General features: G+C 65.8%; 39 protein-coding genes and 2 pseudogenes. 20 read left to right on the forward strand and 21 right to left on the reverse strand.

Going from position 1 to position 40742, the window contains the following annotated elements:
• Positions 1 to 339 (forward strand): DHH family phosphoesterase (locus C4301_RS02555; protein ID WP_352413556.1); only part of this gene is annotated, 339 nt, incomplete at its 5' end.
• 191 nt (positions 340 to 530) lie between these two features.
• Here the strand turns inward: C4301_RS02555 and C4301_RS02560 are convergent.
• Together C4301_RS02560 and C4301_RS02565 are read right to left on the reverse strand one after the other, a co-directional pair.
• On the reverse strand, positions 531 to 713 hold the full coding sequence (locus C4301_RS02560; RefSeq protein WP_352413557.1) for a hypothetical protein: 183 nt from the start codon (positions 711 to 713) through the stop codon (positions 531 to 533).
• Between the two features lie 15 nt (positions 714 to 728).
• Positions 729 to 1970: a 2,3-bisphosphoglycerate-independent phosphoglycerate mutase gene (locus C4301_RS02565; protein ID WP_352413558.1), complete on the reverse strand. Its 1242-nt coding sequence runs from the start codon at positions 1968 to 1970 to the stop codon at positions 729 to 731.
• Between the two features lie 101 nt (positions 1971 to 2071).
• Here C4301_RS02565 and proS point away from each other — a divergent pair, with 101 nt between their 5' ends.
• Both proS and C4301_RS02575 read left to right on the forward strand, forming a co-directional pair.
• Positions 2072 to 3505 (forward strand): proline--tRNA ligase, encoded by a 1434-nt coding sequence (gene proS, locus C4301_RS02570; RefSeq protein ID WP_352413559.1) that lies wholly within the window; start codon positions 2072 to 2074, stop codon positions 3503 to 3505.
• 60 nt (positions 3506 to 3565) lie between these two features.
• A pseudogene (locus tag C4301_RS02575) lies at positions 3566 to 5298 on the forward strand (GNAT family N-acetyltransferase).
• Here C4301_RS02575 and C4301_RS02580 read toward each other — a convergent pair.
• A complete protein-coding gene (locus C4301_RS02580) occupies positions 5264 to 5629 on the reverse strand; it encodes an ASCH domain-containing protein (RefSeq protein WP_352413560.1) in 366 nt (121 codons plus the stop codon). The pseudogene C4301_RS02575 and the gene C4301_RS02580 sit on opposite strands and share 35 nt — an antisense overlap.
• 15 nt (positions 5630 to 5644) lie before the next feature.
• On the opposite strand from C4301_RS02580, the gene nth reads away from it, so the two are divergent.
• Both nth and C4301_RS02590 read left to right on the forward strand, forming a co-directional pair.
• On the forward strand, positions 5645 to 6310 hold the full coding sequence (nth, locus tag C4301_RS02585) for an endonuclease III (RefSeq protein WP_352413592.1): 666 nt from the start codon (positions 5645 to 5647) through the stop codon (positions 6308 to 6310).
• A 4-nt stretch (positions 6311 to 6314) separates the two neighbouring features.
• The gene (locus C4301_RS02590; protein WP_352413561.1) at positions 6315 to 7460 is read left to right on the forward strand and encodes an MFS transporter; all 1146 of its coding nucleotides are present in this window, start codon (positions 6315 to 6317) and stop codon (positions 7458 to 7460) included.
• A gap of 11 nt (positions 7461 to 7471) precedes the next feature.
• Here the strand turns inward: C4301_RS02590 and C4301_RS02595 are convergent, their stop codons facing one another.
• From C4301_RS02595 to C4301_RS02615, 5 genes are all read right to left on the reverse strand, one after another.
• The gene (locus tag C4301_RS02595) at positions 7472 to 9067 is read right to left on the reverse strand and encodes a DEAD/DEAH box helicase (RefSeq protein ID WP_352413562.1); all 1596 of its coding nucleotides are present in this window, start codon (positions 9065 to 9067) and stop codon (positions 7472 to 7474) included.
• A gap of 74 nt (positions 9068 to 9141) precedes the next feature.
• Positions 9142 to 10359: a molybdopterin molybdotransferase MoeA gene (locus C4301_RS02600; RefSeq protein ID WP_352413563.1), complete on the reverse strand. Its 1218-nt coding sequence runs from the start codon at positions 10357 to 10359 to the stop codon at positions 9142 to 9144.
• A 5-nt stretch (positions 10360 to 10364) separates the two neighbouring features.
• A complete protein-coding gene (locus tag C4301_RS02605; RefSeq protein WP_352413564.1) occupies positions 10365 to 11405 on the reverse strand; it encodes an alcohol dehydrogenase catalytic domain-containing protein in 1041 nt (346 codons plus the stop codon).
• Positions 11402 to 11800: an SCP2 sterol-binding domain-containing protein gene (locus C4301_RS02610; protein ID WP_352413565.1), complete on the reverse strand. Its 399-nt coding sequence runs from the start codon at positions 11798 to 11800 to the stop codon at positions 11402 to 11404. Before C4301_RS02610 ends, C4301_RS02605 begins: the two co-directional genes overlap by 4 nt.
• Before the next feature lie 121 nt (positions 11801 to 11921).
• Entirely contained in the window at positions 11922 to 13856 is a 1935-nt protein-coding gene (locus tag C4301_RS02615) for a DNA gyrase/topoisomerase IV subunit B (RefSeq protein ID WP_352413566.1), read from the reverse strand.
• Between the two features lie 56 nt (positions 13857 to 13912).
• On the opposite strand from C4301_RS02615, the gene C4301_RS02620 reads away from it, so the two are divergent.
• Positions 13913 to 14299 (forward strand): hypothetical protein, encoded by a 387-nt coding sequence (locus C4301_RS02620; RefSeq protein ID WP_352413567.1) that lies wholly within the window; start codon positions 13913 to 13915, stop codon positions 14297 to 14299.
• A gap of 41 nt (positions 14300 to 14340) precedes the next feature.
• Here the strand turns inward: C4301_RS02620 and C4301_RS02625 are convergent, their stop codons facing one another.
• On the reverse strand, positions 14341 to 15570 hold the full coding sequence (locus C4301_RS02625) for a TaqI-like C-terminal specificity domain-containing protein (protein WP_503012379.1): 1230 nt from the start codon (positions 15568 to 15570) through the stop codon (positions 14341 to 14343).
• A gap of 5 nt (positions 15571 to 15575) precedes the next feature.
• The gene (locus tag C4301_RS02630; RefSeq protein ID WP_352413568.1) at positions 15576 to 16760 is read right to left on the reverse strand and encodes a glycine C-acetyltransferase; all 1185 of its coding nucleotides are present in this window, start codon (positions 16758 to 16760) and stop codon (positions 15576 to 15578) included.
• A 70-nt stretch (positions 16761 to 16830) separates the two neighbouring features.
• Between C4301_RS02630 and C4301_RS02635 the strand changes: the two genes are divergently transcribed.
• The 6 genes from C4301_RS02635 (at position 16831) to trpD (ending at position 23040) form a co-directional block, all read left to right on the forward strand.
• On the forward strand, positions 16831 to 17496 hold the full coding sequence (locus C4301_RS02635; protein ID WP_352413569.1) for a GntR family transcriptional regulator: 666 nt from the start codon (positions 16831 to 16833) through the stop codon (positions 17494 to 17496).
• The gene (locus C4301_RS02640; protein WP_352413570.1) at positions 17487 to 18410 is read left to right on the forward strand and encodes a proline dehydrogenase; all 924 of its coding nucleotides are present in this window, start codon (positions 17487 to 17489) and stop codon (positions 18408 to 18410) included. Before C4301_RS02635 ends, C4301_RS02640 begins: the two co-directional genes overlap by 10 nt.
• 12 nt (positions 18411 to 18422) lie before the next feature.
• On the forward strand, positions 18423 to 19973 hold the full coding sequence (gene pruA, locus C4301_RS02645) for an L-glutamate gamma-semialdehyde dehydrogenase (protein ID WP_352413571.1): 1551 nt from the start codon (positions 18423 to 18425) through the stop codon (positions 19971 to 19973).
• A 138-nt stretch (positions 19974 to 20111) separates the two neighbouring features.
• Positions 20112 to 21494, forward strand: a complete 1383-nt coding sequence (gene trpE, locus C4301_RS02650) for an anthranilate synthase component I (RefSeq protein ID WP_352413572.1) — start codon at positions 20112 to 20114, stop codon at positions 21492 to 21494.
• On the forward strand, positions 21491 to 22069 hold the full coding sequence (locus C4301_RS02655; RefSeq protein ID WP_352413573.1) for an anthranilate synthase component II: 579 nt from the start codon (positions 21491 to 21493) through the stop codon (positions 22067 to 22069). Before trpE ends, C4301_RS02655 begins: the two co-directional genes overlap by 4 nt.
• Positions 22060 to 23040, forward strand: a complete 981-nt coding sequence (gene trpD / locus C4301_RS02660; protein ID WP_352413574.1) for an anthranilate phosphoribosyltransferase — start codon at positions 22060 to 22062, stop codon at positions 23038 to 23040. The genes C4301_RS02655 and trpD overlap by 10 nt, the downstream gene beginning before the upstream one ends.
• Here trpD and C4301_RS02665 read toward each other — a convergent pair.
• The 6 genes and pseudogenes from C4301_RS02665 to C4301_RS02690 form a co-directional block, all read right to left on the reverse strand.
• Positions 23037 to 24263, reverse strand: coding sequence for an adenylosuccinate synthase (locus C4301_RS02665; RefSeq protein WP_352413594.1), 1227 nt, complete (start codon positions 24261 to 24263; stop codon positions 23037 to 23039). The two genes, trpD and C4301_RS02665, sit on opposite strands and share 4 nt — an antisense overlap.
• A 10-nt stretch (positions 24264 to 24273) precedes the next feature.
• Positions 24274 to 25153: pseudogene (locus C4301_RS02670) on the reverse strand (aldo/keto reductase).
• Complete coding sequence (locus tag C4301_RS02675; RefSeq protein WP_352413575.1) at positions 25150 to 25827, reverse strand: queuosine precursor transporter; 678 nt, start codon at positions 25825 to 25827, stop codon at positions 25150 to 25152. Before C4301_RS02675 ends, C4301_RS02670 begins: the two are co-directional and overlap by 4 nt.
• A complete protein-coding gene (gene hpt, locus C4301_RS02680; RefSeq protein ID WP_352413576.1) occupies positions 25824 to 26360 on the reverse strand; it encodes a hypoxanthine phosphoribosyltransferase in 537 nt (178 codons plus the stop codon). Before hpt ends, C4301_RS02675 begins: the two co-directional genes overlap by 4 nt.
• Positions 26311 to 27045, reverse strand: coding sequence for a pseudouridine synthase (locus C4301_RS02685; protein WP_352413577.1), 735 nt, complete (start codon positions 27043 to 27045; stop codon positions 26311 to 26313). The genes hpt and C4301_RS02685 overlap by 50 nt, the downstream gene beginning before the upstream one ends.
• Positions 27035 to 27841, reverse strand: a complete 807-nt coding sequence (locus C4301_RS02690) for an enoyl-CoA hydratase/isomerase family protein (protein WP_352413578.1) — start codon at positions 27839 to 27841, stop codon at positions 27035 to 27037. The genes C4301_RS02685 and C4301_RS02690 overlap by 11 nt, the downstream gene beginning before the upstream one ends.
• A 63-nt stretch (positions 27842 to 27904) precedes the next feature.
• Between C4301_RS02690 and truB the strand changes: the two genes are divergently transcribed.
• The 8 genes from truB (at position 27905) to metK (ending at position 35738) form a co-directional block, all read left to right on the forward strand.
• Positions 27905 to 28843 (forward strand): tRNA pseudouridine(55) synthase TruB, encoded by a 939-nt coding sequence (truB, locus tag C4301_RS02695; RefSeq protein ID WP_352413579.1) that lies wholly within the window; start codon positions 27905 to 27907, stop codon positions 28841 to 28843.
• Entirely contained in the window at positions 28840 to 29943 is a 1104-nt protein-coding gene (ald, locus tag C4301_RS02700) for an alanine dehydrogenase (protein ID WP_352413580.1), read from the forward strand. The genes truB and ald overlap by 4 nt, the downstream gene beginning before the upstream one ends.
• Positions 29940 to 30281 (forward strand): Asp23/Gls24 family envelope stress response protein, encoded by a 342-nt coding sequence (locus tag C4301_RS02705; RefSeq protein ID WP_352413581.1) that lies wholly within the window; start codon positions 29940 to 29942, stop codon positions 30279 to 30281. The genes ald and C4301_RS02705 overlap by 4 nt, the downstream gene beginning before the upstream one ends.
• The gene (locus tag C4301_RS02710) at positions 30274 to 31842 is read left to right on the forward strand and encodes a DAK2 domain-containing protein (protein ID WP_352413582.1); all 1569 of its coding nucleotides are present in this window, start codon (positions 30274 to 30276) and stop codon (positions 31840 to 31842) included. Before C4301_RS02705 ends, C4301_RS02710 begins: the two co-directional genes overlap by 8 nt.
• A gap of 57 nt (positions 31843 to 31899) precedes the next feature.
• A complete protein-coding gene (locus C4301_RS02715) occupies positions 31900 to 32697 on the forward strand; it encodes a hypothetical protein (protein WP_352413583.1) in 798 nt (265 codons plus the stop codon).
• 280 nt (positions 32698 to 32977) lie between these two features.
• Positions 32978 to 33337, forward strand: a complete 360-nt coding sequence (locus tag C4301_RS02720; protein ID WP_503012380.1) for a 3D domain-containing protein — start codon at positions 32978 to 32980, stop codon at positions 33335 to 33337.
• A 9-nt stretch (positions 33338 to 33346) separates the two neighbouring features.
• Positions 33347 to 34462: an FtsX-like permease family protein gene (locus tag C4301_RS02725; protein ID WP_352413585.1), complete on the forward strand. Its 1116-nt coding sequence runs from the start codon at positions 33347 to 33349 to the stop codon at positions 34460 to 34462.
• Positions 34463 to 34556: 94 nt separating this feature from the next.
• Complete coding sequence (gene metK / locus C4301_RS02730; protein WP_352413586.1) at positions 34557 to 35738, forward strand: methionine adenosyltransferase; 1182 nt, start codon at positions 34557 to 34559, stop codon at positions 35736 to 35738.
• Here the strand turns inward: metK and C4301_RS02735 are convergent.
• The 5 genes from C4301_RS02735 to C4301_RS02755 form a co-directional block, all read right to left on the reverse strand.
• Positions 35735 to 36772: a GGDEF domain-containing protein gene (locus tag C4301_RS02735; protein WP_352413587.1), complete on the reverse strand. Its 1038-nt coding sequence runs from the start codon at positions 36770 to 36772 to the stop codon at positions 35735 to 35737. The genes metK and C4301_RS02735 overlap by 4 nt on opposite strands.
• A gap of 48 nt (positions 36773 to 36820) precedes the next feature.
• The gene (speA, locus tag C4301_RS02740) at positions 36821 to 38713 is read right to left on the reverse strand and encodes a biosynthetic arginine decarboxylase (protein ID WP_352413588.1); all 1893 of its coding nucleotides are present in this window, start codon (positions 38711 to 38713) and stop codon (positions 36821 to 36823) included.
• Positions 38714 to 38727: 14 nt separating this feature from the next.
• On the reverse strand, positions 38728 to 39303 hold the full coding sequence (locus C4301_RS02745; protein WP_352413589.1) for a DUF72 domain-containing protein: 576 nt from the start codon (positions 39301 to 39303) through the stop codon (positions 38728 to 38730).
• Entirely contained in the window at positions 39300 to 39998 is a 699-nt protein-coding gene (locus C4301_RS02750) for an alpha/beta hydrolase (protein WP_352413590.1), read from the reverse strand. The genes C4301_RS02745 and C4301_RS02750 overlap by 4 nt, the downstream gene beginning before the upstream one ends.
• Positions 39995 to 40742, reverse strand: a 748-nt coding sequence (locus C4301_RS02755; RefSeq protein ID WP_352413591.1) for a ribose-phosphate diphosphokinase, incomplete at its 5' end; no start/stop codon positions are given. The genes C4301_RS02755 and C4301_RS02750, both read right to left, overlap by 4 nt.

Here is a 40742-nt window from a genome sequence, read left to right on the forward strand (position 1 = left end):
GGGGAACACCGGGAGGCCCAGGCCGTTGCTTCCCGAAGGGAACAACAAGTTGCTTCCCGAAGGGAACAACAAGAGGAGGACTCGGACGACTTCGTGGGCCTGATCCGGTATGCGGAAGGGAGCGTGGTGGCGGCCTTTTTGCGCCAGAGGGAAGAGGGGGTGAAGGTCTCCATCCGGAGCCGGGCGGGGGTTTCCGCCCAGAACATCGCGATCAAGCTGGGTGGGGGCGGACATGTGCCCGCGGCGGGGGCCACCCTCAAGGGGCTGGACCTCGAGGCCGCCTACGAGAGGCTTCTCGAGGCGGTGGCCGAGGAGCTCAGGCGGGCGGGGTATCTCTAGGTTCTGCTCGTGGGCGGGGCCCAGGTCACGCGTCAGCGTACCTTGGTCACGCGTCAGCGTACCTTGAGGAGAGGGGGGGTTTGACCCCTATCACTATAGAAAGGTACGCCCTGGAACGTAGCCGCAGGTCACGGGCGCTGTGCTTTCGCGGAGCGAAACACCATTCCTTGCCCGTACCTTGACCGTAGCCCCTACCGGGGCTGACACGCGGCTGACCGGGCGTGACCCGGCGTGACCTTGGCCAGGTAGGTGACCAGGCCTGCGTGGCCGCTTCCGATGGGCGCCCTCTCGTAGACCTCCCCATCCAAAAGCTCCAGGCGTACCCCCTCAGGGGCCCTCTCCAACGCCTCGAGGTTCAGCCGGTGCCGGAGCATGCTTCCAGTCCAAGGTCACGCCCCGTACTTCTGCCACCGCAGCGCGTGGGCCAAAAGGAGGGGCATGAGCTCTACCCCCTTTAGGTGCCCGAGGCTTCCCCGAAGGGCCTCCCTTTCCGTGAAGCGCCGGGCCTCATCCGGCCGGAGGTAGGGGGCCCGGAGGAGAAGGGGCACGGGGTGCCAGGAGTGGGCCTTGAGGAGGGCGGGGGTGGAGTGGTCCCCGGTGATGGCCAAGACCTCGGGTCCGAGGGCGAGGAGCTCGGGCAGGAGGGCGTCAAAGCCCTCGATCTCCCGGACCTTTCCCCAGAAGTCCCCGTCCTCCCCTTTGGCGTCCGTTTTCTTGAAGTGGAGGTAGAAGAAGTCGTAGCGCGACCAGTTCTCCTTAAGCGCCTTCAGCTTGCCCGCGTGGGCGTCCCCCTCTCCTTCCACGGGGAGGACCTCCATGCCCACCAGGCTCGCCAGACCCTTGTACATGGGGTAGCTGGCGACGGCCGCCGCCTCGAGCCCAAAGACCTCCTTTAGGCTGGGGAAGCGGGGCTTTCTCGAGGCCCCCCGGAAGAGGGCGCCGTTCAGCCGGGGTTCGTCCTTTAGCGCCTCGCGGATCCTCTCGGAAAGGAGGTTGACCACCCGGGCGGTCTTGATCGAGGCCGCTCGGTGTTCGCTCCGCGAAGCAACGTCCAGGGCCTGGGCCGTTTGAGGCGGCAGCCCGGTTTTCTGCGGGTCGGTGTCCGTGATCCGATCGGAAAGCCCTTCGCCTCGCAGGATGACCAGAAAGCGGTGCTCGCTTTCCGTGTAGAAGTAGACCTCCACGTCCTCTATGCGGGGGATCGCCTCTTGGAGCTTGGCGATGACCCTCCGGTTCTCCTCGGTGGAAGGCCTTCCCGCCCGGCGGTCCAGGACCAGGCCCTCGGGGCTAAGGGTGGCAAAGTTTCCCCGAAGGGCCACGTCCTCCTCCCGGAAGTCCGCCCCCAGGCCCAGGGCCGAAAGGGCCCCCCGGCCCACCAGGAAGCGGAAGGGGTCGTATCCGAAAAGGGCCAGGTGCCCCGGCCCCGAGCCCGGGGTCAGGCCCGGATGGACGGGGGTGAGGAGGCCCAGGGCGCTTTCCTCGGCCAAACGGTCCAGGTTTGGGGTTCGGGCGGCCTCGAGCTCCGTGGCCCCTCCGGGTTCCAGGGGAAGCCCCCCTACGCCGTCTAAGACCACCAGGAGGATCCGGCCACCCTTTTGATGAAGCTCCTTGTAGACGGGGAAGAGGTCCATGGGGCTATTCTACGCCTGAAAGCGAGCCCGTCGTGGCCCGGATGGCGGCAAGAAGCGAGGTGTTTCCCAAGCCCTCCTTGGGAAGGGTATGATGGACGGGTATGGCGAAGGAGAAGGGCATCACTCCCCAGTCCCAGGATTTCAGCGAATGGTATCTGGATGTTATACAGAAAGCTGAGCTGGCGGACTACGGTCCGGTCCGGGGGACGATTGTAGTCCGGCCCTACGGGTACGCCATCTGGGAGAACATCCAAAGGGAGCTGGACCGGATGTTCAAGGAGACGGGCCACCAGAACGCCTACTTCCCCCTGTTCATCCCCATGAGTTTTTTGAAGAAGGAGGCGGAGCACGTGGAGGGCTTCTCCCCGGAGCTCGCGGTGGTGACCCACGCGGGAGGGGAGGAGCTGGAGGAGCCTCTGGCGGTCCGCCCCACCTCGGAGACGGTGATCGGGTACATGTGGTCCCGCTGGATCAAAAGCTACCGGGACCTGCCCCAGCTCCTCAACCAGTGGGGCAATGTGGTCCGCTGGGAGATGCGCACCCGGCCCTTCCTCCGGACGAGCGAGTTCCTCTGGCAGGAGGGGCACACCGCCCACGCCACGCGGGAGGAGGCGGAGGAGGAGGTGAGGCGGATGCTGGGCGTCTACGCCCGGCTTGCCCGGGAGTACGCGGCCATTCCCGTCCTCGAGGGCCTGAAGACGGAGAAGGAGAAGTTCGCCGGGGCGGTCTACACCACCACCATCGAGGCCATGATGCGGGATGGAAGGGCCCTTCAGGCGGGGACGAGCCACTACCTGGGGCAGAACTTTGCCCGGGCCTTTGACATCAAGTTCCAGGACAAAGACCTCGAGGTCAAATACGTCCACACCACCAGCTGGGGGCTTTCCTGGCGGTTCATCGGGGCCATCATCATGACCCACGGGGACGATAAGGGTCTTATCCTGCCCCCCAGGCTGGCCCCCATCCAGGTGGTCATCGTGCCCATCTACCGGGAGGAGAGCCGGGAAAGGGTCCTGGAGGCGGCCTATGAGCTTAGGCGCCGTCTTCTCCAGGCGGGGCTTTCGGTTCACCTGGACGACCGGGACCAGTACACCCCGGGGTACAAGTTCAACGACTGGGAGCTCAAGGGGGTTCCTTACCGGATCGAGCTCGGCCCCAAGGACCTCGAGGCCCAGGAAGCGGTTTTGGCGAGCCGCCTGGGGGGGAAGGAACGGGTTTCCCTTTCCGCCCTGCCCAGCCTTCTTCCCGGCAGGCTTTCCGACTTCCACGAGGCCCTTTACCGGAGGGCCTTGGAGTTCCGGGAGCGCCACACCCGGAAGGTGGACACCTACGAGGGGTTCAAGGAGGCGGTCCAGGAGGGCTTCGCCCTGGCCTTTCACTGCGGGGACAGGGCCTGCGAGCGGCTCATCCAGGAGGAGACCGCCGCCACCACCCGGTGCGTGTCCTTCGAGGCCGAGCCGGAAGAGGGCGTCTGCGTCCGCTGCGGCGGTCAAAGCGCCTATGGCAAGCGGGTGGTTTTCGCCAAGGCCTACTAGCCGGGTCCCGGAAGGGGGTGGGCTTGGGCTTGGGGCCTCCGGATTGATCGGGGAGGAAGGATGAGGGTTCTGGCCCGGAGGATCTACTGGCGCTGGTATGGGGAGGTGCTCCTCGAGGGGGGTGTGCGCCTTTTGATGACGGGGGATGTGGCGAAGTGGCTTAGGCCCCAGGACCAGGTCCGCCTGGCCACGGGGTTTAAAAAGCCCGTTCTGGGCTTTGACGAGTACGAGCTGAGGGGCCTTTTCCCGTCTGGCCCCCTTTTGCCGAGGAGCGGGTCCACCCCTGGGAAAGCCCCTTGGGGGGCGAGGCCTACCGCCACCGCCTGAGGGTGCGCGAGGCCATGTACGAGGGGGACTATGAGGCCATCGCGGAGCTGGAGCAGTTCCACTATGCCTCCGAGAAGGAGGTGGTGGCCCTTTGGGTCTGCCCCAGCTGCCAGAAGACCCTACCCGCCAACGCCAAGCCCCTTTGCGACTGCGGCGGCGAGGCGCGGCTGAAGGAGATCCGGGGCTCCACCCCGGCGAGCCGGTTTTTGGTCCTGGAGCTTTTGGAGCGCCTGCCCTTTGAACCCCGGATCCTCGGGTATCTGCGCCTGGACCCGCTCATTCCCAAGATGCACCGCCGGACACCAGAGGGCATAGAGCGGGATATTTTGGAGGGGATCTTCCTCAGGACTGGTTTCACCCCACCTTCCAGGGCGGGGCGGACTGGGAGAAGGCCCTGGACCGGGTTTACACCGCCGCCTCCCGCATCGCCCGGGTGGTGGTCCACCCCGACTACCGCTCGGAGGGCTTCGGGGCCCTTCTGGTCCAGGTGGCCCTGGAGTGGGCCAAGGCGCGGGGGGCTCCGGAGGGAAGGCGAAAAAAACACCTGATGTACACCATCGCCCAGATGGCCCGGTACCACCCCTTCTTCGAGAGGGTGGGCTTCCGCTACCTCTTTGACACCGCCTCAGGGAGACCCGTTTTGGCCTATCCCCTCACGGAAGAGGCCGAGGGGTACCTAAGCGGATTTCTCAAGACCGACCCCCACGCCCAGGCCCACGGGGGGAGGCTTTACCGGCCTCGGTTTGGCCGGGTGGCGGGGCTTAAGGAGCCCATCCGTCTTCACGGGGTGCATAAGGGCTACCGGAGCCTTCTGGATCTGGAGGGCCTTTCCCCAGAGGTCCAGGAGGCCCTCCTCGCCTTCGGGGTAAGGGCCAGGCGGGTGGAGCGGGCGGTCTTAAGGGGGGTGGAGTTGGAGATTCCCCCGCGAAGCCTTGTCGTCCTCTCGGGGGCCAGTGGGGCGGGGAAGACCACGCTTCTCAGGCTCCTTCTGGGTGAGCCCCCGGACCTTGGGGAGGTGGAGGTGCCCGCGGGGAAGCGGGTGGCCTACATCCCCGGGGAAAAGGAGGTGGGGCTTGGGGAAGACCCCATACTGGAACGGCTTTACCAGGACCTGGGGGATGTGGGGGCGGCCATCGAGGTCCTGAACCGGGTGGGGCTTTCCGACGCGGTGCTTTACCGGGCGCGCCCCCAGGAGCTTTCCACGGGGCAAAGGGAGCGGTTCCGCCTGGCCCTCCTCCTCGGCCAAAGGCCCGACCTCCTCCATCGACGAGTTCGCCGCCCACCTGGACGTCCCCACCGCGAGGAGGGTGGCTTTGGGTCTGGGAAAGCTCTGCCGGGAGGCGGGGATCACCCTGGTGGCCGCCACCCACCGCCCCGAGGTGGTCCAGGGCCTGGACCCGGATATCCTGCTCTTTGTGGGCTACGGGGGGGTCACCAAGGTACCCCGGAGAGGTCCACGAAGATGACCCGCCCTGGGCGCCGGGGCACGACGAGGGGCTTTTCGTACCGGAAGGCGTTCTTCAAAACCCAGGCGTAAAGGGGGGCCTCCTTTGCGTAGGCCCTGAGGAAGGCCTCCTCGGCCCGGTGCTTATCCCAGTGGGGGAGGAGGTCTTCCACGGTGAAGGGCCCCTCCACCCCCACCACCTCCGCCTGGCCGATGAGCAGCCCCCCGGTGAGGATGCCCAAAGGCCCCCGGTGGTGGGTCTTGCGCTTCCGGATCTCCCAGGTCTTCTGGCCGTCCACGATGAGGCTGGCATAGGGTTCCCGGACGATGAGGCCGAGCGTGGGCCGCTTCACACCCCCCATTGTAGAATCAAGGGCGTGTCGTGTCCGAGGGAGGGACGAAAAGCCAAGCGCCATCGAGCTCAAAAGATCCTCCAGGCCCTTAAGGAGGCCTACCCGGAAGCCCGCACGGAGCTTCGGTATGAAAACCCTTTCCAGCTCCTCGTGGCCACGGTGCTTTCCGCCCAGGCCACGGACAAAAGCGTGAACGAGGCCACCCCGGCCCTCTTTGCCCGTTTTCCCGACGCCTTTGCCCTGGCGCAGGCCAAGCCGGAGGAGGTGGAGCCCTACATCAGGCGCATCGGGCTTTACAAGACCAAGGCCAGGAACCTGGTGGCCTTGGCGAAAAAGCTCGTGGCGGAGTACGGGGGGGAGGTGTCCAAGGACAAGGAGGCCCTTATGGCCCTCCCTGGGGTGGGTTGGAAGACGGCCACTGTGGTTCTGGGGGCGGCCTTCGGTGTTCCGGGAATCGCCGTGGACACCCATGTGGCCCGGGTGAGCCGGAGGCTATGCCTGTCAGAGGCCAGGGCCCGGGAAAGGATCGGGGCCGAGCTGGAGGCCCTTTTCCCCAAGGAGGAATGGGTCTACGTCCACCACGCCCTGGTTCTTCATGGCCGCTATGTCTGTACGGCTAGGAAGCCTCGATGCGGAGCCTGTGTGCTCGCTTCCTACTGTCCAAGCCGAGAGTTGCTTTGAAAACATGAAAACATCGCCTGCTTACCGCTTTGTCCTAGCCAGCCTTCTTTGGTCCTTTGGGGGAAACCTGGTCTACTTCTTCCTAAACTTCCACCTCGAGGCCCTGGGGTTTTCCCGGCAGAGCATCGGCTACGCCCAGGCCCTTCTGCTCCTCGTGGGGGTGGGGTTGGCCCTCCCCTTGGCCCGTTTCATCCCCCGGGCCGGGTTTCGCACCAGCCTCTTTCTAGGGGCAGTCTCGGCGCTTTTGGGCGGGGTTCTTTTGGGCCTGGGGCTCTGGGTCTTTCCAGGGCTTGCCCTTTACGGCCTGGCCGGGGCCTTCCTTCAAGGGGCGGCGGCCCCCCTTTTGGCCCATCTGGTCCCCCCGAAAGAACGCGTGTTCCTGTTCAGCCTCCAGTCGGCCCTGACCACTGCGAGCGGCTTCTTTTCCACCCTTTTGGCCGGGGTGCTTTCCGAGGCGGTGGGGGCGCGGTGGGTGATCCTCTTTGCCTTGCCCTTTTTTCTCCTCGGGATGCCCTTGCTTAGGGGCCTGCCCGAGGTCCGGGGAGACCCTCCGCGGCTTGGAGGCCGGGTGGGCCTTTGGCTCCGCCTTCTTCTGCCCCAGGTGATCATCGGCCTTGGAGCGGGCCTGGTGATCCCCTTTTTGAACCTCTACCTGAAGGAGAAGTTCGGCCTCTCCTACGGGGGTACGGGGGTCCTCTTCGCCCTTTCTTCCCTGGCCACCGGCGTGGCCATGCTCCTCCAGCCCCTTTTGGTCCGGCGGCTTGGGAAGCTGGGGGCCATCGTCTTTGTCCAGGCCCTCTCCCTCCCATTCCTGGCCGCCTTGGCCTGGGCCCCGTGGCTTCCCGTGGTCACCCTGGCCCTTCTCGTGCGCGGGGCGTTGATGAACGCCGCCGGGCCGGTCTACGCCGCCTTGGTCACGGACCACCTTTCCGAGGCGGAGCGGCCCGGGTTTTTTCTGGTGGAAAGCGCCGTATGGAGCCTCCTTTTCGCCTTGGGAACGGCCCTTTCGGGGAGGGTGCAGGAGGCCTTTGGGCTTTTGGCCTTCGACTACCTTTTCGCCGTAACCCTCGTCCTTTACACCCTGGGGATCGGCCTCTGGGCCTGGGCCTTCGGCCCCTTGCGGCGTTTGCCCAAAGAAACCGGCTCCTGAAGGGGGGCCGGTTAGGCGCTTCGCGCCCGGCGGCGGCTCGAGCGGTCGGGCCGGCCGCTTCTCACCGGCTCCCAGGGGGCTTCGGGTGCTTCCCGGGCCCGGTCCACCTTTAGCTCGTCCAGGCCGGAGGCCAAAACCCTTTCCGCTTCCTCCGGCCTCAGGTCCACGTAGGCGGCCCTCTCGGTGAGCTGGACCCGCCCCACCTCCTCCACGCCCTCCCCCTTCAAAAGGGCCACCAACCGGCCCACGGAGAGCCTGGGGCCTTTCACCTGGAGCGTGACCCAGTCCTCCTCCCCGGTGAGGAGGCTTTTGGGCCTGGGGGCCCCGCCCAAAACCAGGGCTAAAAGGGCCGCCACCGCCTCCACCTGGCCCTCGAGGTGCGCTTGCGCGTGACCGGCGAAGAGGCGGCTTGCGAAGTCCTTCCAGATCCTCCGGTCCTCCTTAGGGGTCTTGCTCAGCCGGGCCAAAAGGTGGGCCCACTTGGCCTCCAAGACCTCCTCGGGGGTGGGGGGGTTGATGCGCTTGAAACGGCGGTTCAGGGCCTTTTCCAGCGCCTCGAGCGCCCCCTTCTCCCTTGGGCCAAAAAGGAGGACCACCCGGCCCGCCCGCCCCGCCCGGCCGGTGCGGCCCGAACGGTGTTGGTAGCTTTCCACCCTTTCCGGAAGGCGGTAATGGACCACCAGGTCCACCTCGGGGATGTCCAGGCCCCGCGCGGCCACGTCCGTGGCCACGAGCAGCTGGACCTCCCCTTGACGGAAGGCCTGCATGACCTTCTCCCGCTCCCGCTGGGTCATGTCCCCATGGATGGCCGCCGCCCGGTGGCCGAGCCTCCCCAGGCCTTGGGCGATCTCCTCCGTCTCCGCCTTGGTGCGGGTGAAGACGATGCCCCGCTTAGGGCCCCAGGTGTAAAGGAGGTCGGAGAGGAGGCCCTGGCGGCTTTGCAGGGGGGCCTGCAGGGCAAGCTCCTCGTAGGTCACGGCCTCGTCCTTGATGACGTTGACCAGGACGGGGTTGGTCAGGTGCCGCTCCGCCAGGCGCCTGGCCCAGGAGGGCAAGGTGGCGGAGAAGAAGAGGGTTTGGCGCCTTCTGGGCGTGGCCTCGAGGAGGGTTTCCACATCCTCTTCAAACCCCATGGAGAGCATCTCGTCGGCCTCGTCCAGCACGGCGATCTCCACCTGGGAGAGGTTCAGAATCCCCTGCTTAAGGTAGTCCAAAGCCCGGCCCGGCGTGGCCACCACCACGTCCACCCCCCGCCTTAGGGCCTCGGCCTGCTTGGTGTAGCCCGTCCCCCCGTAGATGGCCACCACCTCGAGGTGCGGCGCGACCCAAGAGAGCTCCTGCGCCACCTGTAGGGCGAGCTCCCGGGTGGGGGTGAGGACCAAGGCCCGGGGGGCGCGGCCGGGTGCGGTCTTTTTCTCTAGCCGATGGGCGATGGGTAGGGCAAAGGCCAGGGTCTTGCCCGTCCCGGTCCGGGCCTGGCCCAAGACGTCCCGCCCCTCCAGGGCCAACGGCAAGGCTGCGGCCTGGACGGGGGTAGGGGTCTTGAACCCCTTGGCCTCGAGGGCCGACAGAATCTCCTTTTTAAGTGGAAAGTCTTTAAATTCCATTCTCGTCCTTTCCGGGCTCCCCTCGCCCGTACCGGGACCCAAGGCTTGCCCGTAAACCTTTGCATCTTAGGCAGTCAAAGGACGAATGTCAAGGGGATGACCTCCACCTCCTCCCCTGCCTCCGCATTTTTGCCCTCAGGAAGGGCCACCAGGGCGTTCCCCTCCGCCATGGAGCGGAGGACGCCGCTCGACTGGTTCCCGGTGCTTCGCACCACAAGCCCATCCTGGAAGGCCAGGATGCCTCGCCGGAAAACCGTTTTCCCTTTAGCTCCCTTGAAGGGGGTCAGAGCGGTGGCCCAAAGCCGGACGTAAGGAGGGTCGGTTCGGCCGAGCAGGGTGAAGAGGAAGGGCCTACCGTAGAGGAAGAAGGTGACCATGCTCGAGACGGGGTTCCCGGGCAAGCCCAAAACCGGCATGCCCCGGTAACGGGCAAAAAGGAGGGGGCCGCCAGGCTGTTGGCGGACCTTCCAGAAGACCACTTCCCCTTCCTCCTCCAGCACCTTCCGGACCACGTCGTACTCCCCCATGGACACGCCCCCGGAGGTGAGGAGGAGGTCCAGGTCCTCCGCCAAAAGCCTTTCCCTAAGGGCCTCTCGGTCGTCTGGGGCCTTGCCCAAAAGGACCGGCTCCCCCCCCACTTCCACCACCAGGCCCATCAAGGCGTAGGCGTTGGAGTTGTACACCCCCCCGTAGGGCAACGCCTCTCCCGGCTCCACCACCTCGTCCCCCGTGGTGAGGATGCCCACCCGGGGCTTCCGGTAGGCCAGAAGCCGGGCGTGCCCCATGGCCGCGGCCAGACCCAGCCGGGCGGGGGTGAGGAGGTCCCCCCGCCTGAGGTAGACCTCGCCCTTTCTCAGGTCATCCCCTTTGGGCCGGATGTCCTGGGGTCTTGCGGGGGCAAAAAGGAGGACGAAGCCGTTCTCCTTTTGGGTCTCCTCCACCCGGATGACCGCGTCCGCCCCCTTGGGGATGGGAGCCCCGGTGTAGACGGCCACCGCCTCCTTGGGCCCCACCTGGCCCAAGAAGGGCCTTCCCGCCGGGGATTCCCCTACCACCTTGAGCCGCACCGGGGTCTTGGGGGTGGCCAAGAGGGTGTCCTCCAGGCGACAGGCGTACCCGTCTATCGCGGTGTCGTCCTGATCGGGGTGGTCCACGAGGCTTCTTAGGTCCTCCGCCAGGACCCGGTGGAGGGCCTCTTTGAGCGGGAGGACCTCGGTCTTGTCGTAGGGGCGGGCTAAAGCGACGGCCCGCACCAGATCCAGCGCTTCTTCCGCAGAGAGGTTCGTCCTCATGCCCTTTAGTCTACGAGCAGGGCGACCTTGGTGGCTTCCTTCCGGTCAAATAGGGCGTAGCCTAGGGGGGCCTCCTCCAGGGCTAGGCGGTGGCTGAAGACGAACCGGCCCTGGAGCCGGCCGGCTTTTTGCAGGGCCAAAACCTCCCGGATCCAGCGGGGGACGTTGGCCAGGCTCGAGCGAAACGCGATCCCCTTGCTAAAGGCGGCCAGCCAGGGGTAGGTGAACCTTTCCGCGGTGGGGACCCCGAGGCTCAAGACGCTTCCCCCAGGGGCGGCCAGGCGGAAAGCCAGGCCCAGAGCCTCCCCCTCTCCCCCCACCGCCTCCACCACCAGATCGGCCCCCAGCCCCTCGGTATGGGCTTTGACCGCCCGCACGGGGTCGGTGGCCTTAGGGCTTATGGGGATGCTCCCCAAGGCCTTGGCCTTTTCCAACCGCCTCTCGTCCGGGTCTACGGCCAAAACCACCCCTGCCCCCAGGACATGGGCCACGTGCTGGGCCAAAAGGCCCACCGGCCCCGAGCCCACCACCGCCACGCTTTGGCCGGGCTCGAGGTGGGGCCGCACCCCCCCGTAGGCGGTGGAGAGGATATCCCCGGCCAAAATCGCCTCCTCCGCCGGGAGGTCTTCCGGGATGGGGAAGAGGCTGGTTTTGGCGAAGGGAACACGGACCTTTTCCGCCTGGGCCCCTTGCAGGTTCCCCAGGGCCACGCCAAAGCCATACACCCCCCCCTTGGCGCAGGCGAAATACCGCCCCTTCTGGCACATGGGGCAGTCCCCGCAGGCCACGTGAAAACTCCCCACCACCCGGGTGCCGACGGGAAAGGGGACGAGGCTCCCCCTCTCCACCACCCGGCCTACGAACTCATGGCCGAGGACCATCCCCGGGGCTACTCCGGCGATCTTTCCGTGGTAGATGTGGAGGTCGGAGCCGCAGATGGCGGCAAGCTCCACCTTGACCAGGGCATCCGTTTCCTCGAAAAGGCGGGGTTCCTCTACCTCCTGGACCGCAACCTGGAAAGGCCCTTGGTAGACCACTGCCCTCACAGGACCTCCCGGGCCACGCGGACCAGCTCCCGGGCCGCCTGGACATAGGGGGCAAGGGCGGCCAGGCTGCCCTTCTTAAGCTCCAGCTCCCCCCGCATGAGGCTGACCAGGGGTTCGGCCCGGCCTTCCAAGACCTCCTGCCAGGTGGCGAGATCCCCTTCGATGACGAAGTCCGCGGCCATGGCCTCCTCCTCTGAAGCCGCCTTCGCTCCCCGGCAGTGGCCATGCCAGAGGTCCAGGACCACGGCCTTGGGGCTTTCCACCCCCATGGCGGGGTCGGCCCGCAGGAGGAAGGCCAGGCTTCCTTCCCAGGTGGCCGCCGCCTTCTGGTAGGCCTCGCTCCCGTTCAGCTTCCGGCAGTAGACCTGGGCCCATTCCTCCGAGAAGAGCTCCATTTCCGCCTCCTTTAGACTCAGTATAAGGGGATGGAACCCGCCTCCGTCAAGCCGCACCCGGGCCAGGCGCGCCGGGGAGGCCGATTTTGGAGGGGGTGAGGGCTTTGCCCAGGGCCTTCCGTCATATGTCCAGCTGGGCGAAGCGGGCGTGTTCCTCGATGAACTCCCGCCGGGGGGCCACCTCCTGCCCCATGAGCCTCTCGAAGACCTCGCTGGCCTCCAGGGCATCCAGGAGCTCTACCCGCTTTAAAACGCGCTTTTCTGGGTTCATGGTGGTCTCCCAAAGCTGCTCGGGGTTCATCTCCCCCAGGCCCTTGAAGCGCTGGACCTCGTAGCTTTTCCCATCCAGCTCCTTGAGGCGTTCGGAAAGCTCCTCATCGGAGTAGAGGTACTCCACCCTCCTCCCCACCTGGAGCCGGTACAGGGGAGGCTGGGCGATGTAGAGGTGGCCCCGTTCGATGAGGGGGCGCATGTACCGGTAGAAGAAGGTGAGAAGGAGGGTGCGGATGTGGCTTCCGTCCACATCCGCATCGGTCATGATGATGATCTTGTGGTAACGGAGGCCCTCGAGGTCGAAGTGGGTTTCTTGGCCATCCTCTCGGTGTTCCCCTGACGGGGAAGCAACCCCGCCGATCCCCACCCCGATGGCGGCCACCATGGCCCGAACTTCGGCGTTCTTCAAGGCCTTGGACAACCCGGCCTTCTCCACGTTCAGAATCTTTCCCCTAAGGGGAAGGATCGCCTGGAAGCGCCGGTCCCGCCCCTGTTTGGCGCTGCCCCCGGCCGAGTCCCCCTCCACGATGAAAAGCTCCGCTTCCTCGGGGTTTTCCGTCTGGCAGTCCGCGAGCTTCCCAGGCAGCTCATCCGACTCCAAAGGGTTCTGCCGCCGCACAAGCTCCCGGGCCTTCCGGGCCGCCTCCCGGGCCTGGGCCGCCCGGAGGCCCTTCTCGTAGACCAGCTTGGCCAACCGGGGGTTTTCCTCGAGCTTTTCCAGGAGCTTCTCGTAGACCACCTGGCTTACAGCGCTTCCCGCCTCGGGGTTTAAGAGCTTCCCCTTGGTCTGGCCCTCAAACTGAGGCTGAGGAAGCTTGACAGAGATCACCGCATAAACCCCCTCGAGGAGATCGTCCCCTGTGGGCTGGAGCTTGTCCTTGGCCAGGCCCGCCTTTTTGGCGTACTGGTTGAGGGCCCGGGTGTAGGCGGAGCGGAAGGCGGTGAGGTGGGTTCCCCCGTCCCGGGTGGGGATCATGTTGGCGTAGGAGAGGAGCTCGGTGTTGTACCCCTTGGTGAAGGCCAGGCCCACCTCCACCTCCACCTTGTCCTGCTGGCCCTTAAGAAGGAAGGGCTTCTCCGAGAGGAGTTCCTCCCCCTCGGCCAGGGCCAGGGCGAAGGAGGCTACCCCCCCCTTGTCCCAGAAGACCTCCTCGCGGCCGTGGACCTCGTCCCGGAAGACGATCCGGAGCCCCGCCACCAAAAAGGCCACCTCCCGGAGACGGGCGCGGATCTTGGCGGGTTCAAACCGGAGCTCGCCGAAGATCAAAGGGTCGGGGCGGAAGGTGACCCGGGTCCCGGTCTTCCCCTTGGGCACGGTGCCCACCACCCGGAGGGGTTCTGTGACCTCCCCCCGGCTGAAGGCGATCTGGTAATGCTTTCCATCCCGGAAGACTTCCACGAGGGTGAACTCGCTCAGGGCGTTGACCACGCTGGCTCCCACCCCGTGAAGGCCACCGGAGACCTTGTAAGCCCCCTCCTCAAACTTGCCCCCCGAGTGCAAGACGGTGTAGATGACCTCCACCGCGGGCTTCCCCTCCTCCGGCATGACCTCCACGGGAATACCCCGGCCGTTGTCCTCCACGGTCAGGCTCCCGTCCCTGTGGAGGGTGACGAGGATCTCCGTGGCGTAGCCCGCCAGGGCCTCGTCCACGGCATTGTCTAGGATTTCCTTAAAGAGGTGGTGGTACCCGTCGGACTGGGTGCCCCCGATGTACATGGCCGGGCGGTGGCGAACGCCCTCGAGCCCTTTCAAGACCTTGATGGCCGAAGCGTCGTAGCTCACAACCCTTAGTATACCACGCCTTGCCGGGAGGCGGTTTTTTCCGTAAAAATGGGCGTATGCTCTGGGTCAAGCTCCACGAATTTTTGGGAATATTCTTATTTATCTCCGGCCTTGCCCTCACCCTTTGGGCCCTTCCTTCGCTCTTCCGCGAACCCTCCCACCGGTTCTTCCGAGCCCTCAGGGGCCTGGCCTACACCGCCGTCTTCCAGGTCCTCTTGGGGATAGGCCTTCTCCTTTTTTTGGGCCTGCGCCCCAGGGACCCTCTGCACCTGGTGTACGGAACCCTCCTGGCCACGGTCTGGCACTTCCTGGGGGGGTTGGAAAAGGACGGATGGTTCTACCAAAGCCTTAAAAACCCCCCGGCCCGGACCGGCCCTTGGGTGGCGGGGGGGATGCTCTTCGCCCTCGGGCTTCTGATACGGGTTTATCTCACGGGAGGGTAAGGGCTATTTCTCCGTCAGGAGAACCCCGGGCTGCTTCCCCGTTAGGGGAACACCGGAAGGGGGATCCGGGCCAGCATCGCCCGGGTGAGGTGCTTGGCCAGATCCCGGTACAGCGCCTTTAGCTTCGCCTCCACCTCAGGGCTATTTAAGTACTCCACCAAGGCGGGCTCGGAAAATGTAGCGAACACCGAGTTGCTTCCCCGAAGGACGAGGTGGAACTCCTCCCGCCAGGGGTAGGCCCGCTCGTCGTAGGCCGCCACCACCTTCCCCGCCGTCTTCGTATGCCCCACGACCAGGTGCGGCCGTCCGTAAAACCCCCGCACCGCCTTCGCCTCCTTCCAAGGAAAGTACAGCCCCGAGTAGGGGGTCTCATAGTCGATCCTTCCCGGCCCCAGGTTCCGTCCCGTGAGAATGGGGACGAGCCCCCTCCCCGTGCTTTCGCGGAGCGAAACACCATCAGGCGCTTTCTGGGTCAAAGGGTGGCGGGCCCACTCCGTGCTCCTCGTCGCGAACCGGATCTCGTAGACCGCCCCCAAGGCCACCCCCGATCTTTCCCAGGAAAGAAGCGCCTCGGTCTCGAACCGGACCATCTCCCCCCGCCAAGGCTTCTCCAAGACCTCCTTGAGCTCGCCGTTCTCCCGGTCGAAAAGCCTTAAGACCCCCCGGGCCCTTCCCTTCCAAAACCGCACCACCACCGCCGTGACCCTCCGGTCCCTGAAGGCCCGGCCCAGGTAGTAGACCTCCGTCTCCCCCTCCTGGGCAAGGAAGGCCCTGAGGGCCTTGAACTCGTCCAAGACGAGGAAGCTTCCCGGAACGACGTAGACCAAGACCCCGCCCGGCTTTAAAAGCCGGACCCCCTTTTCCAGAAAGGCCCCGTACAGGTTGTACCGGCCCCGCCAGGTGAAAATCGCCTTCCGGTAAGCCGCCTTCTTCTCCTTAAGGGCGTGAAGGCTTTGACCCAGGATCCCGTACGGGGGGTTGGCCAAAATGGCGTCGAAGGGCCCCCCCTCATAGAGAAGGAAGTCCGCCACCACCCTCTCCGCAAAGGAAGGAGGGGAGAAGGCCTTCTCGTCCACCTCCAAGGCGGTGAACCGGTAGTCTTTTCCATGGGCCTCGAGGAAGGCCCGAAGGAAGGGGGCCTCGTGCGCCCCCGGCTCCAAGACCCAGCCCCCCTTTGGGACCCCCTCGGCCAGGCCCACCATGAACCGGACGAGTTCGGCCGGGGTCCCGACCCGGCCCAGGTTCTCCGGAGCGCCGCTCTGAAGGGACACCGGGGCTAGAGGATCCCGAAGGCCCGGCCCACCTTCTGGTAGGCCTCCAGGGCCTTATCCAGCATCTCCTTGGTGTGGGCGGCGGTGACGATGTTCCGGATGCGGGCCCTGCCCCTAGGAACGGTGGGGAAGCCGATGCCCACGGCGAAAACGCCCTCTTCTAAAAGCATCCGGCTCGCCTCGAAGGCCGCGCGGGCCTCGCCGAACAGGACCGGGGTGATGGGGGTCTGGCTTCCCATGGTGTCGAAGCCCAGGCGATGGAGCTCTTTCTTGAAGTAGCGGGTGTTTTCCCAGAGGCGCTCTACCCGTTCGGGTTCCTTCTGGATGAGCTCCAGTGCGCCCAAAAGCGCCCCCACCACCGCAGGGGGGTGGCTGGTGGAGAAGAGGAAGGGCCTGGCCTTGTTGATGAGGAGTTCCTTAAGCGCCTTGGCTCCGGCCGCATACCCTCCGATCACCGCCCAGGCCTTGGACAAGGTGGCCACCTGGATGACCTCCGGGTCCTCGTGAAAGCCGAAGTGGTGCACGGTGCCCTTGCCCATATGGCCCAGCACCCCACTTCCATGGGCGTCGTCCACGTAGACCACGGCCCCGTAGGTTTTGGCCAGGGGGACGATCCGGTCTAGTGGAGCGATGTCCCCGTCCATGGAAAAGACCCCGTCCGTGACGATGAGTTTCAGGCCTTCCGTGTCGTGGGCCTTCAGGAGCTGTTCCAGATGCTCCACGTCGGCGTGGCGGTAGACCAGACGGGTGGCCTTGGTCAGGCGGAGGCCGTCGATGATGGAGGCGTGGTTCAGCTCGTCGGAGAAGACCAGGTCCTTTTCCTGCAAAAGCGCCCCTAGGACCCCCTGGTTGGCGGTGAAGCCCGACTGGAGGACCAGGGCGCTTTCCGTGCCCTTAAAGCGGGCCAGGGCTTCCTCGAGTTCCACGTGGTAGGTAAAGGTGCCGGCGATGGTCCGGACCGCCCCGCTTCCCGCCCCCCATTCTTCCAGGTAGGCCCTGGCCTTCTCCTTGAGGTAGGGGTGGTTGGCGAAGCCCAGGTAGTTGTTGGAGGCGAGGTTGACCACCTCCCGCCCCGCCACCCGGGTCACGGGCTCCTGGGGGGCCTCGAGGACCTTGGGGCTGATGTACAGGCCTTCCGCCTTAAGCCGGTCTAGCTCCTCCTGGATGCGCGTGCGTAGGGCAACGCTCATGCCCTTAGTCTAGGCCGTATGGGGCCCGGGGCTTGTGGGATCCTCCCCAGGACGGTATCCTGTATACAAGATGCCGAGCTTTGCCCGCCCCAAGCAGCTCCGGGAAGCGGTGTATGAGCACCTCAAGGCCCTCCTCCTTTCGGGGGCGTATCCCCCAGGGGCGCGGCTTTCCGAGGTGGCCTTGGCGGAGGCCTTGGGGGCAAGCCGTACCCCCATCCGGGAGGCGTTTCAACGCCTGGCCAAGGAGGGGCTTCTGGAGCTCTTGCCGGGCCGGGGGGCCCGGGTGCGGCGGTTTGCCCCGGAGGAGGTGGAGGAGGTCTATGGTGTCCGGGCCCTTCTGGAGGGGGAGGCGGCCAGGGAGGCGGCCCTCAAGGCCACCCCTGAGGGGCTTGAAGAGCTCGAGCGCCTCCTTCAGGCCATAGACGAAGCCCCCCCACAGGACCACCTGGAGCAGATGCGCCGGGATCTGGAGTTCCACAAAGCCCTGGTGCGGCTCTCGGGCAACCGGACGCTTTACCGGCTTTATGAGGACCTCCTCTCCCCCTTGGCCCTCGTCCGGGCGGCCGAGCCCACCCGCTCACAGGACCCAGAGACCAAAAGCCAGCACCGGGCCATTCTGGAGGCCCTGCGGCGCCGCAACGCCGAGGAGGCCAAGCGGGCGGTGGAGAGGCACCTGGCCTACTTCCGCGATCTGGTCAGGGAGCAGCTTTTGCAAAGGGAGGAAGGATGGACTTGACCCTGGTTTACCGGTCCTTTGTGCTCCATGTGGCAGAGCAGCCCTGGGTGAAGGGGCTTATCCTCAAGCGGGGCCAACGCCTCTACCGGCGGTATGTGGCAGGGGAGACCCTGGAGGAGGCCCTCCAGGCCGCCCAGGCCCTCGAGGACCAGGGGGTCCATGCCATCTTGGACCTTCTGGGGGAGATGGTGCGCTCCGAGGAGGAGGCCCGGGCCTTCCAGGGGGAGATTCTGGCCCTGGTCCAGGCCCTAGAGCAGAAGCCCTGGCCCAGGTATGTTTCCTTAAAGCTCACCCAGCTGGGCCTGGACCTCTCGGAGGGGCTGGCCTTGGAGCTTCTGCGGGGAATTCTAAACGAGGCCAGGGCCCAAGGGGTTTTCGTCCGCATCGACATGGAGGACTCCCCTCGGGTGGAGGCCACGCTCCGGATCTACGAGGGCTTGCGACAGGAGGGGTTTGAGAACCTGGGCCTGGTCTTGCAGAGCTACCTCTACCGCACGGAGAAGGACCTGGACCGGCTTCTGCCCTATAGGCCCAACCTTCGCCTGGTCAAGGGGGCCTACCGGGAGCCCAAGGAGGTGGCCTTCCAGGATAAAAGGCTGATCGATGCCGAGTACCTGCATCTTATGAAACGGATGCTCCGGGAGGGGCTTTACGTGGCCATCGCCACCCACGACCCCCGGATCATCGGCGAGGCCAAGCGGTACACCGAGGCCATGGGCATCCCCAAGGACCGGTTTGAGTTCCAGCTCCTTTACGGGGTCCGGCCCTTGGAGCAAAGGCGCTTGGCGCAGGAGGGGTATACCGTCCGGGCCTATGTGCCCTATGGCCGCTTCTGGTACCCCTACCTCTCCCGGCGCATCGCGGAGCGGCCGGAGAACCTTCTGCTCGTGATGAGGAGCCTCTTGGGAGGCTGAAGGAGGTGGAGGATGACGGTGGAACCTTTTAAGAACCAGCCCATAGAGACGTTCCAAACCCCCGAGGCTAAGGCGGCGATGAAGGAGGCCTTAGCCCGGGTTCGGGCGGAGTTCGGCCGCCACTGGCCCCTTTACATCGGGGGAGAGTGGGTCGACACGAAGGAGCGGATCGTCTCCCGGAACCCCTCTGCCCCCAGCGAGGTGGTGGGGACCACGGCCAAGGCGGGCCTAGCCGAGGCGGAGGAGGCCTTGAAGGCGGCCTGGAAGGCCTTTGAGACCTGGAAGGACTGGCCGCAGGAGGACCGTAGCCGCCTCCTCCTCAAGGCTGCGGCCATCATGAAGCGCCGCCGCCGGGAGCTCGAGGCCACCTTGGTCTACGAGATCGGGAAGAACTGGGTGGAGGCGAGCGCGGAGGTGGCGGAGGCCATCGACTTCCTGGAGTACTACGCCCGCCAGGCGCTGAAGTACAAGTACCCTTCGGTGGAGGTGGCCCCGTACCCCGGGGAGGACAACGAGAGCTTCTACATCCCTCTGGGGGCTGGGGTGGTCATCGCCCCTTGGAACTTTCCCATCGCCATCTTTACCGGGATGATGGCGGGGCCCATCGCCGTGGGCAACACCGTGGTGGCCAAGCCCGCGGAGGACACGGTGGTCATCGCGGCCAAGGTGTTTGAGGTCCTAGAGGAGGCGGGCCTTCCCCCGGGGGTGGCGAACTTTTTGCCCGGGGTGGGCAGCGAGGTGGGGGCCTACCTGGTGGCCCATCCCAGGACCCGGTTCATCAACTTCACGGGCAGCCTCGAGGTGGGCTTGAGGATCCACGAGGCCGCCGCCCGACTGGCCCCGGGCCAGACCTGGATCAAGCGGGTCTTTTTGGAGCTTGGGGGGAAGGACGCCATCCTCGTGGACGAGACGGCGGAGTTCGACCTGGCGGCGGAGGGGGTGATCGTCTCCGCCTACGGTTTCCAGGGGCAGAAGTGTTCGGCGGCGAGCCGTCTCATCCTTACCGAGAAGGCCTATGAGCCCGTTTTGGAGAGGGTCCTCGCCCGGGCGGAGAAGCTCGTGGTGGGGCCGGCGGAGGAGAACCCCGATCTGGGGCCGGTGGCGAGCGAGGCCCAGGAGAAGAAGGTCCTCTCCTACATTGAGATCGGCCAGACCGAGGGAAAGCTCGTCCTGGGGGGGAAGCGGCTGGAGGGGGAAGGGTACTTCATCGCCCCCACGGTCTTCACCGAGGTCCCTCCCCAGGCCCGCATCGCCCAAGAGGAGATCTTCGGCCCGGTGCTTTCCGTCATCCGGGTACCCGACTTCAAGGCCGCTTTGGAGGTGGCGAACGGCACCGTCTATGGCCTCACCGGGGGGGTGTACTCGAGGAAGCGGGAGCACCTGGAACTCGCCCGGCGGGCCTTCCACGTGGGGAACCTTTACCTTAACCGCAAGATCACCGGGGCTTTGGTGGGGGTCCAGCCCTTCGGGGGCTTTAACCTCTCCGGGACGGACACCAAGGCCGGGGGGCCGGACTACCTCCTCCACTTCCTCCAGATGAAGACGGTGGCTGAGCGGTTCTAACCCCCTGGTGTATACTTAGGCCATGGCCACGCCGTTGGGGCGTACCGTTAGGGCCCTTGGCCCCTGGTGGCCCGGTTAGCCCCGGGGCGGTGGGCGTGTACCCCGGGGTGGACCCCGGGGGTTTTTTTAAGGAGGCCCATGATCAAACCCTACCGAAGGACCCTTCTGGCCGACCTCGAGACCCCGGTCACCGCCTACTTGAAGCTGGCGGAAAAGGAAAGGGTGAGCTTCCTCCTGGAGTCCGTGGAGCGGGGGCAGCAGGGGCGGTTTTCCATCGTGGGGGTGGGGGCCAGGCGCATCTTCCGCCTCAAGGATGGGACCCTGACCGTAAACGGTCTTCCCATGCCCACCCAGGACCCCTTGCGCACCCTTTACCAGGCGGTCCATGCCCCCATGGAGCGCCCCCCTGACCTTCCTCCCTTTTTTGGGGGAGTGGTGGGGTATGCGGCGTACGACCTCATCCGCCACTACGAGCGGCTTCCCAGTCTAAAGCCCGACGACCTGAACCTGCCCGACCTCCTCTTCGTGGAGCCCGAGGTGGTTCTGGTCTTCGACCACTTGAACAACCTCCTTCACATCGTGGCTCCGGCGGAGGAGGCCGAGGAGGCGGAGGCCCGGCTTTCCTGGGCGACGAAGCGCCTTAAAGGCCCCTTGCCCGGCGTACCGGGGGAGCGGCCCGGGGGGAGGGCCCGGTTTGAGCCCGACCTGAGCCAGGAGGCTTACGAAGGGGCGGTCAGGCGGGCCCTGGACTACATCCGCGCGGGGGACATCTTCCAGGTGGTCCTTTCCCTCCGGCTCTCCTCCCCCCTGACCGTTCACCCCTTTGCCCTTTACCGGGCCCTGAGGAGCGTGAACCCAAGCCCCTATATGGGGTATCTGGACCTGGAGGAGGTGGTTTTGGTCTCCGCGAGCCCGGAAAGCCTTCTTCGCTCGGATGGGAAGCGGGTGGTCACCCGGCCCATCGCGGGGACGAGGCCTAGGGGACGGAGCCTGGAGGAGGACAAAAGGCTGATGGAGGAGCTTTTGCAAGACGAGAAGGAGCGGGCGGAGCACCTGATGCTTCTGGACCTTTCCCGGAACGACATCGGCCGGGTGGCCCGTTTCGGGAGCGTAAGGGTCCTGGAGCCCATGCACGTGGAGCTCTACTCCCACGTGATGCACCTGGTCTCCACCGTGGAAGGGGAGCTGGCCGAGGGCAAAACCCCCTTGGATGCCCTTTCCAGCGTTCTTCCCATGGGTACGGTCTCCGGGGCTCCCAAGATCCGGGCCATGGAGATCATCGAGGAGCTCGAGCCCCACCGCCGGGGGCCATATGGAGGATGCTTCGGGTACCTCGCCTACGACGGCCATATGGACATGGCCCTCACCTTAAGGACCTTTGTCATCGCAAATGGGAGGATGCACGTCCAGGCCGGGGCCGGGATCGTGGCGGACTCGGTGCCCACCCGGGAGTACCAGGAGTGCATGAACAAGGCCCGGGCCCTGCTCAAGGCGGTAGGACTGGCCGAGGAGGGGCTATGAGGGTTTTGGTGGTGGACAACTACGACAGCTTCACCTACAACCTGGTCCAGTACCTGGGGGAGCTTTCCGCCACCCCCATCGTCTGGCGGAACGATCGGTTCGCCCTGGAGGAGGTGGACCAGTTGGCCCCGGACCGGATTCTGATCAGCCCGGGGCCTTGCACCCCCTTTGAGGCGGGGCTTTCCATCCCGGTCATCCAGCGGTACGCCCCCAGGATTCCCATCCTGGGGGTCTGCCTGGGCCACCAGGCCATCGGGGCGGCCTTTGGGGCCAAGGTGGTGCCCGCGCCCGTCTTAATGCACGGCAAGGTGAGCCAGATCCACCACGACGGCACAGGGGTTTACCGGGGCCTCCCCAGTCCCTTTTCCGCCACCCGGTACCACTCCTTGGTCATCGCGGAGCTTCCGGAGGAACTCCGGGTGAACGCCTGGGTGGAGGAGGCGGGTGGGAGGACGATTATGGGGGTGCGGCACACCGCCTACCCCGTGCACGGGGTCCAGTTCCACCCCGAGTCCATCCTCACGGAACTGGGTAAACTCATCCTCAAGAGCTTTCTGGAGGACCCATGGTCTTAAAGGCGCTTTCCGGGGAACGGCTCACGGAGGAGGAGGCCTACGGCCTCATGCAGAAGATAATGGCGGGGGAGCTTTCCCCTGTGGAGACCGCCGGGGTTTTAGTGGCCCTTCGGACCCGGGGGGAGACCCCAGGGGAGATCGCCGCCTTCGCCCGGGCCATGCGGGAGGCGGCCCGGCGAGTGGAGGTGAAGCGGCGCCCGCTTTTGGATATCGTGGGCACGGGCGGTGACCACCAGGGCACCTTGAACCTGTCCACCGCCGCGGCTTTGGTGGTGGCCGCCGGGGGGGTTGCGGTGGCCAAGCATGGGAACCGTGCGGCCACCTCCAAAGCCGGGAGCGCGGACACCCTCGAGGCCCTGGGCGTGAACATCCAGGCCCCGCCGGAGCGGATGGCCGAGGCGGTGGAGGAGGTGGGCTTCGGCTTCTTCTTCGCCCGGCTTTACCATCCCGCCATGCGGCACGTGGCCCCGGTGCGGGCCGAGCTCAAGGTGCGCACCGTCTTCAACCTCCTAGGCCCCCTCACCAACCCGGCCGGGGCCACCCACTACCTCCTGGGGGTCTTCTCCCCAGCCTGGCTTGAGCCCATGGCGGAGGCCCTAAAGCGGCTTGGGGCAAAGGGGCTGGTGGTCCACGGGGAGGGGGCGGATGAGCTCGTTTTAGGGGAGAACCAGGTTCTGGAGGTGGGCAAGAGGGCCTATACCCTCCTTCCGGAGGAGGTGGGCTTAAGGCGGGCTCCCCTCGAGGCCTTAAGGGGGGGAAGCCCAGAGGAGAACGCCCTCCTCCTCCGGAGGCTCCTCAGGGGAGAGGAAAAGGGGCCTCTTCAGCAGGCCGTGGCCCTAAACGCAGGGGCGGCCTTCTACCTGGTGGGCCGGAGTCCCTCCATCCGGGAAGGGGTCCGGCTGGCCCTGGAGATCCTCGAGGCGGGTGCAGCCTTCGAGGTCCTGGAGAGGTTCATCCGCAAACTGGCCTAGACCCAGCTCACCGCGCCAAAGGTGTCCTCCCGGCGGGGGCTGGTGGAGAAGAGGACCACTGGGACGCCGGTGTACTCCTCGATGCGCTCGATGAGGCGGAGAAGGGCCTTAGGGAGTTCCTCCCGGGAGCGGATGCCCGAGACCTCCCCCCAGCCCTCCAGGGTCTCGTAGCGCACGGCCTCTGGCCGGGCCTCCCCGGGCCGGCTCCCGTCCAGGTACTCCACCGCCACCTTGACCTCGGGAAGGCCCGCCAGGACGTCCAGCTTGGTGAGGGCCAGGCCGTCGAAGCCGTTCACCTCGCAGGCGTACTTAAGGGCCACCAGGTCCAGCCAGCCCACCCGGCGGGGCCTTCCGGTGGTCGTCCCATACTCCCCGCCCTTTTCCCGCAGGTGGTGGGCCAGCTCCCCGTGGATCTCCGTGGGAAAAGGCCCTTCCCCCACCCGGGTGGCGTAGGCCTTGGCCACCCCGTAGACCTTGTGGATGGCCTTGTGGCTCACCCCTGTGCCCACCAGGACCCCCCCCACCGTGGGGTGGGAGCTCGTTACATAGGGGTAGGTGCCGTAGTTCAGATCGAGGAGAGTGGCCTGCGCGCCTTCGAAAAGGGCCCGTTTCCCCTTCTTCAGGGCTTCCCGGAGGAGGCTTCCCGTGTCGGCCACATAAGGAGCGAGGATCTCCCGCATCCGGTAAAGCTCCTCCAGGGCCTTCTCCTCCGTGTCCCAGCCTGCCTCCCGGGTGGAGTTGGGTTTTTCCAGGAGGAGCCGTCTGACCCGTTCCCTCAGGACGGCCTCGTCCAAAAGGTCCCCCACCCGGATCCCCACCCGCCGCGCCCGGTCCGAGTAGGCGGGTCCGATCCCCCTGCCCGTGGTCCCCACGAAGTTGTGGCGGCTCTCCACATGCTTGTGATGGGGGAGGACCAGGTGGGCCCGCTCAGAAACAAAGATCTTGGGGTCAAACCCCTCCTGGCGGAGGTTTTGGACCTCCTCCTGGAAGCGGAGGGGGTCGATCACCATCCCATCCGCCAGGATGTTGACCGCATGGGGATGGATGACCCCGGAGGGGAGGAGGTTGAGCTTGAAGGTCTTCCCCTGGGCCACCACGGTGTGACCCGCGTTCGCCCCTCCCTGGTAACGGACCACATAGTCCGCTTCGGGGGCCAGGGCGTCCACCACCTTGCCCTTGCCTTCGTCCCCCCACTGCGCTCCGATGATGGCGATCCCCGGCATCCCCCTAAGCTTACGACCTTTCTTCCAAAAGAGCCATCTCCTCCGGGGAGAGCACCACCTCGAGGGCTTCTCGGTGTTCGCTCCGCGAAGCAACCGCGTTGAGCCGGGCCTGGGCTTCGTTCTTGGCCCCCGGGATAGGAAGGGCACCTTCTGGATCAGATACCGGAGGGCGATGGCGGCGGGGTTTGTCCTTTTGGCCTGGGCCAGGTGCTGGAGGAGGGGAAGGACCCGGCGGACCTTCGCCAAGTAGGGCCGGTACCTCTTCCCCCGGTAGCCCCCAGGGGGGTGGTGCGGGTCCAGCTTTCCGGTGAGCCAGCCCATGGCCAAAGGGCTATAGGCCATGAGGGCGATGCCCTCCCGGCGCAGGCCGGGCAGGTGGGCCTCCCAGTCCCGCTGCAGGAGGTTGTACTCCACCTGGTTGGCGAGGAGGGGGACCCTGTGCCGCTCCAAAACCGCCTGGACCACCTCGAGCTGGGCAAGGGAACAGTTGGAGACCCCTACCCCACGGGCAAGGCCCTGTTCATACGCCTCCGCCAGGCCTCGAGGGGAACCGGGGGCCAGGGCCAATGGAGGAGGTAGAGGTTCAAGGCTTCTAGCCCGAGCCGATCCAGGCTCCCCTTGAGCGCTCTGAGGAGGGTTTTTCTGGAAAGGCGCCAGGGATAAGGGGAGAACTTGCTCACTACAAAAGGCCTTTCCCCGGTTTCCGCCATGAAGCGGCCAAGGAGGCGCTCTGAGAGCCCGAATCCATAGAGTCGGACGCCCGCCTCGAGGCTCGCCTGGAAGGCCTGCTTCAGCTCTTTCTCCCCGTAGGCCTGTCCATAGCCCCAGAAAAGCCGGTCCCCCCAGGCCCAGGTGCCCACGCCTATCCTGTGCTCGAAAAGCGCCTTCACGTCAGGCGGAAGGGGTTAAAGTCCGTCTGGTAGTCGTAGTAATCCTCCTGTTCCCGGCGCTTTAGGAAGCCCACCACGGCGTAGGTGAAGGGGGTCATGAGGGCCTCCACCCCCACCTTGAATACGTAGTTGGAGATAAAAACGGACCAGAGGAGCTCGTTCGGCCAGACGCCCAGGAAGGCCACCAGGAGGAAGACCCCGGTGTCCAAGAGCTGGCCCACCAGGGTGGAGCCAATGGTCCTAAGGGCCAGGAAGCGGCCACGGGTGGCGATCTTGAGCTTGGCTAGAACAAAGGCGTTGGCGAACTCCCCCAGGAAGTAGGCGAGGAGGCTTCCCAGGACGATCCGCGGCGTGAGGCCAAAGAGGGTGGAAAAGGCCTGGGCGAAGGTCTGGCTGTCCTGGTCGGTTGGGCTTGGGAGGGCGTTGACCAGGCTGAAGGTGAGGGTGGCGAGGAAGAGGAGGAAAAACCCCGTCCAGATCACCCGGCGGCTCCTCTTGTACCCGTAGACCTCGGTGAGGACGTCCCCGAAGATATAGGCCAGGGGGAAGAGGACCGTTCCTCCATCGAAGGTGAAGGGCCCCAGGAGGACCACCTTGGTGGAGGCGATGTTGGAGACGATGAGGACCGTCACGAACAGGGCGGTGATCAGGTCCAGGTAGCGGTAGACCTTCATTCCTCCTCCGGTTGAATGGACGTGATGAAAGGCAGGTTCCGGTCGAACTGGGCCCGGTCTAGGCCGTAGCCGTAGACGTAAGCGTCTTCGATCTCAAACCCCAGATAATGGATGGGGACCTCCACCTGGCGGCGGCTCGGCTTGGAGAGAAGGGCCACCACCCGGACGGAGCGGGGTTTACGGGCCTCGAGGTATTCCAGAAGGTAGCTGAGGGTGAGGCCGGTGTCCACGATGTCCTCCACCACGAGGACATCCTTCCCATGGATGGGCAGGCGCAGGTCTTTGATGAGCTCCACTTCCCCGCTTGTCCGGTAGGCGTTCCCATAGGAGCTGATGGAGATGAAGTCTAGGGTGAGGGGCAGGGGAATGGCCCTGACCAGGTCGGCCATAAAGATAAAAGCTCCGTTTAGGACGCAGATGAGGTGGGGGGTTTTGCCCTGGTAGTCGCCCGCGATGGCCTCTCCCAGCTCCTTCACCCGGGCCCTAATCGTCTCCTCTGGAATCTGTACGGGTCCGTTCCCGGCCGTGAACATCCGCTTCAGTATACAGGGCCTCCACTTCCTCAGGGCGTAGCCTCCGCCACTTCCCGGGGGGAAGGTCCCCCAGGGGGATGGGCCCCACCTGGAGCCTAAGCAGCCGGGTTACGGGGCGGCCCACTGCTTGCAGCATCCGGCGCACTTCCCGCTTGCGCCCTTCCGCTAGGACCAAGACCGCTCCTCCGGGGGCAGGCCGGCAGGAGAGGGCCCGGGCTGGGCCGTCTTCCATGAGGACCCCCTCCATGAGCTTTTGGCAAAGCGCCTGCGGCAGGGTCCCCCCCTTGGTCCAGACCCGGTAGACCTTCCGGACCCCATGCCGGGGATGGGTGAGGCGGTGGGTGAGGCGGCCGTCGTTGGTGAAGAGGAGGAGCCCCTCCGAGTCCTTGTCCAGCCGCCCTACGGGGTGTAGGCCCGGGATATCGGGAAGGAGTTCATAGACGGTCCGTTCCGCGTGGGGGTCGCTCCGGGTGGTCGTGTACCCCCGGGGTTTGTGAAGGGCAACGACCACCGTTTTCGGGAGTTCCAGCCGCTTCCCGTCCACCTCCACGAGATCGTTTTCCCCCACCCGGGTGGTGAGGTCGGCCGGCTGGCCATTGACCCGCACCCGCCCTGCCCGGATGAGCGCCTCCGCCTTCCTGCGGCTTAAAAGGCCGGCTCGAGCCAGGTATTGGTTAATCCGCATCGGCCTCCGGTTGCACGAAGGAGGGTTTCCGCTTTTCCTTAAGGGCCCTGAGCCCCTCCTCGACCTCTTTCCCGTAAAAGCCCAAGAACTCCAGGGCCAAGGAGGCGTCAAAATGGGGGAGGAAGCTCCTCAGCCAGTGGTTTAGGGCGTGCTTGGTGAAGCTCAGGGCCTCTTTTGGCCCCTGGGCGAGCCTCTCGGCCACCTCGAGGGCCCTATCGTAGACGGCTTCGTCCTCCACCGCTTCGGCTACGAGGCCGAGCCTTTCTGCCTCCTCTCCGGTAAGGGGTTCGTTGAGGAGGAGGTGGTACTTGGCCTTGGCCATCCCCAAAAGCAGGGGCCAGAGGAGAACCGCGTGATCCCCCGCCGCCACCCCGAGCCGGATGTGCCCGTCCAGAAGTCGGGCCCTTTTCCCCACCACCACCACGTCCGAGGCCAGGGCCAGGGCCAGCCCGGCTCCTACGGCCACCCCTTCCACCGCGGCCACCACAGGGCGTGGGAACTCCAAGGGCCCGAGGACCAAAACCCGGGCTTCCCAGAAGACCCGGAGAAGGGCTTCGCGGTCCTGGCGCATCTCCTCGATGAGGCCAAAGGAGCCCCCGGAGGAGAAAACCCCCCCTTCCCCCCGCAAAAGAACGGCCCGCAGGCCCGGGAGGGCCTCGAGGTCCTTCCACACCCCAGAAAGCTGGCGGTGGAGGGCCGGGGAGAAGGCGTTTAAGCCGGGGGCGGACCAGCGAATCTCCAGTACCCCCGGTCTGGGCCAAAGGAACCGGAGATCGGGGTAGGCGGAGAGCTCCACCCCTTCATTTTAAGGACGCCTCGCCTTGAGCCGGAGGAAGGGATGGCTTAGAATCCCTAGGGCATGGCCCTTTTTGCGGTGGAAAAACCCCTGGGCCTGACCTCGCACGAGGCGGTGGAGGAGGCAAGAAAGCGGCTCGGAACCCGCCGGGTGGGGCACACGGGCACCCTGGACCCTCTAGCCACTGGGGTTTTGGTCCTGGTCTCCGACCAGTCCACCAAGCTTGTGCCCTTCCTTTCCTCCGAGGACAAGGAGTACCTGGCCTGGGTTTCCTTCGGCGCCACCACCCCCACCCTGGACGCGGAGGGGCCAGTGGTGGAGGAAGCCCCGGTGCGCTTTGCCCTAAAGGACCTGGAGGCCGCCCTTTCCTCCTTTCTCACCCTCACCGAGCAGGTACCCCCTCTGTTTTCCGCGGTCAAGGTGGGGGGAGTGAGGGCGTACGAGGCGGCCCGGGAGGGGAGGCCCCTAACGCTCGGGCCCCGGCCGGTAAAGTACCTGGAGGTGGAGCTTCTCGCCTTCGACCCCAGTCCGAGGCCCTACCCTATCGCCCCCTCCGCCCGCGGGTGGCGGATCGCCGAGAGGGGTCGAAAGGTGGCGCTTCCCAGGCCCCTGGGCCTTTATCCCACCGCGGTCATCCGGCTGGTGGTGGCCTCAGGGACGTACATCCGGGCCTTCGCCCGGGACCTGGGGGAAAGGCTTGGCACCAAGGCTTTCCTGGCGGGCCTCGTCCGCACCCGGGTGGGGCGGATCGGCTTGGAAAAGGCGGTTTCCCTTTCCGATCTGGCCCCGGACCGGGCCATCCCTGAGGTGGAGGCCCTCCCTTTCCCAGTGGTGGAGCTTTCCCATACCGAGGCCCGGAGGGTCTTGGAGGGGGTGCCCTTGCCCATCCCCGTGGTGGGGTATGTGGCCTTGGTGGACTCGAGGCGGCGACTTCTCGCCATCGCCGAAGGGGACGGGTTCAAGCTTAAGATCAAGCGGGTGCTCAGAAAGGAGGAGGCATGATCATCGGGGTGCCTAAGGAGATCAAGACCTGGGAGAATCGGGTGGCCCTCACCCCCGGAGGGGTGGAAAGCCTGGTGCGGCGGGGGCACAAGGTCCTGGTGGAGCGAAGCGCCGGGACGGGTTCGGGCCTTTTGGATGCTGAGTACGTACGGGCCGGGGCGGAGCTGGTAAGCCGGGAGGAGGCCTGGGGGGCCGAACTGGTGGTCAAGGTCAAGGAGCCCATCCAGGAGGAGTACCGCTTTCTGAGGCACGACCTGATCCTCTTCACCTACCTTCACCTGGCGGCGGACCGTCCCCTCACGGAGGCCCTCCTCAAGGCGGGGACCGCGGCCATCGCCTACGAGACCGTCCAGCTCGAGGACGGCTCCCTTCCCCTCCTCACCCCCATGAGCGAGGTGGCGGGCCGGATGGCTCCCCAGGTGGGGGCGCAGTTTTTGGAGAAACCCAAGGGGGGCCGGGGGGTCCTCCTGGGCGGGGTCCCGGGGGTGGCCCCGGCCAGCGTGGTCATCCTGGGTGGGGGCACGGTGGGGATCAACGCCGCCAAGATCGCCCTGGGGATGGGGGCCCAGGTGACCATTCTGGATGTGAACCACCGTCGGCTCCAGTACCTGGACGATGTCTTCGGAGGACGGCTGGTCACCCTCACCTCTACGGAGGCCAACATCAAAAAGAGCATCCAGCACGCGGACCTCCTCATCGGGGCTGTTCTGATCCCGGGGGCCAAGGCCCCGAAGCTCGTCACCCGGGAGATGCTCTCCTTGATGAAGGAGGGGAGCGTCATCGTGGATGTGGCGGTGGACCAGGGGGGGTGCGTGGAGACCATCCGCCCCACCACCCACGCGGACCCGGCCTATGTGGTCGACGGGGTGGTCCACTACGGGGTGGCCAACATGCCGGGGGCGGTCCCCAGGACGAGCACCTTCGCCCTTACCAACCAGACCCTGCCCTATGTTTTGAAGCTGGCGGAGAAGGGCCTTTTGGCGCTCAAGGAGGACGCCTCCTTGCGCAAGGGCCTCAACACCTATAAAGGCCGCCTCACCCATCCCGGCGTGGCCGAGGCCTTTGGCCTGCCGTATACTCCTCCTGAAGAGGTCCTATGAGGGGGAATGTGACGGTCACCGAGGCCGCCTTGGCCACGATTTTGGCCCTGGCGGCGCACGAGGTCCCGGGGGTGGTGGGGATGAGCCCCGCGGGGCTTAAGGACACCCTGGGCCGGATCCTGGGCAAGCATGAGGCGAGCGAGGGGGTGGTGGTCCGCTCTGACCCCGCAAGTCCGGGAAAGTACCAGGCGGACTTCTACGTGGTGGTGGCCTTTGGGGCCCGTATCCCCACCGTGGTGGAGTCCCTGGCCGAGCGGGTGGCCCACGCGGCCCGGGCCCTGGCCGGGGTGGAGCTTTCCCAGGTCCGGGTCCACGTGGTGGGGGTAAGCCGTGGCTGACTGGGGGCCAAAGGAGGTGGCGGAGGCCTTTCGCTACGCCACGGATTGGTTTTCCGTCTATGTGGAGGAGCTCAATGCCCTAAACGTCTACCCCGTTCCCGATGGGGACACGGGGACGAACATGCTCCTCACCCTCGAGGCCGCGCGGCGGGAGTTAGATCTCGCCGACCCTTCCCGGATGTCTGAGGTGGCCCGGGCCCTGAGCTACGGGGCCCTGCTCGGGGCCCGGGGCAACTCGGGGGTCATCCTCTCCCAGATCCTGAGGGGGTTTGCCGAGGCGATCCGCAAGGCCGAGCGGCTTTCCCCTCCCCTTCTGATTCAGGCGCTTCGGATGGGGGCGGACACGGGGTACAAGGCGGTGATGAAGCCGGTGGAGGGGACGATCCTCACCGTGGCCCGGGGGGCGGCGGAGGGGGCCTCGGGGAGTACTCTGGAGGAAGTATTGGAGACCGCCCTGGAAGGGGCCCGGCAGGCCCTGGAAAAGACCCCGGAACTCCTCCCCGTTCTCAAGCGGGCCGGGGTGGTGGACGCAGGGGGCGCGGGGTATGCCCGGCTTTTGGAGGGGCTTTTGGGATATACCCGGCGCCTCCCACTTCCCGACCCCCCAAAGGTGGAGCGGTACGCCCAGACGGCCTTTGCCGCCGAGGCCTACGGGTACTGCACCGAGTTTCTGATGGAAGGGGTGGAGGCCCCCATTGAGGAGATCCGCCAGGCGGTGGCCCCCTTTGGGGAGTCCTTGCTCGTGGTGGGGGCCGAGGGGTATGTCAAGGGGCATATCCACACGAATGACCCCGATGGCCTCCTCGCCGCCGCGGCCCGGTTTGGCCGGATGGTCCGGACCAAGGTGGAGGACATGTCCGAGCAGCACACGGAGATCCTGGCCATGGCGGGCGCCTTAGAGGAGGCCCCACCCCCCACGGCCCTGGTGGCGGTGGCCCAGGGGTACGGCCTGGTCAAGGCCTTCCGGAGCCTGGGGGCCCGGGTGGTGGCCGGGGGGCAGACGGACAACCCCAGCGTCGAGGACCTCCTTTTGGCCCTCCGGAGCGTACCCAGCCCAAAGGTCATCCTCCTGCCCAACAACCCCAACGTGCTGATGGCCGCCCAGCAGGCTAAGGAGCTTGCCCAATCCTTTGGCAAGGAGGTCCACCTCCTTCCCACCCGGACCATGGGGGCGGGGCTGGCCGCGGCAATCCGGTTCCAGCCGGAGCTTTCCCCAGAGGAGCTCCTTCCTGAGATGGAGGAGGCGGCCTCGCGTTCGGCGACCCTCGAGGTCACCTGGGCGAGCCGAGAGGCGGAGCTGGACGGGCTAAAGGTGGAAAAGGGCCAGCCGATTGGGCTTCTGGAGGGGAGGCTCGCTCTGGTGGGAAAGACCCCCAAGGAGGTCCTGAAGGCCCTGGTCCGGACCGCCCAGGAAGGCAAGGAGGTCCTGACGGTCTTTTACGGGCCGAACGCGGAGGAGGAGGGGCTTGCCGAGGAGCTGGCCCAGGTTTTTCCTGAGCTCGTGGTGGAGGTCCTGCCCGGGGGGCCCGAGCCTTACGCCTACCTGGCGGTCTTGGAATAAGAAAACCTTAAGGCCCTCCTCCCTTCCTCAGGGTATCCTGCAGGATAAGGAGGGTTTATGCGGTTAATATGGTTGCTGCCCTTGGCCCTAGTGGGGTGCACCCTCGAGGTGGTTCTTCCAGACGGGGACCTCCCCGTGGGAAGGTCGGTCGACGTGGCTCTGAACGCGGCAAGCCCGGCGGGGGGTGAGCTCCGCCCTAGCGCCAAGACCTACCGGGTGCAGATAGACCGAGACGGGGCCTTCCAGGTGGCGGCGGTCTCTAGCCACCTCCAGCAAAGGAGCCGGCTCCGCCTTACCCTTAAGGACGCCCAGGGGGTGGTGCAGGCCCAGAGCGTGGCCCGGAACTGGTTCGGCCTGCCCCAGGTGGCCCTGGCCTCTTGCTGCGCCGTCGCCCCCCAGGGGATAACCTCCGACCCCGGCTACCGGCTCAACTTCAAGGCCCGGGCGGGCGACGTGTTCTATGTGAAGGTGGAGAACCTGGCGGAGGACCGGGACCGGGTGACCCTCTCCCTGCGCTCATTCCCCCCCAACCCTTCCGGCCAGGGGGAGGCCTTCACCACCGGGACCAAGCAGGGGGCGATCGAGTTTCTTGGGGAGTTTGACCGGTACAATGTCTCCAACCCCCCGGAGAATCTGTATCTCCGCTTCACCTACACCGGGCCCTTGGACCTGGTGGCGCTTTTGTACACCTCGCCGACCGATTCCAATCCGGTCCGCCTGGATTCCGTGGTGAGCTGTGCCCCGGTCTCCCCCGCGGTTCTTCTGGTGGTCCGGGACCGGGGCCTGGCCCGGGCGGGGTTTGACGAGCCTGGGAGTGGGCAGTATACCCTGGCGCTTTCCTCCTCCTGTCCGTGAGGGGTCGGCTTTGAACAGGATTAGAGTTGGATAAAGGGCCTTAATGCATTTCTAATGGAGCAGGGGGGCTTTGAGCTCCCCTGTCGCCGATTTTCAAAGCTTTTTGGAAATGAACCAAAGGGCTGGGTTATTATGAATAATGAGTGCATATATGCGCATTTCTTAGGGAGCTTTAGGGAAGGCCCGGATACTGAGCTCTGCGATGCGGTCTTGGGTGCTGATCTCGGGTCTGCTCTTCTCAGTGTTCCCTTCGGGAAGCAACTCCCTGGCCTGGGCCGAGATGCCCAAGAAGCTGGTCCTGGAGGCCACCGCTTACACCTCGAGCCCCCGGGAGACCGACCGCACCCCCTTTGTGACGGCCACCGGGATGCGCACCGCCCTTGGGGTCATCGCAGTGAGCCGCGACCTTTTGAAAACCCTTCCCTACGGGACTAAGGTGCGTCTGCGGGACCTGGGTAGCGTGTACGGCCGGGGCCGAGGGAGGTTTGACCACCTCTTTCAGGGGCGGGTCTTTGTGGTGGCGGACACCATGCATCCCAGGATGCGGGAGAAGCTGGATGTCTGGCTTCCCGACCGGGCCTTAGCCCTCCAGTTCGGGCGGCGGCTTCTCGAGGTGGAGGTCGTGGCCTACCCTAGGTAGACTGTCCCCGTGGGCTTCGCCTTCTTCCTGGCCCTGCGCTACCTCTTCCGGCGCAAAACCCAGACCCTGATCGGCCTTTTCGGCATCGGGGTGGGGGTGGCGGTCCTGCTTACGGCCTTGTCCCTGGCCAACGGCTTCACCACCGGCCTCATCCGGTCGAGCCTGAAGGCTTTGCCCCATCTGGTCCTGTTCCGCCTGGGCCAGGCCCTGCCCCCCATGCCCAACCACCCCGAGGTGGAAGCCTGGGCGCCTTTTTCGGCCACCAAGGCCCTCCTCACCCGGCGGGCCGAGCCCGGCCGGGGGGCGGGGGTGGACTTCGCCACCTTGGTGGGTCTGGGGCCAGGGAAAGGCCAGGTCTACCCGGAGCTTGGCCCCCCGCCGCGACCCGGGGAGGTCGTCTTGGGCTCGGCCCTGGCCCAAAGCCTTTCCGCCTTTTTGGGGGATGAGCTCCAGGCCTTTTCCGCAAGCCAGACCCGGATCCCCCTGAAGGTGGTGGGCCGGTTTAGGACGGGCAACTACCTTCTGGACTCAAGCTACGCCTTCACCGCTTTGAAGGATGTGGAAAAGCTTCTAGGGGAGGACGGGCCCTTGGGCTACCAGGTTCGCCTGAAGGACCCCTGGCGGGCCAAAGAGGTGGCGCGGGCCTTTTCCGACCGGTTCTTCGTCCAGACCTGGCAGGACGCGCAGCGAACCCTGCTGGAGCAGCTGGCCCTGCAGAAGGAGGTGCTTTCCCTGCTCCTTTTCCTCATCGTGGTGGTGGCCGCCCTTGGGGTGGCCAACGTGATGGTGTTGTTTGTGGTGGAAAAGACACCCGAGATCGCCCTTCTTAGGGCCATGGGGGCCTCGAGGGGGCAGGTGGCGGCGGTCTTTGCCCTCCAGGGGATTCTTCTCGGGGGGATGGGGGTGGGTCTGGGCAATCTCCTAGGGCTTCTTCTCTCCCTCTCCCTGGCCCAGAGGCCTGTGCCCTTGCCTGGGGATCTCTACTTTCTCACCCACCTGCCCGTGGAGATCCGGCCTGCGGAGTGGGCCCGGGTCTCCGCCTTGAGCTTCTTCACGGTGGTTCTGGCCTCCGTTTTGCCCCTCCTTCGGGCCTGGCGCATCCGGCCGGGGGTGGTCCTCCGCTAGGTGCTTCGGGGATCGGGGTGCTATACTTACACGGGTTTGGCCGGGGTACCCGGCCCAGCTCTCGCGGGAGGGACCTCGAGGAGGTGGGGCATTGTTGAGACTGGTGACGTCCGAATCCGTGACCGAAGGGCACCCGGATAAGCTGGCGGACCGGATCTCCGACGCCATTTTGGATGCCCTTCTCGCCCAGGATAAGAAGGCCAGGGTGGCCGCGGAGACCTTGGTCACCACGGGGCTGGTCTTTGTGGCGGGGGAGATCACCACCGAGGGGTATGTGGACATCCCGGGCCTGGTGCGCAAGACGGTGCGGGAGGTGGGGTATACCCGGGCCAAGTATGGCTTTGACGCGGACACCTGTGCGGTGCTCACCGCCATAGATGAGCAGTCCCCGGACATTGCGGGAGGGGTCAACCTTTCCTACGAGTGGCGGGTCCTGAAGTCCACCGACCCCCTAGACCGCATCGGCGCGGGGGACCAGGGGCTCATGTTCGGCTACGCCACGGACGAGACCCCCGAGCTCATGCCTTTGCCCATCGTCTTGGCCCACCGGCTGACCATGCGGCTTGCAGAGGTGAGGAAGAACGGCGTTCTCCCCTACCTCCGCCCGGACGGAAAGGCCCAGGTCACCGTGGTCTATGAGGGGGAGAGGCCTTTGTACGTGAAGACGGTGGTGGTCTCGAGCCAGCACTCCCCTGAGGTGGACCAAGAACAGCTTCGGGAGGACCTGATCCGGGAGGTGGTCCGCCAGGCCATCCCCTCGGAGTATTTGAGGGAGGGGGAGACGGAGTACCTCATCAACCCTTCGGGCCGGTTCGTCATCGGGGGGCCCCACGGAGACACCGGCCTTACGGGTCGGAAGATCATCGTGGACACCTATGGGGGGGCGGTGCCCCATGGGGGCGGGGCGTTTAGCGGCAAGGACCCCACCAAGGTGGACCGTTCGGCGAGTTACTACGCCCGGTATATGGCCAAGAACATCGTGGCGGCAGGCCTGGCCAAGAGGGCCCTGGTCGAGCTGGCCTACGCCATTGGGAAGGCCAGGCCCGTCTCCTTACGGGTGGAGACCTTCGGGACCGGGGCCGTGCCCGACGAGAAGATCACGGAACTCCTAAGCCGGGTCTTCGACCCTAGGCCCCTCGCCATCATCGAGGAGCTGGACCTTCTAAGGCCCATCTACACCCCCACCTCGTCCTATGGCCACTTTGGCCGGCCGGGCTTCCCCTGGGAGGAGACGGACCGGGTGGAGGCCTTGAGGCGGGAAGCTGGCCTGGGCTAACCGATCTCCACCCGGTTCTTCCCTCGGCGCTTGGCCGTGTACATGGCCGCATCCGCCCGCTTGAGTAGGGAAAGGGGGGAATCGGTGGAGAGGGCTTGGACCACGCCGAAGCTGGCGCTAATGCTCTCCACGGGGGGAACTTGGAGGCCCCTTAGAGCTTTTTGGATCCGTTCGGCCGCTGCCCTGGCCTGGTTCAGGGGGGTTTCGGGGAGGAGGAGGGCAAACTCCTCCCCTCCAAGCCGCACCGCCCGGTCGGAGAGCCGGAGGGGCTCTTCCAGAAGCCGCGCCACCCCTTTGAGCGCGCGGTCGCCGGTGTCGTGGCCATAGGTGTCGTTGATGCGTTTGAAATCGTCTAGGTCCAGGACGATGAGGCTCACGGGCCTTCCGTAGCGCGATAGGCGGCAAAGCTCCTGCTCGAGGGCGATCTCGAGGTAGCGCCGGTTCCACAAGCCCGTGAGGAAGTCGGTGTAGGCGTCTAGATGCGCCTCGAGGTAGCCCTCCTTGATCCGGACCAGGAGGTAGAGAAGGGCCAGGTAGGCCAGGTTGGAGCCCAGAAACTGGGCCAGGGCGTTGAGTTGGGCCGGGCTATAGGCCTGGGGATTTCCGAAAAACGCCAGGGCCAGGGCCGCCAAGGGGCAGATCAGGCTCAGGCGGATCGCCCTTTTGCTTTCGAAAAAGAGAAAGGCAGAAAAGTAAAGAAGAGGGAACCAGTAGGAACTGGGGGAGAGCCCCATGGGATTGGGTTGCCGGTGGAGCTGGTAGCCTAAGGTGGCGATCAGGTAGGACGCTGTGCTCAGGTGGGCCAAGGGGAGGATCCAGCGGGCTTCCTCTGGCCTACGCCAGAGGATAAGGGCCATCAAGGGATATCCAAGGCCCAAAAAAGGCAAAAAGACCTGGTCTACCGGGTCCAGATTCACCTGTTTGGAGGTAAGGTAGGCCACCCAAGCCATCACCCCACCCAAAGGGAGAAGGAGCAAGGCCACCTTCCTCCGAAGAGGCAAGATGGGGTCCAGGAGTTCCAGGGTGGGCCTCATCCACCCCAGCCTACACCTTATCCCCTTAACGGACCCTGAACGCCCCCCTCAGTCCTCGAGGTAGGTGTAGCCGGAAAGCTCCCGCAGGTACCGCTCCAGGAAGAGGCCCTTCTCCGTGGGCGTGAGGGGGCTTTTGCGGACCAGGCGCTCGAGCCTGGCCGAAAGCTCCGCGGCGGAAAAGCCCATACGGCCGATGACCTCCTCCGCGGTCTCCCCCGGGATAAAGCGCTCGATGGCGAACCCATCCTCCCCCACCAGCACCTGCGCCTCCCCCACCCGGCCGAAGAGGTTGTGGTTGGAGCCCAGGACGTCCTGGTAGGCCCCCGTGAGGAAGACCCCCAGGTAGTAGGCCTCCCCGGGCCGGATCTCATGCACGGGCAGGGTCTGGCGGACATCGTGCAGGTCTATGAACCGATCCATCTTCCCATCCGAATCGCAGGAGATGTCCACCAGGGTGGCGAGCCGGTTGGGCTCCTCGTTTAGGCGGCTCAAGGGGACGATGGGGAAGAGCTGATGGATGGCCCAGGCATCGGGAAGACTCTGGAACATGGAAAAATTACATATTAGCTTGTCCGCCAGGAGCTTTTCCAGGTCCTCAAACTCGTCCGGGGCGTAGTCCAGAGAGCGGACGATGGAGTGGGCCTTCCGGGCGATGTAGTAGAAGAGCTCCTCTGCCAGGGCCCGATCCCTTAGGGAGACCAGGCCCAGGTCGTAAAGGGTCTGGAGGGTTTCCTTGTCCGCAAAGGCGTCGTGGTAGGCTTCCCGGTAGTTTTTGGCGGAGAGGGTTTTGGCGGTTTCCCAGATCTCCTTGACCACCGGGTGGACCTCCTCGGGAAGGGGAGGAAGCTTTCCTTCGCCTGGAGGCCGGATGACGTCGATGACCTCCAAAACCAAGACGCTGTGGTAGGCGGTCACCGCCCGTCCGGACTCGGTGACCAGGGTGGGGTGGGGTTCATGGTGCCCCTCCACGATCTCCTGGGTCACGTAGACCAGGTCCTCCGCGTACTCGCTTAAGGTGTAGTTGGCAGAGGCGTAAAAGGTGGTCTTGGAGCCGTCGTAGTCCACCGCAAGCCCCCCGCCCAGGTTCAGGTAGCGAACCGGGGCCCCGAGCTTTCTCAGCTGGACGTAGGTCTGGGCCGCCTCCCGCACCGCCTGCTTGATCTTGCGGATGTCCGTGACCTGGCTTCCGATGTGGGCATGGACCATCTCCAGGCTGTCCAGGAGGCCTTCCGCCCTCAGGGCCTCCACCGCCCGGATGATCTCGGGGGTGGTCAGGCCGAACTTGGCCTGCTCCCCCCCGCTGTTCTCCCACTGGCCCGAGCCCTTGGCCTTTAGCTTATACCGGAGGCCCAAAGAAGGCCGCACCCCCAGTTCCTTGGAAAGCCGGATAACCCGGGGAAGCTCCGCGTACTTTTCCAAAGTGACGATGACCTTTTTGCCGAGTTTTTTGCCCAGAAGGGCCAGGCGGATGAAGTCGTCGTCCTTAAACCCGTTGGTGGTGATGAGGGCATCCTCCGAGAGGTCCTGGGCCAGGATAAGGGCCAGCTCGGCCTTGCTGCCCGCCTCGAGGCCGTAGTCGTAGGGCCGGCCCGCCCGGGCGATGGTTTCCAGAACCAGCCGCCGCTGGTTGACCTTGACCGGGTAAACCCCCCGGTAGCCGCCCTGGTAGCCGTACTTTTCCATGGCCGTTCGGAAGGCCTCGTGGAGCTCCCGCACCCGGGCCTCGAGGATCTGGGGAAAGCGCAAAACCATGGGCAAAGGCCGCCCCTCGTCCCTGAGGGCCTGGACGATCTCGTACAGGCTGGCCCTGGGCCCTTTGGGCCCCAGGGGGGTTACCTCCAGCTCCCCGTCCTCCCCCACCCGGAAAAAGCCCGCGCTCCAGTAGGGCACCAGGTAAAGTTCCGCCGCGTCTTTTGGGGAAAAGCGTTTGGTCTTCTCCAAGGCCAGGTCACCCGCTATGAGTGTAGACCCGGACTCCCGGTTTGCAAAGCCCCCCGGGCCCTTTTGAGCTCGGAGAAGTAGGCGAACCCCTCGCCCTCTGGAAGCGCCCCGGGGTCCAGGAGGTAGTAAAAGGGCCCCTCTCTGTTCACCACGGCAAAGCCGCGTTCCAGGGCCAGTTCTTCCAAACCCTGGGGGAGCTCCAGGGCCAGCCGGGGGCGTTTTTGCTCCTGCCAGACCTCCTCTAAAAGCTCGAGCCAAGCGAGAAGGGCTTCTTTCTCCAACGGGGGGAGGCTGATCCGTAAGGCCCCCTGCTTCTCCCCAAGGGCCCGAAACCGCCTGAAAATCCGCCTTAGGGTGCGCCGCTCCTGGCCTTGGGGCTGGAAGGTGAGGTGTTTATGCCCATAGGCGCTGAAGCGAAACCCGGGGGGGACCTGGTTTTTGAGCCGTCCGATGGTCTCGAGGTCGGGCAGGCGGTGCCACCAGAAGAGCTCGATGGTGGGGAAGACCTGGGCGTACCGGCGCAGGGGAAAGGGGGTGGGGAAGAGGCGGTAGGCCTGGCGGGGTCTGGCCTTAAGCCCCACGAGGATCATAAAAAACTCTCCAGAAAGGCCAGCCCCACCCGGGCCATCAAGGGCGTGATCTCGTGCCCCGTGCCCTCCTCCCGGTAAAGGGCGAGCCGCCCGGGCGGGTAGTGGGGGCGGAGGGCTTCGAGGGCCTCCTCCACCCGGCTTAAAGGAACAATCAGGTCCCGGCTGCCGTGGAGGTGGAGGAGGGGGGTTTGCCCATAGGCCTGGCCTCTAAACACGGGTGGGGCCTCGTAGAGGGCTTTGACCTCCGGGTCTTGGACCAGGTAGCCCAAGGGGGGTTTCATGGGGAGGCCGCTTCCGATAAAGGCCAAGGCCGCCTGGGGCCTTAGGCCCTGGGCAAGGAGGAGGTGAAGGGTGAAGGCCCCCATGCTCCCCCCGGCGAGGAAGAGGGGCAGGCCCAGAGGCTGGGCCACCTCCGCGAGGACCCTTCCCGCCTCCTCGGCCATGCCCAGAACCACCCGGTAAAACGCCTCCACGTAGCGCTCGTCCCTGGCCGAAGGGGGACGGCCCCGGGGACCGTGCCGGGGGGCATCGAAGGCCAAAAGGGCCAAGCCGGCCTCGAGGTAGCCGGGGAGGAGGGAGAGGATCTGCTCCTTGTTTCCCTGCAGGCCATGGAGGGCGAGGAGAAGCCCCCTAGGCTTCTTGGGCAGCCTTAAAAGGACGGGGATCTCTCCTAGGAAAAACCGTTCCTCGTTCATGTGAACAGACTGGAGACCGACTCGCCCCGGTGGATCCGCCAGATGGCCTCCGCGAACAAAGGGGCCACGTCCAGGGTGCGCAGCTTGGGATGGGGCTTGGACAGACAGGTGTTGGTGGCCGCCACCTCCTTGATCGGGCTGTGCTCAATCCTCTCCACCGCTGGCCCCGCATACACCCCGTGGGTGACGGCGGCGTAGACCTCCCTGGCCCCCGCGTTGAGCAGCGTGTCCACCGCCTTGACCAGGCTCCCCGCCGTGGAGATCTCATCGTCGATGATCAGAGCCGTCTTCCCGCGCACATCGCCCACCAGGCTCCTCGCCTCCACCTCGGTGTCGGAAAGCCGGGTCTTCTCGATGAAGGCCAAAGGCAGGGCGAGGCGGCGGGCCAGGGAACTCGCCCGCTTCAGATCCCCCGCATCCGGGGCCACCACCACCGCCGCCTCCAGGTCCTCCACCCGGGTGGCGAAGTAGTTGGCGATGACCGGCTCGGCGGAGAGGTGATCCACCGGGACCTTGAAGAAGCCGTGCACCTGGGGGGAGTGGAGGGTCATGGTCAGGACCCGGTCCGCCCCGGCGGTCTGGAGGAGGTCGGCCACCAGCCGGGCGGCGATGGAGATGCGGGGGGCGTCCTTCTTATCGCTCCGGGCGTAGGAGAAGTAGGGGATGACCGCGGTGACCCGGGCGGCGCTTGCCCCCTTGGCCGCATCGATCAGCATGAGGAGTTCGAACAGGTGGTCCTGGACC

It is taken from the genome of Thermus sp. (assembly GCF_040290245.1).
Classification (GTDB): Bacteria; Deinococcota; Deinococci; order Deinococcales; family Thermaceae; genus Thermus_A.

Bases quoted from the DNA above. Each gene is read 5' to 3' on its own strand.
- C4301_RS02560 (WP_352413557.1), bottom strand. From the start codon at position 713: ATGCTCCGGCACCGGCTGAACCTCGAGGCGTTGGAGAGGGCCCCTGAG.
- C4301_RS02720 (WP_503012380.1), top strand. From the start codon at position 32,978: ATGCCCAAGAAGCTGGTCCTGGAGGCCACCGCTTACACCTCGAGCCCC.
- trpD (WP_352413574.1), top strand. From the start codon at position 22,060: ATGGTCTTAAAGGCGCTTTCCGGGGAACGGCTCACGGAGGAGGAGGCC.
- C4301_RS02705 (WP_352413581.1), top strand. From the start codon at position 29,940: ATGAGGGGGAATGTGACGGTCACCGAGGCCGCCTTGGCCACGATTTTG.
- pruA (WP_352413571.1), top strand. From the start codon at position 18,423: ATGACGGTGGAACCTTTTAAGAACCAGCCCATAGAGACGTTCCAAACC.
- C4301_RS02640 (WP_352413570.1), top strand. From the start codon at position 17,487: ATGGACTTGACCCTGGTTTACCGGTCCTTTGTGCTCCATGTGGCAGAG.
- C4301_RS02630 (WP_352413568.1), bottom strand. From the start codon at position 16,760: ATGAGCGTTGCCCTACGCACGCGCATCCAGGAGGAGCTAGACCGGCTT.
- C4301_RS02610 (WP_352413565.1), bottom strand. From the start codon at position 11,800: ATGGAGCTCTTCTCGGAGGAATGGGCCCAGGTCTACTGCCGGAAGCTG.
- C4301_RS02735 (WP_352413587.1), bottom strand. From the start codon at position 36,772: ATGAGGCCCACCCTGGAACTCCTGGACCCCATCTTGCCTCTTCGGAGG.
- C4301_RS02715 (WP_352413583.1), top strand. From the start codon at position 31,900: ATGCGGTTAATATGGTTGCTGCCCTTGGCCCTAGTGGGGTGCACCCTC.
- C4301_RS02635 (WP_352413569.1), top strand. From the start codon at position 16,831: ATGCCGAGCTTTGCCCGCCCCAAGCAGCTCCGGGAAGCGGTGTATGAG.
- truB (WP_352413579.1), top strand. From the start codon at position 27,905: ATGGCCCTTTTTGCGGTGGAAAAACCCCTGGGCCTGACCTCGCACGAG.
- trpE (WP_352413572.1), top strand. From the start codon at position 20,112: ATGATCAAACCCTACCGAAGGACCCTTCTGGCCGACCTCGAGACCCCG.
- hpt (WP_352413576.1), bottom strand. From the start codon at position 26,360: ATGTTCACGGCCGGGAACGGACCCGTACAGATTCCAGAGGAGACGATT.
- C4301_RS02675 (WP_352413575.1), bottom strand. From the start codon at position 25,827: ATGAAGGTCTACCGCTACCTGGACCTGATCACCGCCCTGTTCGTGACG.
- C4301_RS02750 (WP_352413590.1), bottom strand. From the start codon at position 39,998: ATGAACGAGGAACGGTTTTTCCTAGGAGAGATCCCCGTCCTTTTAAGG.
- C4301_RS02600 (WP_352413563.1), bottom strand. From the start codon at position 10,359: ATGAGGACGAACCTCTCTGCGGAAGAAGCGCTGGATCTGGTGCGGGCC.
- ald (WP_352413580.1), top strand. From the start codon at position 28,840: ATGATCATCGGGGTGCCTAAGGAGATCAAGACCTGGGAGAATCGGGTG.
- C4301_RS02590 (WP_352413561.1), top strand. From the start codon at position 6,315: ATGAAAACATCGCCTGCTTACCGCTTTGTCCTAGCCAGCCTTCTTTGG.
- C4301_RS02745 (WP_352413589.1), bottom strand. From the start codon at position 39,303: ATGATCCTCGTGGGGCTTAAGGCCAGACCCCGCCAGGCCTACCGCCTC.
- C4301_RS02685 (WP_352413577.1), bottom strand. From the start codon at position 27,045: ATGCGGATTAACCAATACCTGGCTCGAGCCGGCCTTTTAAGCCGCAGG.
- C4301_RS02595 (WP_352413562.1), bottom strand. From the start codon at position 9,067: ATGGAATTTAAAGACTTTCCACTTAAAAAGGAGATTCTGTCGGCCCTC.
- C4301_RS02655 (WP_352413573.1), top strand. From the start codon at position 21,491: ATGAGGGTTTTGGTGGTGGACAACTACGACAGCTTCACCTACAACCTG.
- C4301_RS02665 (WP_352413594.1), bottom strand. From the start codon at position 24,263: ATGCCGGGGATCGCCATCATCGGAGCGCAGTGGGGGGACGAAGGCAAG.
- C4301_RS02620 (WP_352413567.1), top strand. From the start codon at position 13,913: ATGCTCTGGGTCAAGCTCCACGAATTTTTGGGAATATTCTTATTTATC.
- proS (WP_352413559.1), top strand. From the start codon at position 2,072: ATGGCGAAGGAGAAGGGCATCACTCCCCAGTCCCAGGATTTCAGCGAA.
- C4301_RS02565 (WP_352413558.1), bottom strand. From the start codon at position 1,970: ATGGACCTCTTCCCCGTCTACAAGGAGCTTCATCAAAAGGGTGGCCGG.